This is a genomic window from Xanthomonas sp. WCS2018Noco2-27, from assembly GCF_031843525.1.
Classification (GTDB): Bacteria; Pseudomonadota; Gammaproteobacteria; order Xanthomonadales; family Xanthomonadaceae; genus Xanthomonas.
Window position 1 is genome coordinate 1 of the sequence record NZ_JAVTIK010000012.1, and the last position, 57,671, is coordinate 57,671.

At 64.9% G+C, this 57,671-nt stretch carries 46 protein-coding genes, 1 other RNA gene and 2 pseudogenes; 38 read left to right on the top strand and 11 right to left on the bottom strand.

What is annotated here, in order from left to right:
- Positions 1 to 170: 170 nt before the first annotated feature.
- Entirely contained in the window at positions 171 to 2,114 is a 1,944-nt protein-coding gene (gene acs / locus RQH86_RS17245; RefSeq protein ID WP_055846763.1) for an acetate--CoA ligase, read from the bottom strand.
- Positions 2,115 to 2,409: 295 nt separating this feature from the next.
- Here acs and RQH86_RS17250 point away from each other — a divergent pair, with 295 nt between their 5' ends.
- The 7 genes from RQH86_RS17250 to RQH86_RS17280 all read left to right on the top strand — a co-directional run bounded on the left by RQH86_RS17250 (position 2,410) and on the right by RQH86_RS17280 (position 9,429).
- Positions 2,410 to 3,792, top strand: a complete 1,383-nt coding sequence (locus RQH86_RS17250) for a DcaP family trimeric outer membrane transporter (protein WP_055846766.1) — start codon at positions 2,410 to 2,412, stop codon at positions 3,790 to 3,792.
- 69 nt (positions 3,793 to 3,861) lie between these two features.
- On the top strand, positions 3,862 to 4,179 hold the full coding sequence (locus RQH86_RS17255) for a DUF485 domain-containing protein (RefSeq protein ID WP_055846769.1): 318 nt from the start codon (positions 3,862 to 3,864) through the stop codon (positions 4,177 to 4,179).
- Positions 4,176 to 5,903 carry a cation acetate symporter gene (locus RQH86_RS17260; RefSeq protein WP_055846771.1) on the top strand — a complete coding sequence of 576 codons (1,728 nt, stop codon included), beginning with the start codon at positions 4,176 to 4,178 and terminating at the stop codon, positions 5,901 to 5,903. The genes RQH86_RS17255 and RQH86_RS17260 overlap by 4 nt, the downstream gene beginning before the upstream one ends.
- 645 nt (positions 5,904 to 6,548) lie before the next feature.
- Complete coding sequence (locus RQH86_RS17265) at positions 6,549 to 7,523, top strand: glycerophosphodiester phosphodiesterase family protein (RefSeq protein ID WP_193552646.1); 975 nt, start codon at positions 6,549 to 6,551, stop codon at positions 7,521 to 7,523.
- Between the two features lie 51 nt (positions 7,524 to 7,574).
- Positions 7,575 to 7,664, top strand: a non-coding RNA gene (locus tag RQH86_RS17270) — sX9 sRNA.
- 68 nt (positions 7,665 to 7,732) lie between these two features.
- Entirely contained in the window at positions 7,733 to 8,623 is an 891-nt protein-coding gene (locus tag RQH86_RS17275) for a peptidylprolyl isomerase (protein WP_311260650.1), read from the top strand.
- 107 nt (positions 8,624 to 8,730) lie between these two features.
- Positions 8,731 to 9,429 carry a hypothetical protein gene (locus RQH86_RS17280; protein ID WP_311240559.1) on the top strand — a complete coding sequence of 233 codons (699 nt, stop codon included), beginning with the start codon at positions 8,731 to 8,733 and terminating at the stop codon, positions 9,427 to 9,429.
- Between the two features lie 93 nt (positions 9,430 to 9,522).
- Here the strand turns inward: RQH86_RS17280 and RQH86_RS17285 are convergent, their stop codons facing one another.
- Positions 9,523 to 10,668, bottom strand: coding sequence for an ROK family transcriptional regulator (locus tag RQH86_RS17285; RefSeq protein ID WP_311240548.1), 1,146 nt, complete (start codon positions 10,666 to 10,668; stop codon positions 9,523 to 9,525).
- 106 nt (positions 10,669 to 10,774) lie between these two features.
- Here RQH86_RS17285 and RQH86_RS17290 point away from each other — a divergent pair, with 106 nt between their 5' ends.
- The 4 genes from RQH86_RS17290 to RQH86_RS17305 are packed head-to-tail and all read left to right on the top strand — an operon-like array spanning position 10,775 to position 15,962.
- Positions 10,775 to 13,450, top strand: coding sequence for a TonB-dependent receptor (locus RQH86_RS17290; RefSeq protein WP_311240549.1), 2,676 nt, complete (start codon positions 10,775 to 10,777; stop codon positions 13,448 to 13,450).
- Positions 13,440 to 14,696, top strand: a complete 1,257-nt coding sequence (locus RQH86_RS17295; RefSeq protein WP_311240550.1) for a phosphodiester glycosidase family protein — start codon at positions 13,440 to 13,442, stop codon at positions 14,694 to 14,696. Before RQH86_RS17290 ends, RQH86_RS17295 begins: the two co-directional genes overlap by 11 nt.
- 52 nt (positions 14,697 to 14,748) lie before the next feature.
- Positions 14,749 to 15,528 carry an exodeoxyribonuclease III gene (xth, locus tag RQH86_RS17300; protein ID WP_055846797.1) on the top strand — a complete coding sequence of 260 codons (780 nt, stop codon included), beginning with the start codon at positions 14,749 to 14,751 and terminating at the stop codon, positions 15,526 to 15,528.
- Positions 15,525 to 15,962 (top strand): GFA family protein, encoded by a 438-nt coding sequence (locus RQH86_RS17305; RefSeq protein WP_311240551.1) that lies wholly within the window; start codon positions 15,525 to 15,527, stop codon positions 15,960 to 15,962. The genes xth and RQH86_RS17305 overlap by 4 nt, the downstream gene beginning before the upstream one ends.
- 314 nt (positions 15,963 to 16,276) lie before the next feature.
- Here RQH86_RS17305 and RQH86_RS17310 read toward each other — a convergent pair whose 3' ends face one another.
- Positions 16,277 to 16,528 carry a GlsB/YeaQ/YmgE family stress response membrane protein gene (locus RQH86_RS17310; RefSeq protein ID WP_039425819.1) on the bottom strand — a complete coding sequence of 84 codons (252 nt, stop codon included), beginning with the start codon at positions 16,526 to 16,528 and terminating at the stop codon, positions 16,277 to 16,279.
- A 126-nt stretch (positions 16,529 to 16,654) separates the two neighbouring features.
- Between RQH86_RS17310 and RQH86_RS17315 the strand changes: the two genes are divergently transcribed.
- Positions 16,655 to 17,251 (top strand): 4'-phosphopantetheinyl transferase superfamily protein, encoded by a 597-nt coding sequence (locus RQH86_RS17315; protein WP_311240552.1) that lies wholly within the window; start codon positions 16,655 to 16,657, stop codon positions 17,249 to 17,251.
- Here RQH86_RS17315 and RQH86_RS17320 read toward each other — a convergent pair.
- A complete protein-coding gene (locus tag RQH86_RS17320; protein ID WP_311240553.1) occupies positions 17,236 to 18,822 on the bottom strand; it encodes an alkaline phosphatase D family protein in 1,587 nt (528 codons plus the stop codon). The genes RQH86_RS17315 and RQH86_RS17320 overlap by 16 nt on opposite strands.
- Before the next feature lie 335 nt (positions 18,823 to 19,157).
- Between RQH86_RS17320 and rsmG the strand changes: the two genes are divergently transcribed.
- The 5 genes and pseudogenes from rsmG (at position 19,158) to RQH86_RS17345 (ending at position 25,803) form a co-directional block, all read left to right on the top strand.
- A complete protein-coding gene (rsmG, locus tag RQH86_RS17325; RefSeq protein WP_311240554.1) occupies positions 19,158 to 19,796 on the top strand; it encodes a 16S rRNA (guanine(527)-N(7))-methyltransferase RsmG in 639 nt (212 codons plus the stop codon).
- Positions 19,797 to 20,139: 343 nt separating this feature from the next.
- Positions 20,140 to 21,950 (top strand): annotated as a pseudogene (locus RQH86_RS17330) (DUF885 family protein).
- A 591-nt stretch (positions 21,951 to 22,541) separates the two neighbouring features.
- Entirely contained in the window at positions 22,542 to 22,925 is a 384-nt protein-coding gene (locus tag RQH86_RS17335; RefSeq protein WP_311240555.1) for a hypothetical protein, read from the top strand.
- Positions 22,926 to 22,981: 56 nt separating this feature from the next.
- Complete coding sequence (locus tag RQH86_RS17340) at positions 22,982 to 24,247, top strand: TolC family protein (RefSeq protein ID WP_311240556.1); 1,266 nt, start codon at positions 22,982 to 22,984, stop codon at positions 24,245 to 24,247.
- A 284-nt stretch (positions 24,248 to 24,531) separates the two neighbouring features.
- Entirely contained in the window at positions 24,532 to 25,803 is a 1,272-nt protein-coding gene (locus tag RQH86_RS17345; protein WP_311240557.1) for an efflux RND transporter periplasmic adaptor subunit, read from the top strand.
- 316 nt (positions 25,804 to 26,119) lie between these two features.
- On the opposite strand, the gene RQH86_RS17350 is transcribed toward RQH86_RS17345, so the two are convergent.
- Positions 26,120 to 26,374: a hypothetical protein gene (locus tag RQH86_RS17350; RefSeq protein ID WP_311260732.1), complete on the bottom strand. Its 255-nt coding sequence runs from the start codon at positions 26,372 to 26,374 to the stop codon at positions 26,120 to 26,122.
- Between the two features lie 143 nt (positions 26,375 to 26,517).
- Here RQH86_RS17350 and RQH86_RS17355 point away from each other — a divergent pair, with 143 nt between their 5' ends.
- The 4 genes from RQH86_RS17355 to rpmG all read left to right on the top strand — a co-directional run bounded on the left by RQH86_RS17355 (position 26,518) and on the right by rpmG (position 31,052).
- Positions 26,518 to 29,733 carry a CusA/CzcA family heavy metal efflux RND transporter gene (locus tag RQH86_RS17355; RefSeq protein ID WP_311260642.1) on the top strand — a complete coding sequence of 1,072 codons (3,216 nt, stop codon included), beginning with the start codon at positions 26,518 to 26,520 and terminating at the stop codon, positions 29,731 to 29,733.
- On the top strand, positions 29,730 to 30,377 hold the full coding sequence (locus RQH86_RS17360; RefSeq protein ID WP_311260643.1) for a cation transporter: 648 nt from the start codon (positions 29,730 to 29,732) through the stop codon (positions 30,375 to 30,377). Before RQH86_RS17355 ends, RQH86_RS17360 begins: the two co-directional genes overlap by 4 nt.
- Before the next feature lie 257 nt (positions 30,378 to 30,634).
- Positions 30,635 to 30,871, top strand: coding sequence for a 50S ribosomal protein L28 (rpmB, locus tag RQH86_RS17365; protein WP_002809459.1), 237 nt, complete (start codon positions 30,635 to 30,637; stop codon positions 30,869 to 30,871).
- 13 nt (positions 30,872 to 30,884) lie between these two features.
- A complete protein-coding gene (rpmG, locus tag RQH86_RS17370; RefSeq protein ID WP_002809462.1) occupies positions 30,885 to 31,052 on the top strand; it encodes a 50S ribosomal protein L33 in 168 nt (55 codons plus the stop codon).
- 340 nt (positions 31,053 to 31,392) lie between these two features.
- Here the strand turns inward: rpmG and RQH86_RS17375 are convergent, their stop codons facing one another.
- From RQH86_RS17375 to RQH86_RS17385, 3 genes are all read right to left on the bottom strand, one after another.
- Positions 31,393 to 32,415, bottom strand: coding sequence for an amidohydrolase family protein (locus RQH86_RS17375; protein ID WP_311240588.1), 1,023 nt, complete (start codon positions 32,413 to 32,415; stop codon positions 31,393 to 31,395).
- 570 nt (positions 32,416 to 32,985) lie between these two features.
- Positions 32,986 to 34,041, bottom strand: a complete 1,056-nt coding sequence (locus tag RQH86_RS17380) for a 4-oxalomesaconate tautomerase (RefSeq protein WP_311240587.1) — start codon at positions 34,039 to 34,041, stop codon at positions 32,986 to 32,988.
- Complete coding sequence (locus tag RQH86_RS17385; RefSeq protein WP_311240586.1) at positions 34,034 to 34,705, bottom strand: 4-carboxy-4-hydroxy-2-oxoadipate aldolase/oxaloacetate decarboxylase; 672 nt, start codon at positions 34,703 to 34,705, stop codon at positions 34,034 to 34,036. The genes RQH86_RS17380 and RQH86_RS17385 overlap by 8 nt, the downstream gene beginning before the upstream one ends.
- Positions 34,706 to 34,806: 101 nt before the next feature.
- Here RQH86_RS17385 and RQH86_RS17390 point away from each other — a divergent pair, with 101 nt between their 5' ends.
- Positions 34,807 to 36,117, top strand: coding sequence for a LysR family transcriptional regulator (locus RQH86_RS17390; RefSeq protein WP_311240585.1), 1,311 nt, complete (start codon positions 34,807 to 34,809; stop codon positions 36,115 to 36,117).
- A gap of 13 nt (positions 36,118 to 36,130) precedes the next feature.
- Entirely contained in the window at positions 36,131 to 37,549 is a 1,419-nt protein-coding gene (gene cls, locus RQH86_RS17395; RefSeq protein WP_055846837.1) for a cardiolipin synthase, read from the top strand.
- Between the two features lie 24 nt (positions 37,550 to 37,573).
- Here the strand turns inward: cls and RQH86_RS17400 are convergent, their stop codons facing one another.
- Positions 37,574 to 37,966 (bottom strand): VOC family protein, encoded by a 393-nt coding sequence (locus RQH86_RS17400; RefSeq protein ID WP_311240584.1) that lies wholly within the window; start codon positions 37,964 to 37,966, stop codon positions 37,574 to 37,576.
- Between the two features lie 169 nt (positions 37,967 to 38,135).
- On the opposite strand from RQH86_RS17400, the gene RQH86_RS17405 reads away from it, so the two are divergent.
- Positions 38,136 to 39,533: an FAD/NAD(P)-binding protein gene (locus RQH86_RS17405; protein WP_311240583.1), complete on the top strand. Its 1,398-nt coding sequence runs from the start codon at positions 38,136 to 38,138 to the stop codon at positions 39,531 to 39,533.
- 685 nt (positions 39,534 to 40,218) lie between these two features.
- Positions 40,219 to 42,405: a DNA helicase II gene (uvrD, locus tag RQH86_RS17410; protein WP_055846846.1), complete on the top strand. Its 2,187-nt coding sequence runs from the start codon at positions 40,219 to 40,221 to the stop codon at positions 42,403 to 42,405.
- A 188-nt stretch (positions 42,406 to 42,593) separates the two neighbouring features.
- Here uvrD and RQH86_RS17415 read toward each other — a convergent pair whose 3' ends face one another.
- Complete coding sequence (locus tag RQH86_RS17415; RefSeq protein WP_115555164.1) at positions 42,594 to 42,818, bottom strand: hypothetical protein; 225 nt, start codon at positions 42,816 to 42,818, stop codon at positions 42,594 to 42,596.
- Between the two features lie 455 nt (positions 42,819 to 43,273).
- Here RQH86_RS17415 and RQH86_RS17420 point away from each other — a divergent pair, with 455 nt between their 5' ends.
- Positions 43,274 to 43,855, top strand: coding sequence for a sugar O-acetyltransferase (locus tag RQH86_RS17420; protein WP_311240582.1), 582 nt, complete (start codon positions 43,274 to 43,276; stop codon positions 43,853 to 43,855).
- Positions 43,856 to 44,045: 190 nt separating this feature from the next.
- Positions 44,046 to 44,492 (top strand): universal stress protein, encoded by a 447-nt coding sequence (locus RQH86_RS17425; protein WP_055850174.1) that lies wholly within the window; start codon positions 44,046 to 44,048, stop codon positions 44,490 to 44,492.
- A gap of 279 nt (positions 44,493 to 44,771) precedes the next feature.
- On the opposite strand, the pseudogene tagK reads toward RQH86_RS17425, so the two are convergent.
- Positions 44,772 to 45,430 (bottom strand): annotated as a pseudogene (gene tagK / locus RQH86_RS17430) (transcriptional regulator TagK).
- A 289-nt stretch (positions 45,431 to 45,719) separates the two neighbouring features.
- Here tagK and tssB point away from each other — a divergent pair.
- The 11 genes from tssB (at position 45,720) to RQH86_RS17485 (ending at position 57,461) form a co-directional block, all read left to right on the top strand.
- Positions 45,720 to 46,229, top strand: a complete 510-nt coding sequence (gene tssB, locus RQH86_RS17435; RefSeq protein WP_008572540.1) for a type VI secretion system contractile sheath small subunit — start codon at positions 45,720 to 45,722, stop codon at positions 46,227 to 46,229.
- A gap of 4 nt (positions 46,230 to 46,233) precedes the next feature.
- On the top strand, positions 46,234 to 47,727 hold the full coding sequence (gene tssC, locus RQH86_RS17440; RefSeq protein WP_115514270.1) for a type VI secretion system contractile sheath large subunit: 1,494 nt from the start codon (positions 46,234 to 46,236) through the stop codon (positions 47,725 to 47,727).
- Positions 47,728 to 47,810: 83 nt separating this feature from the next.
- Positions 47,811 to 48,314, top strand: coding sequence for a type VI secretion system tube protein Hcp (locus RQH86_RS17445; protein ID WP_055846859.1), 504 nt, complete (start codon positions 47,811 to 47,813; stop codon positions 48,312 to 48,314).
- A gap of 62 nt (positions 48,315 to 48,376) precedes the next feature.
- Positions 48,377 to 49,171 (top strand): type VI secretion system accessory protein TagJ, encoded by a 795-nt coding sequence (locus tag RQH86_RS17450; protein WP_311240656.1) that lies wholly within the window; start codon positions 48,377 to 48,379, stop codon positions 49,169 to 49,171.
- A 5-nt stretch (positions 49,172 to 49,176) separates the two neighbouring features.
- A complete protein-coding gene (gene tssE / locus RQH86_RS17455) occupies positions 49,177 to 49,680 on the top strand; it encodes a type VI secretion system baseplate subunit TssE (protein ID WP_115554925.1) in 504 nt (167 codons plus the stop codon).
- A gap of 4 nt (positions 49,681 to 49,684) precedes the next feature.
- The gene (tssF, locus tag RQH86_RS17460) at positions 49,685 to 51,568 is read left to right on the top strand and encodes a type VI secretion system baseplate subunit TssF (RefSeq protein WP_311240657.1); all 1,884 of its coding nucleotides are present in this window, start codon (positions 49,685 to 49,687) and stop codon (positions 51,566 to 51,568) included.
- A complete protein-coding gene (tssG, locus tag RQH86_RS17465; RefSeq protein ID WP_055846869.1) occupies positions 51,532 to 52,572 on the top strand; it encodes a type VI secretion system baseplate subunit TssG in 1,041 nt (346 codons plus the stop codon). Before tssF ends, tssG begins: the two co-directional genes overlap by 37 nt.
- A gap of 67 nt (positions 52,573 to 52,639) precedes the next feature.
- Positions 52,640 to 55,378 (top strand): type VI secretion system ATPase TssH, encoded by a 2,739-nt coding sequence (gene tssH / locus RQH86_RS17470; protein ID WP_311260644.1) that lies wholly within the window; start codon positions 52,640 to 52,642, stop codon positions 55,376 to 55,378.
- A 52-nt stretch (positions 55,379 to 55,430) separates the two neighbouring features.
- Entirely contained in the window at positions 55,431 to 56,063 is a 633-nt protein-coding gene (locus tag RQH86_RS17475; protein WP_311239923.1) for a hypothetical protein, read from the top strand.
- A 285-nt stretch (positions 56,064 to 56,348) separates the two neighbouring features.
- Entirely contained in the window at positions 56,349 to 56,843 is a 495-nt protein-coding gene (locus RQH86_RS17480; RefSeq protein WP_311239922.1) for a hypothetical protein, read from the top strand.
- 120 nt (positions 56,844 to 56,963) lie between these two features.
- Positions 56,964 to 57,461, top strand: coding sequence for a hypothetical protein (locus RQH86_RS17485; RefSeq protein WP_311239921.1), 498 nt, complete (start codon positions 56,964 to 56,966; stop codon positions 57,459 to 57,461).
- Positions 57,462 to 57,671: the final 210 nt, after the last annotated feature.

The window sequence follows — 57,671 nt, forward strand, 5'->3', positions numbered from 1 at the left end:
ACAGCAACAGCGTCGATGCGGTGACGTTGAATATGAGAATTGGCAGCGATGAATAAATGTAGGGGTCGGGAACCCGCTTTTACGAATTCCCAATCCGACGATTTATTTCCCACTCCTCAGGGAACCGCTCTAACGATTCCCCAATCCCGATTCCCCATTCCCAACGCGCGTCAGCGCGTCAGCCGCTCATTGACCAGCGAATCCACCACCGACGGGTCGGCCAGGGTGGAGGTGTCGCCGAGTTGATCGGGTGCGTTTTCGGCGATCTTGCGCAGGATGCGGCGCATGATCTTGCCCGAGCGCGTCTTCGGCAGGCCGGGGGCCCACTGCAGGTGGTCGGGCGAGGCGATCGGGCCGATTTCCTTGCGCACCCAACTCACCAGCTCCTTGTGCAGCTCTTCGCTGGGGTTCTCGCCGGCGATCAAGGTGACGTAGGCATAGATGCCCTGGCCCTTGACGTCATGCGGGAAGCCGACCACCGCCGCTTCGGCGACCTTGGGGTGCGAGACCAGCGCGCTTTCCACCTCGGCAGTGCCGATACGGTGGCCGGACACGTTGATCACGTCGTCCACGCGGCCGGTGATCCAGTAGTAGCCATCGGCATCGCGGCGGCAGCCGTCACCGGTGAAGTAGCTGCCCGGATAGGTGCGGAAATAGGTGTCGATGAACCGCTGGTGGTCGCCATAGACGCTGCGCATCTGGCCCGGCCACGAATCCAGCAGCACCAGGTTGCCCTCGGTGGCGCCGTCCAGGATCTTGCCTTCGGCATCGACCAGCGCCGGCTGCACGCCGAAGAACGGCAGCGTGGCCGACCCCGGCTTGAGGTCGACCGCGCCGGCCAGCGGCGAAATCAAAATGCCGCCGGTTTCGGTCTGCCACCAGGTGTCCACGATCGGGCAGCGGCTGTCGCCGACCACTTCGTAATACCAGCGCCAGGCTTCCGGATTGATCGGCTCGCCGACGCTGCCGAGCAGGCGCAGGCTCTTGCGCGAGGTCCGCTTGACCGGCGCTTCGCCATCGCGCATCAGCGCGCGGATCGCGGTGGGCGCGGTGTAGAACAAGGTGACCTGGTGCTTGTCGATCACGTCCCAGAAGCGCGAGACGTTGGGGTAGTTGGGCACGCCTTCGAACATCACCGCAGTGGCGCCATTGGCGAGCGGGCCGTAAACGATGTAGCTGTGTCCGGTGACCCAGCCCACGTCAGCGGTGCACCAGTAGATGTCGTCTTCGCGCAGGTCAAACACCACTTCGTGCGTGTAGCTGGCAAACAGCAGATAGCCGCCGGTGGTGTGCAGCACGCCCTTGGGCTTGCCGGTGGAACCGGAGGTATAGAGGATGAACAACGGATCTTCCGCGTTCATGCGCTCGGGTTCGCACTCGGCCGGCTGGCCATCGACCACGTCATGGAACCAGCGATCGCGCGGCGCCTGCATGTCCACCGCGCCACCGGTGTGGCGCACCACCAGCACGGTTTCGACCGTGTTGGTGCCGGGAATCTTCAGCGCCGCATCCACGTTGGCCTTGAGCGGAATCTTCTTGCCGCCGCGCAAGCCTTCGTCGGCAGTGATGATCAGCTTGCTCTGGCAGTCGATCACCCGGTCGGCGATCGAGTTGGCGGCAAAACCGCCGAACACCACCGAGTGCACCGCGCCGATGCGCGCGCAGGCGAGCATGGCCACGGCCGCATCGACGATCATCGGCAGGTAGATGGTGACCCGGTCGCCCTTCTTGACGCCGAGGTTGCGCAGCGCGTTGCCGAGCTTGCAGACGCGCTCGTACAACTCGCGGTAGGTGACCGGGTAGGACGCCGCATCCGGGCTGTCGGGCTCGAACAGCAGCGCGGTCTTGTCGCCGCGCGTGGCGAGCTGGCGGTCCAGGCAGTTGACGCTGGCGTTGAGCTCGCCGTCGCCAAACCAGCGGATATGGAAGTCGTCCAGCGCAAAGCTGACGTCCTTGACCTGGGTGGGTTGCTTGAACCAGTCCAGCCGCTGCGCGGCCTTGCCCCAGAACTGCTCGGGATGCTCGATCGATTCGCGGTACAGCGTTGCGTACTGCTCGCCATTGACGCGTGCGCCCTTGGCGAACGCGGGATCGACGGGATAAACATCAGCCATGGCACCCTCACTTGCGATGAACTTGTTGGGAGAGGGCACGGCAGCTGCCCTCGGTAGGCGATCAGTGTGCCGCATCCATTCTGTCCCGGCGGTCAACGGCGCGTTAGACCATGGTCGTAACCTAAGGCGTGCGCTGGCGCACATCCATTGCGGGTCCTGGTGCGACCATCGGTCACCTTGTGGAATGCTGCGTTGCAGCTACGACCAAAGGCGAATAGGCTGCAAACCGCGGACTGCCTCACGCTCCGCACAGCATCGCCATCAAGCGCGAGGCCTTCATTGGGGAGAGGGTTCCATGAAACACCGTACTGCACCGTTGGTGCGCCATCCGTTGGCGGCCGCATTGTTCGTGGCCAGCATTCTGCCGGGCGTTGCGTTCGCGCAGACGGCAAAGGAAAAGGCGCTGGAAACACGTATTGCCGAGCTCGAGCGTCAGGTCCAACTACTGGTGACCGCGCAGCAACAACAACAGGGCCAGATTGCCCAGACGCAGACGCAGGTCACCGAGGTGCGCACCTTGCAGGCGCAGACTCCGCCCGCGCCAGCGCTCCCGGCCGGCAAAAAGCCGATCCAGCTGACCAGCATCACGCCGAACGCGTTGCCGGGGACAACGTTTCGTTACGGTGGTTTCATCAAGGCCGACTTCATGACCACCCGCACCAGCGACGGTGCCTTGCCTGAAGGTGCGGTGGGACGTTACCTGTACATCCCGACGCAGACGCCTGTCGGGGGACAGGCGTCGAGCACCGACACCGACTTCCATGCCAAGTTCTCGCGCTTCAACCTGGGCGTGGACACGGTGACCGAAAACGGCGACAAGCTGACTGGGTTCATCGAACTGGACTTCTTCGGCAACGCGCTGGCCAACCAGGTCAACAATCTGTACGGCGGCACCTTGCGGCACGCCTACATGAGCTGGAACAACTGGCTGGCCGGCCAGACCTGGTCCAACTTCGTCGACGCCACGATCCTGCCGGAAGCGGCCGACATCGTCGGGCCGACCGACGGTGCGCTGTTCAGCCGTCAGACCCAGATCCGCTACACCCGCGGCGCTTTCAGCGTGTCGGCAGAAAACACCGAAACGCTGACCACGCCATACCGGGGCGGCAACACCATCCTGGCCTCGGACCATGGCGCGATGCCGGATCTGACCGCGCGGTACAACTGGAAGGGCACCTGGGGCACGTTCGGCCTGTCGGCGATCGCACGCCAGTACCGCACCCGCAGCGCGCTGACCAACGACACCGACTTCGGCGGCGCCATCGCCGGCGGCGGCCGCTGGATCATCAACTCCAGCAACGACCTGCGCTACCAGCTGGCCTACGGCGAAGGCCTTGGCCGCTATCTGGGCCTGGGCAACGGCTCGGACGTGGAAATCGACATCGACGGCAACATCCAGACCGTCAGCACGGTGGCCGGCTGGGTGGCTTGGCGCCACGACTACAACGCCAAGTTGCGCAGCACCATCATGTATTCGCGCGTGGATTACGACCATTCGCTGGCCAACACCGGCGGGCTGGCGAGCAAGTCGCAGCAGAGCATCCGCGCCAACGTCTTCTATTCGCCGCTACCCAAGGTGGATGTGGGCGCAGAGCTGATGTACGGCCGCCGCGAAGCCGAAAACGGCGATTCCGGCGACATCTCGCGCCTGCAGTTCACCACCAAGTACAGCTTCTAAAGGTTCACCCATCGGCCGCCCGCCACGCATGTGGGCGGGCCGTGCTGCCCGCACTCCAGGAGACAGACCATGACCGTCTCGAATGACGCATTGATCGCCAAGATCGATGCCAATCCGAAGTACCACGCGCTCAAGCGCCAGCGCAACACGCTCGGCTGGACGCTCACCGTGCTGATGTTGCTGGCCTATTTCGGCTATATCGGCCTGATCGCTTTCGACAAGGCATTTTTGGCCAAACCCATCGGCGATGGGGTGACTTCGATCGGCATTCCGATCGCGATCGGGGTGATGGTGTTCACCATCGTCATCACCGCCATCTATGTGCGTCGTGCCAACAGCACCTACGACCAGCTGACCGCGCAGATCCTGGAGGAAGCCCGCAAATGAGCAAGACTTCGCGCCTTCTTCTGATTTTGGCCGGTCTGCTGCCGGCAGGCCTCGCGCTGGCCGCCGGTGGCGATATGGGCCAGGTCGACAAGCAGCCCACCAACTGGGTGGCGATCGGCATGTTCGGCTTCTTCGTGCTGGGCACCTTGTGGATCACCAAATGGGCGGCGGCCAAGACCAAGTCGGCCGCCGACTTCTACACCGCCGGCGGCGGCATCACCGGCTTCCAGAACGGCCTGGCGATCGCCGGCGACTTCATGTCGGCGGCGTCGTTCCTGGGCATTACCGCGGCGGTGATGGCCAACGGCTACGACGGTTTGATCTATGCCATCGGCTTTCTGGTCGGTTGGCCGATCCTGACCTTCCTGATGGCCGAACGGCTGCGCAACCTCGGCAAGTACACCTTCGCCGACGTGGCAGGTTACCGCTTCGCGCCCACCGCCATCCGCAGCTTTGCCGCTTCCGGCACGCTGGTGGTGGTGCTGTTCTATCTGATCGCGCAGATGGTCGGTGCCGGTGCATTGATCAAGCTGCTGTTCGGGCTGGATTACTGGGTGGCAGTGACCCTGGTCGGCGTGCTGATGATGGTCTACGTGCTGTTCGGCGGCATGACCGCCACCACCTGGGTGCAGATCATCAAGGCAGTGTTGCTGCTGACCGGCGTGACCTTCATGGCAGTGGCGATCATGTGGCACTTCAACTTCAGCTTCGAGGCGTTGTTTGCCGAGGGCGTGCGGGTGAAGACCGCGATTGCGGCCAATGGCGGTGCATCGCCAGACGACGCAGCCAAGGCCGGCCTGGCGATCATGGGGCCGGGCGGTTTCGTGAAGGACCCGATCTCGGCGATCTCCTTCGGCATGGCGCTGATGTTCGGTACCGCCGGCCTGCCGCACATCCTGATGCGTTTCTTCACCGTTCCCGATGCCAAGCAGGCGCGTAAGTCGGTGCTGTGGGCCACCACCTGGATCGGCTACTTCTACATCCTGATCTTCATCATCGGCTTCGGTGCGATCGCCCTGGTGCTGACCAATCCGCAGTTCGCGGACGTCGCCACCGGCACCATCCACGGCGGCAAGGGTGCGGCCAACATGGCGGCGGTGCTGGTCGGCAATGCAGTCGGCGGCAACGTGTTCATGGGCTTCATCTCGGCGGTGGCCTTCGCCACCATCCTGGCGGTGGTCGCAGGGTTGACCCTGTCCGGTGCCTCGGCGGTGTCGCACGACCTGTACGCCACGGTGATCAAGAAGGGCAACCCGGCGCCGGGTTCGGAGCTGAAGGTCTCGCGTGCCACCACCCTGGTGCTGGGCGTGATCGCAGTGCTGCTGGGCATCGTGTTCGAGAAGCAGAATGTGGCCTTCATGGTGTCGCTGGCCTTCGCCATCGCCGCGTCGGCCAACTTCCCGGTGCTGATCCTGTCCTTGCTGTGGAAGAACTGCACCACGCGCGGCGCGGTGACCGGCGGCTTCCTGGGCCTGATCTCCTCGCTGGTGCTCACGGTGCTGTCGCCGTCGGTGTGGGTGGACACGCTGGGTAACGCGGCCGGGTCGGCGCCGTTCCCCTACACCTCGCCGGCACTGTTCTCGATGACCATTGGCTTTGTCGGCATCTGGCTGTTCTCGGTGCTGGATCGCAGCCCGCAGGCGGCCAACGAACGCGCGGCGTTCAAGGCGCAGCAGATCCGTGCCGAAACCGGCCTGGGTGCCAGCGGTGCGTCGGGTCACTGACCGATCGCGTAACCCATCGCTGTCAACGCAGAACGCCGGCCTTGTGCCGGCGTTCTGCGTTTTGGCAGAGGGTGAGACCGCGCAGCGACGCGCGCCCGCCAGCGCCAAGGCCGGTCCGCAGCGATCGACGCTTGGCAGAGCGCAGAGGCAGGCAGCGATCCAACGCGGTGCTGACCAAGATGCGAGCGGCTTCAGATGTCGATCCGCAGGACCCACCGTGCTGCGCGCGCATGCCGCCATCGCGGCGTCGTTGCGTGCCACGGCGCGATTGCGGTCGCCTACTTCGTTTTTCACGCAACGCCTGCGCGATCGCGAACAACCGCAACACCAGCGAAGAAATTAAGTCATGGAGAGTGACTAAATTGGCCCGCAAGCCGAACGCTGATCACGCACGGCTTGGCCTCTCCCCCGGTATCGACCGGCTGGCGAGTGCGCTGCAAGCGAGTTCGCCGGTTGCGTCGACCCATCGGCTCTCGTCCATCCCTTGCCCTTCCTGCACCTACGAACCGGGACACAGAGACCATGCTTACCCTCCTCGCTCCACATCCGCTGGCCCGCGCCTGCCGCCTGCTCGGCGCACTGGCCCTGCTGGCGGCACTGCCGCAGCTGGCACTCGCTGCCTGCAGCGACAGCTCCGACGTCAAGATGCAACGCATCTTGTTCAACTCCTCCAATACCGTCGTGCTGGCGCACCGTGGCTTATGGGGCAACTACGCCGGCATCGCCGACATGCCGGAAAACTCGCGTGGTTCGCTGCAGACTGCCAACGACCAATGCATGGATGGCGTGGAGCTGGACGTCAAGCTCACCAGCGATGGCGTGCCGGTGTTGCTGCACGACTACAACCTGGGGCGCACCACCACGGTGTGGCAGCACCATCCGGGGGTGAAGTACGACCCGATCACCAATCAGGGTGTCAACCCATCCGTGTTGGTCACCCCGTGGTCGGAAGTCAGCCAGTTGTTCCTGCTGGCGCCGAATCGTCGTACCACCACCGGCTATCACGTGCCGCGTGTGGATGAGCTGTTCGCCTATTACAAACAGCGCCAGCTGCGCACACCGATGGTGTTCGATATCAAGGACGCCAAAACCGTGCGTGCGGTCAGCAGTGCAGCCAATAAGGTGTTTGGCATCGCTTCCGGCAGCTACGTCGCCGCCAAGGTCAATGCAACGCTGTACACCAGCCGAGATGCTTACCGTGCCGATGGCAGCGGCATGGTCGGCATTCCGGTGTTCACCACCAACATGCTGGGCAAGATCAATGTGCGCCAGACGATCTCGGCATGGATGAACTCGGGTAACCAGACGATGGAGATCAACGTCAAACAACTCGGCGGCTTGCTGCAGAGCGATGCCGATTTCATTCGCGAGCGTGGTTATCGCGTGGGCGTGTTCCAGGCAATTCCGGATGGCCCGTCTGCCGGCAAGTTCTATCAGAACAGCGGCGCTTGTTGCTACGCGCTGTCGGATCTGTATTTCTCTTACGGCGGTGGCCGCGACACGGCCGACAATCGCGGCAATCTGGATTTCATCGTGCGCGACGAGGCCTTCGGCCTGATCACCAGCGACAACCCGAAAGCGGCCATCGCCTACCTGCGTGCGCGCGGCAAGCACGACTAAGAGCGACTCACAACACCACTGCGCGGCCGCCAGGCGGGCGCGGACGGCCTCATGTACCACTCGTACGCTCCGGTTCTGAGCGCGCCGTCCACGCCCACTTGACGACCGCTCGCTAGCCGCTCTAAGCAGCTGTTGCCGGCCCGCGCGGGCCGGCTGTCCTGGCGGCGGCACCTGCCGCCGCCGGGTTCATGCCATCACGGAGATTGCCCATGTTTTCCACATCGCATTTTTTCAAAGTGCTTTCGCTGAGCCTTGCCTGCTGCACGCCGCTGGCGCAGGCCGCCACGGCCGATGCACACCTGCAGACTCGCCCGGCTTCCGGAAAGGTGCTGCAGATCGGGCAGCAGGCGTTCAGTGCGCCGGAATATCGCGCGCTGGCCCTGGCCGATTTGCCGCAGAACGCCAATCCGGCCGTTGCGGCCGACCCGAGTTTCGTTCGCGAATTTGCCGACCGGCTGCTGCTGGTGGACCAGGCGCGTCAGGCGCATCTGCAAGACGACCCGGTGGTGGCCGCGCACATCCGTCAGGCCACCGATGCGATTCTTGCCGAGGCAATGCAGCGGCGCGCGCGCGATGCCGCAGCGATCGACGCGACCCAAGTGCAAGCGCAGTTCGACGCGCATCCGCACGATTACGACGAGGTGCGCCTGAGCCATCTGTTCGTCGCGTTGCAGCCACAAGGCGATGCGCGGCGTGGCACACCGTTGACCGATGCGCAGGCGCTTGCCCGCGCACAGCAGCTCAAGCAGCAGCTGGAGGCCGGGACGCCCTTCGAAGAACTGGCGATGCGCGAATCCGACGATGGCAGCACCGCGGCCGAGGGCGGCCAGTTGTCATCGATTTTCCTGCGTAACGTGGCCGATGCCTTTGTTGCGCCGGTGGAGGGAATGGGCGTGGGGGAGGTGTCGGCCCCGGTGCGCGGGCCGGAGGGGTATCACCTGATCCGTATGGATGCGCGTAGTCCCGCCACGCTGGAGACAGCGCGCGGGCAGATCGAAGTGCAATTGCGCGACCAGGCCGCCACCGCTGCACTGGAGCGTCTGCGCCAGGCCAATCCGTTGCAGTTCGATCGCGCCGTGCTGGAAGCGGCGCTGCGTTGATGCCGGCGCCTGCGCTGAACGCCGGCACGCAGCCATGCCATCGGCCCCGGCTGCTCTGGCCGGTGGCGGGGGCGGTGTGTGTGATTGCAGCGGTGTTGGCAGCAGGGATGTGGAGCGTGCGCACGCCGGCTGCATCGCCTCTGCAGCGCAGCGTCGCTGCGCCCCAGTTGCTGCCTGCCGGCGTTGCGTCCGCGCAGCCGCCTGCACGCGCCGCGCAGGACCTGTTCGACAGCGCCATGCAACAGCTGGCCTGTCGCGAGCAGGGTGAGCAACGTGCGGCGCAGATCGCGCACGGCGGCGCGCACAGGCCGCCGTTGAACGCGCGTCGTTGCGTCGCCGGTACACCGTTACAGATCGAGGCACTGCTGCGCACGGCCGCAGCGCACGGCGATGCCAACGCGCAACGCTATCTGCTTGCCCAGCGCGTGAGCGAGTTGCTGCAACGTGCGGTGGCCGCCGCACCCGCCGGCATGCCCGCGCAACTGTCGGCGAGCGACGAACAGGAGGTGGCCGCGACGGTGGCCGAGCTGGAAACGCTGGCGCTGGCAGGCCATCGCGATGCCATCGAAACCCTGGCGCAGGTGGTGGAATCACCGCTGTTGCACGCACCCGACCCGGTGTATGCGGCGGCCTGGCGGCTGGCCGCGCGGCAACCGCCGGGCCGCGCGCTGGATGCAGCTGCACCTTTGCAGGCAGAAGACGAGTTGCTGGAGTCGATGCCGCAACAACAGCAGCAACAGGCACGTGCGCTGGCGGTGGAATTGTTTGGCTATTGCTGCCGAATGCCGGTTGCGGCAGCACGGTGATGCGCCCTCTCCAGCGCGACCGTCGAGCGGGTGCGTGGTCGACAGCCAGGCGCGTGCCTGCCAGCGCCAGCGCCGCTGTATCGCTGCCACCACTCAACGGAAGTAACGCGCCTTCAACGGCAGCGTTGCCGCGCCGATCGCACACGCATCGGCTGGTGCTTCGGCCGGCAGCAGCAGCGGCATCGGGCGGCCCTGGCCACGGCGCGGTTGGTTGTCGATCTGCACGGCGGCGATCAGCCGTTGCGCCAGATCCGCCGGCAGGCGACCGCCGAAGACGATGGCTTCCGGGTCGCACACCGCGGTGATCGCCGAGACGATCAGCGACACGCCCGGCGCGCTGCGTGCGATCCAGCGTTCGATTGCCGGCCATGCCGGGTCGTAGGCGGCCAGCAACGCACGCACATCCGGCAGCGCGATGCCGTCTTCGGCCACAAGTTCGCGTAGCAACTCCAGCGTGGCGCGTTCGAGCTGTTGCGCGGGCAGCATGCCGGCGAACTCACCGGCGTTGCCGCGGGCGCCGCGCAGCACCTGGCCATCGACCACCAGCCCGCCGCCGAAGCCGTAACTGAGGTAGAGATAGGCGAAATCGCGATGCCGCCGGCCCACGCCCAGCATCGCTTCGCCTGCCGCTGCCACGCTGCCGTCGTTGTCCATCCACACCGGCTGGGTAAAGGCGTCGGCCAGCCACGGACACAGCGCGATCTGGCCCAGGGCGCGCAGCGGCTCGGGCGGATTGATGAAAGTGTCCACACCGGTAAAAAAGCCGCTCATCGCCACCCCGATGCCCAGGCGCGGGCCGGCATCGTCGACGCTCGCCAGCAGCGCGGCATCGGCCGCCTGCAGCTGGGTCAGCACGCCATACAAGGTGGTATCGGTCAGGGCGACCTCGTTGCCAGCCAGCACCGCACCGGAAAAGTCCATCAGCGCCAGGCTCAGCGCATCGGTGGCGATGGAGATGCCCAAGGTGTGGCCGTGCCCCGGGTTCAACGACACCGCCACGCCCGGCTTGCCACGCCCGGCGCGCGCGATGCTGCTGCCCATGTGCACCATGCCGCGCGCCTGCAGGCCTTCGATCAGGCGCACTGCGGTCTGCACGGTCAGCCCGGTACCGCGGCTCAGGTCGGCGCGGGTCAGCACCCCGGCCAGCCGCAAGCGGTCGAGCATGTCGCGCTCGTTGAGGCTCAAGCCGGGCAAGGGGGGCGTGTGTGGAGGCAGCGCAAAGGCGGCAGTGGAGGACATGGCGCGCGGTGTCACGGGGGAACCGCAAGCTTACCCGCACCGGACTGAAATAATTAATTCACAGGAAGTTATTAAATTAACGGTCTCATCCTCGACTGGCCGCCCCATGTCCCGCTTCACTACCCGCCCGTGCCCGCACCTGTGTCTGCTGGCCCTGTGCGTCAGTGCCAGCCTGAGCGCCCATGCCGCCGAGCCGGCGCCGTCCGGGGCGGCTCCCGCCAGCGACGTACCAGTGCAGCTGGATGCGGTGCAGGTCTCCGGCCAGCATCTGTCGATCCGCCAGGCCATCGGCGCCAAGCGCGAGGCCGCGGTGGTGTCCGATGGCGTGGCCGCCGACGATATCGGCTCGATCCCCGACTTCGGCTTGGGCGAGGCGTTGCAGCGCGTGCCGGGCGTGTCGATGGTGGTCAACAACGGCCGCGGCGAGGCGCAGTTCATGAGCCTGCGCGGCTTCAATCCCGACTACAACACGGTGCTGATCGACGGGGTGGCGCTGCCGTCCACCGAAACCAGCCGGCGCGTGCAGTCGCTGGATGTGATTCCTGCATCGCTGGCGCAGCAGGTGGATATCTACAAGACCTTCAACGCCGACATGGACAGCAATGCCATCGGCGGCATCGCGTCGCTGCGCACGCGCAGCGCGTTCGATCACGACGGCCCGTTCGCCACCGTGCGCGCGAATCTGGCCGATTGGGAAAACCGCCGGCAGCTGCAAGGTAGCGGCCCGTCCGGGCAGGTGCAGGGCAGTTTCAGCAACACGTTCGGGCCGGACCATCGCTTCGGTGTGGTGCTGTCGGCCGATTATTTCCGTCGCGATTCGTCGTCGTTGAACACCGCCATCGACAGCTACAGTTACTACGCCAACGGCGCGCGGCAGACCCTCGTCCCCACGCTGGACACCAACGGCATGGCGATCGCCCCGGACCGCTTCCGCCCGCTCAGCTACGACAACGTGCGTCAGCGCCGCAGCGTGTTCGGCAAGCTGGAATACGACGATGGCGATGCGCTGAAACTGGCGTTGAGCGCCGGCTCCTTCGAACACGGCAACGACGAACAACGCCGCTCGCAGTGGATCAACCGCGTCGGCAATGCGCTGGTGGCCGATGCCGACGACGGCCGCTACGCGCAGGGTAGCGCACAGACCGATGCCAACCGCTTCGACCAGACCCGCACGCTGCGCTATGCGCAAGTCAACGGCAGCTTTCGCCTCAATCCGCAGGGCCACATCGATGTGTTGTTCAACCGTGCCACTGGCAAGTATCGACAAGACACGCGCGAAGACGTGTTCACTGCGGCCGCCTCCGCACGGCTGGGATTCGGCTACGCGCTGGGCAACGACACGCGCCCGACCATCGCCCTGGTCGACCCCGGCTACTACAGCAACCCGGCCAACTACCTACAGTCGTACTTTCTGACACGGGTGGAAAAGAGCAGCACCGACACCACCACCTTCAAGGTCGATTACAGCCAGAACGCCGATGCCGATGCGCAGGGATGGGGGCTACGGACCGGCCTGCAGTACCGCGATCTGCAGCAGCGCTATAACCTGGACGAAGTGCGTCGCAATCCGGTCGGACGGATCAGCCTGGCGACGGTAGGGACCGACGATGCGCGCATCTGTCCGTATGCCGATTTCAGCTGCCTGCTGCTGGTCGACCCGGCGCGGGTGGCCGCGTTTGCGGGCGCCTCGCCAGGCGCCTACGTACTGGCCAACACCAATGCGCGCAATAGCGCGATCAGCGATTTCCGTATCGACGAACGCAATGGCGCGGCCTACCTGATGGGTACCTGGCATGGCGAACGCACGCAGGCCACCTTCGGCCTGCGCAACGAGTATCTGCAGCGCGACGTGCTCAGTGCGGTGCCGCAGCCCCTGAGCAGCACCACCAATTATCTGCAGCAATCCGACGCCAGCGACCGGCGCTTTCTGCTGCCATCGGCCAACCTTGCCTGGGACATCACCCCGGCGCTGAAACTGCGCATGGCCGGCAGCCGCACCATCGGCCTGCCCACCTATGGCGATATCGGCCAGAACAGCAGCCCGGTGGTCGATACCACCGGCTTGACCATCAACCGCAGCATCGCCAACCCGCAGTTGCGTCCACGCCGCGCCGACAATCTGGATCTGTCGCTGGAGTGGTACCCGGATCAGGATTCGCAGTTGTCGATGGCCGTGTTCCACAAGCGCATCGACGACGAGATCGTGCGCGTCACCAACACCGATCTGCAGCGCGATCCGGGTGGGCTGGTCGGCACCTATCAGGTCACCACCACCCAGGCGATCAATACCGGCGCGGCCAGCGTGCGCGGCGTCGAGTTCACCGCTATCGATACGCGGTTCGATTTTCTGCCCGGTGCCTGGTCGCATCTGGGCGCGATGGCCAATCTGACCGTGCTCGACCCACGCACTGCCGACGTGCAGATGAGCGATGGCAGCCTGCGCGCGCTGCCCGGCCTGATGGAATCGCCCAAGCGCAGCGCCAATGCCTCGCTGCTGTACGACCTCGGCCGCTTCAGTGCACGCGTCAGCGCCAACTACACCGGTCTGCAATTGCTGTCCGCAGCCACCGACAACCGCGTCAACGACCGTTACTACGATGCCATCACCAGCTACGACGCACAGCTGGCATGGCGCTTCACCAGCAAGCTGCGCATGACCGTGCAGGGCCGCAACCTCAGCAACGCGCGGCTGACCCGCGTCATCGGCGCCGATCAGCAATTGATGCGCGAGCAACTGGATAACGGCCGCGCGTATTACCTGGGAGTGGACTATGCGTTCTGATCGACGCAGCGCAGCGGCGCTGGGCATTTGTCTGATGGCCGCATGCATCGGCAATGCGTGTGCCGACCAAGCGGCCACGCCCGCAGCAACGCCGCCGTTCGTGGCGATGGAGACCATCGTCAGCGACGATTGCTGGGGCCAATGGCCCGACGACGTGCTGGCGGCGGTAACCCGCTGCAAACCGGCCGAGCACAATCGCATTGCGTTGCAGGTGCTCGACGATGCCGACGGCCCGGCACGCGTGGGCAGCGACACTGCATCCTGCAGCGCTGCGCGCTGCGTTGGCCTGGCACAGCTGCTGCAGTCGGCACCGGCGCAAGCGCTGCTATTGCGCACACCGCCGGCACGCATCGATGCGGTGCTGGCCGCGTTGGATCACGCGCAGGCGCGTGCGCGCGTGACCATCGAGCCGCTGGTGCAACCGGTGCCCGCACCTGCCGCGCCGGTCACGCTGGCGCCGGGCGTGCGCTATTGGCGCCAGCGCCTGGATGGGCCGCAGCCGGTGATGCTGCACATCGCCCAGATCGACCTGACCACGCCAGGCCTGCAACTGGTCGGCACGCACGGCGACCGCAGCGGCGGTGGCGAATTTCTCGCCAATCCCACCACTGCCTTCGTACGCGATAACGGGCTGGCGTTGGCGATCAATGCCGACTATTTCCTGCCGTTCGATGGCGGGCATCTGTTCGACAAGGCGTTCGTCCCGGCAGCCGGGCAGGGCGTCACCGCCGAAGGCCTGGCCATCGACGATGGCCATCTCGATTCGGCCGCCGCAACCAGTGATGCGCGCGTCGATGCCGCTTTTTGCGTGAGCGCGCGCAACGCCGTGCGCCTCGTGCGCGGCAGTTGCCCGTCCGGCACACGCGTCGGTGTGGGCGCCGGCCCGCTGCTGTTGCTCGATGGCAAGCGCCAACCGCGCGAAGCCAGCCGCGCCGACTACTACGACGGCCCCGAACCGCGCAGCGCGCTGGGCCTGGACCGTGCCGGCAAGACGCTGTGGATGGTGGTGGCCGACGGCCGCCAGCCCGGCTACAGCGCCGGCATGTCGCTGGACGCGCTGACCGCCGTGCTGCAGCAGCTCGGTGCCAACGCCGCCATCAACCTGGACGGCGGCGGCTCCAGCACCCTGGCCGCCCGCGTGGACGGCCGCGTGCGCACGCTCAACCGGCCCATCCATACCGGCATTCCGGGGCGCGAACGCCCGGTCGCCAACCAGTTGGGGGTGCGGATCGTGGGGCAGCCCTGAGGCGTCGTGAGATGGCGCGGTACCATTGGTGGTTTGGACCACGGCCCCCGCCATGAAGATCGCCTCCTGGAACGTCAACTCGCTCAACGTGCGCCTGCCGCACCTGCAACAGTGGCTCACCGACGTCGCGCCGGACGTGGTGGGTATCCAGGAAACCAAGCTGGAAGACCACAAGTTCCCGGACGCGGCGCTGGCCGCGCTTGGGTATCGCAGCGTGTTCTGCGGGCAGAAGACCTACAACGGCGTGGCGATCCTGTCGCGCGCGCCGGCGTTGGACGTGCAGATGGGCATCCCCGGGTTCGATGACGTGCAACAGCGCGTCATCGCCGCCACCGTCGATGGCGTGCGCATCATCAATCTGTACGTGGTCAACGGGCAGGACGTGGGCACCGACAAATACGCCTACAAACTGCGCTGGCTCGATGCGGTGCACGCCTGGATCGCGCAGGAGCTGCAGCGCCACCCGCAGTTGGTGGTATTGGGCGACTTCAATATCGCCCCGGACGCGCGCGACGTGCACGACCCGGTGGTGTGGAACGAGACCCACATCCTCACCTCCACCGCCGAGCGCGCCGCGCTGGAAAAACTGTTGGCGCTGGGCCTGCACGATGCGTTCCGTTTGCATCATGACCAAGCCGAGCAGTTCAGTTGGTGGGATTACCGCCAGGCCGCGTACCGCCGCAACCTGGGGCTGCGCATCGACCTGACCCTGGTGTCGGATGCGCTGCGCGCACGCGCGGTGGCGTCGGGCATCGACCGCGAACCGCGCACCTGGGAACGCCCCAGCGACCACGCCCCGGCATGGGTGCAACTGGCGGAGGCCGGCGCATGAGCGAGCGTCATCTGCGTCGCAGCACCCACAAGATCGGCGACGTGACGCTGGGGCCGGTCCACCGTTTGAGTTGCCATTGCGGCGCCGTGCAGATCGACCTGGAATTGCCGCACGGCCTGCTCGATCCACGCCGTTGCGATTGTTCGATGTGCCGCCGTCGTGGCGCCATCGTCGCCTCGGTCGCGCTCGATGGCCTGCACGTGCGGCAGGGCGAAGACGTGCTACGCCTGTATCAGTTCAACACGCACGCCGCCGCGCATTATTTCTGCGGGGTATGCGGCATCTACACCCATCACCGGCGCCGCTCCAATCCCAACGAATACGGCTACAACGTCGGCTGCCTGGACGGCGTCAACCCATATGCGCTGAACATCGCGGTGCAGGTGGAAGACGGCGTCAACCATCCGGCAGATCGCGCCGCTGCCGGCAGTTGAAACGACACTGCCCGGGCAGTGTCGTCACCGATGTGGCGCGATTTAGATCGGCTAACCAATCGACCGCGCAGGCGTCAAAGGCGCGGCCGGTGCCCGGAATCGGTACATACCGCTCGTACGCTGCGGTTCTCCCGTGCCGTCCATCTCCACCGGCGGCTGCTCTTTAGCCGTTTTTAAAGCGACCAGCAAAACAGCCAAGCGACTAACGGGTGCATGCGGCCGATGCCCGGAGACGGATGCCGCGCGTACGCTACGATGACGCCGTGTTGTCCGTATGCACCTGACGACCGCACCCACCGGTTTATAGGACGCTGTTAACGCACGCGGCCACGGGTAAACAGATTGACGATGGCCAGCAGAATCACCGCACCCACCAGCGACCAGACAAAGGTCATCACGGTGATCGCCTGATTGATGCCGCCGCCTAAAAACCAGCCAGCGATCATTGCACCGACGATGCCGACCACCACATTGAGAATGATGCCCTGCTGTGCATCGCGACGCATGATGATGCTGGCCAGCCAACCCACGATGCCGCCGATGATCAACCAGATAATGATGCCCATGGTGCCAATCTCCTCGTTCGCTTGCACCGGGAGCGGTGCATGGGCGCCATTGGACGCAGCGCGCCGTGAAGCAGCTGTCGAGCGCGATGCGCGTAATTTCCCTGCGTTGGGGTTGGTGTGCACGGCGTGACAGCGCACGCTGGGTGGCAGCATGGCCCGGTGCAGCTATGGCTGCGTCCGCATCGGCCCGGTGAGCGCGGCGAGCCGCAGGCGCGGCAGCTGCTTGGCCCGGCCCTGGCGATCGACCCGGCCGCGGTGCCGCTGCTGCGCGATGCGCGCGGCCGACCCTCCCTGCAACCGGCGCTGCCCGACTGGGATACCGGCTGGAGCCACAGTGGCGACTATCTGCTGGTCGGGTTGGGCCGCGGCGTACGGCTGGGGGTGGATCTGGAACGCATCCGCGCCCGCCCGCGCCTGCTCGACATTGCGCAGCGTTTCTTTCATCCGGACGAACTGGCGTTGCTGGCGGCGCTGGAGACTGACGCACAGCAGGCGCTGTTTTTCCGTCTGTGGTGCGCCAAGGAAGCCTTGCTCAAGGCCTATGGGCATGGCCTGTCGTTTGGGCTGCATCGGCTGGCGTACGCCGTTGACTCGGATGGCGCATTGCACCTGCAGTGGTGCGACCCCGAACTAGGTGATGCCGCACAGTGGCAGCTGCACGAATGGTGGGCCGCGCCGGACTGCCGCGCCGCGTTGGCGTTTTATCCTCAGCCCGTCGCATGAGGCGCCGCGCCATACGGCAGGATCGGCTGACGGAACTGCGCCACGCCATCGAGATCGCGCAAGGTCACCGTCAACACGCCGCTGGCGCCGTCGATCTCCACCTCGCCGAAGAATTGATACCCGGCCAACGGTGAGGTGTTCGGCGCGGGCGGCGCCTTCTGAAACACCACCGTCGGGCCGAAGGTGGCATCCAATGCATTCGGCCCGAAGCTGCCGGCATTGAGCGGGCCGCCGACGAATTCCCAGAACGGCTCGAACTGCTGAAACGCGGCGCGGTCCGGGTGGTAATAATGCGCGGCGCAGTAATGCACATCGGCCGTCAGCCACACCGTGTTGCGGATGCGCGCGCGGCTGATGAAGCGTAGCAGCGCGGCGATCTCCTGCTCGCGTCCGCGCGGCGCGCCGTCATCGCCATTGGCGATCGCTTCCCAGCGCGTGCGCCCGTTGCCATCTTCGCCATCGGGGACCTGCAAACCGATCGGCATGTCGGCGGCAATCACCTTCCACTGCGCGCGTGAGCCGGCCAGCTCGCGCTGCAACCAGGCCAGCTGCTCGGCGCCGAGAAATGCGGTCTCCGCGCTCGGCGTGGGTTGCAGATTGTCGCTGTTGGCACCGCGATAACTGCGCATGTCCAGCACGAATACATCCAGCAGCGGGCCATAGCCGATCTTGCGATAGATGCGCCCATTGCCATCGGCACGCACGCCGCGCATCGGTGCATATTCCAGAAACGCCTTGCGCGCACGCCTGGCCAGCACGCCGATGTCGCGCACCTGGTAGCGCGCATCCAATTGCTTACCGGGCGACCAGTTGTTGGTGGTTTCGTGGTCGTCCCATTGCCACAGTTGCGGCACCTCGGCATTGAAGCGGCGCACATGCTCGTCGAGCAGGTTGTAGCGGTAGTTGCCGCGAAATTCGTCCAGCGTTTCGGCCACCTTGCTCTTGGCCGCGGTGGTGAGATTGCGCCAGCGTTTGCCATCTTCCACGGTGAGTTCGGCCGGGATCGGGCTGTCGGCGTAGATGGTGTCGCCGCTATGCAGAAAGAAATCCGGGTTGCGTGCGCGCATCGCGCTGTAGATGCGCATGCCGCCGATGTCGGGATTGATGCCGAAGCCCTGGCCCACGGTGTCGCCGCTCCAGACAAAACGCACATCGCGGCGCGTTTGCGGTGCGCTGCGCAGATGGCCATGCACCGGCGCACTCAGCACACCGCTGTCGGCATCTTCGAAGCGTACCCGATAGAAAATGTCCTGGTCGCACGGCAGCCCGCCCAGATCCAAGCGCGCGGTGAAATCGTGGGCGGGTACCGCCATGCCTCCCTCCACGCGACGCGCCTGGCGCAGGCTTGGTCGCGTATCCCATTCCACCCGCATCCGCGCCGGACGGTCCGCACGGCTCCACAGCAGTGCGCGACCATCGCGCACATCGCCGCTCTGCACGCCATCGGTGATGATCGGCCGCCCGGAGGGCGCGGCCAGACTGCGTGCAGACCAAGCGCCGGCCGCCGGCAGCAACAGCCCGGCGCCCAAGCCTTGCAACACGCGGCGGCGCGCGGGATCGGAAGCGGTCATGGGGTGTCCTTCGCGCAACGGGGGAGCCTGCAGATGTAGCGCCACTGTCTTACCGCTGCGTGTCCGGCACCGGCACGGCTCCAGGCCGCGTGACCGGGATCACGCCGATGCCGGCCAGAGGGATGCGCCCGCATCGCCGGACACGCCGTACCGCACGCCCGCGATGCGTTGCCGTATCGCGGCTGCCAACCAATGCCGTGAACTGTCGGCCGACTGCGTCGATGCACGCTCCGTTTGAATCCTGCTTCAGATCATTCCTGCGAGCATCGACGATCCCCAATCCCCAATCCCCAATCCCGCCACGCCACGCCACGCCCACCTGCGATAATCGCGCCATGAACGATGCCGCACTTCCCCCCGATGTCTCCGCCGCACTGGCGCATGGCCTGCAGGCCCAATCCCTGGATGCGGATTTTGCCGCGCCGTTGCTGCGCTATCTCACGCTACTGGTGCGCTGGAACAAGACCTACAACCTCACCGCCGTGCGCGACCCGCGTGAGATGGTCACCCGCCATCTGCTCGATTCGCTGGCCATGCAGCCCTACATCGCCAGCGGCACCCTGGCCGATCTGGGCACCGGCCCCGGCCTGCCCGGTATCCCGCTGGCGATCACCCGCCCGCAGCTGCAGGTGACGCTGGTGGAAAGCAACGGCAAGAAGGCGCGCTTCATGCGCGAGGCCTTGCGTCACCTGGCGCTGGGCAATGCGCGCGTGGCCGAGTCGCGCGCCGAAGCGCTGGACGAGCCGGCTGCCTACGACCACCTCACCGCCCGCGCGCTGGATACGCTGGCCGGCATCATCGACGTCGGTGGTCACCTGCTGCGTCCGGGCGGCAGCCTACTTGCGATGAAGGGGGTCTACCCGCACGAAGAGATCGCCGCGCTCCCGGCCGGCTGGACGCTGACCGAGGTACACCCGCTGCAGGTGCCTGGCCTGGATGGCGAACGGCATCTGGTGGTAGTGCGTAAGGCCTGAGCCGAAGCCACGGTTATCGGCCTCGAGCGGCCCTCACCCCGACCCTCTCCCGCAAGCGGGAGAGCGGGCGAGACTGCCCTCGCCAAGCACGTCACGTCCTTTACCTCCGGCGAAGAGGTGACGACCGGCTTCTGACAAGCCCACCACGTCCCTTCCCCCGCCTGCGGGGGAAGGTGCCCGCAGGGCGGATGGGGGCAGTCCCTGACTCGCCCCGCCATATCAATCCAGCCGCCGACACTCCAGCCACACCCGTGCGCCGGCCTGCGTTGGGACTTCCGGCCCATGGCAGCGCTCCCGGGGGCTGCCATGATCGGGCGTTCGCTCCAGATCAGGCTCTCCGCACGTGACCTCTCCTCTCGCCGCCGCACTCTCGCTCGCCCTGCTGGGCCTGTCCTTCGGCGCTGTCGCCGCCCCGCCCGCCGCCGCGCCGGCCACGCTGACTGCCGAAGCACCTGCCGACGCGCGCTTCCGCGCGATCTACGAAAAAGAGTGGGCATGGCGTCAGGCCGAAACCGGCCAGGCCGATGAAGACACCGACACCACCGGCGACAACACCAAGCTGCCGGACGTCGGCGCTACCGCGCAGCAGGCGCGCCTGACGGTCTGGGAGGCTGTGCTCAAGCAGCTCGACGGCATCGACCCCAAGCAGCTCTCGCCCGCCAACCAGATCAACCTTGCGATCTATCGCCCGCAGGTGGAAAACCTCGCGGCCGAAGTGCGCCTGCGCCTGTACGAGATGCCGTTCAATTCCGACAGCTCGTTCTGGTCCAACCTGGGCTTCATGGCGCAGCGGCCGATGAAGACCGCCGCCGAGTACCGCGCCTACATCGCGCGTTTGAACGATGTGCCGCGCTATTTCGACCAGCAGATCGTCAACATGCGCACCGGCCTGGCGCGTGGCTTCAGCGTGCCGCGCGCGGTGCTGGATGGGCGCGATGTCTCCATCGCCACCATCGCCGAGGTCAAGGACCCCACCGAGTCCACCTTCTACGCGCCGTTCAAGCAACTGCCGGCGCAGATCCCGGCCGCCGAGCAGGCGCAGTTGCGTGCGCAGGCCAAGGCCGCGGTCAGCGGCGCGGTGCTTCCGGCCTACGCCAAGTTGCTGACCTTTTTCCGCACCGACTACATGCCCAAGGCGCGCACCACCCTGGCCGCCGAAGCGCTGCCCGATGGCAAGGCGTTCTACCGGCAGCAGATCCGCGAATACACCACGCTGGAATTGACACCCGAGCAGATCCACCAGATCGGCCTGGACGAGGTGGCGCGCATCCAGACCCAGATGAACGCCATCATTCAGCAGGTGGGATTCAAGGGCAGCTTCGCGCAGTTCCTCACCTTCCTGCGCACCGACCCGCAGTTCTACGCCAAGACCCCGCAGGAGCTGCTCGATCGCGCCGCATGGATCTCCAAGCGCGTGGACGGGCAGGTGGGCAAGTTCATCGGCACGTTGCCGCGCGGGCGCTTCACCATCAAGCCGGTGCCGGCCGATATCGCCCCGTTCTGGACCGCCGGGCGCGGTGGCGCCACGACCTATTGGGTCAACACCTACAACCTGCCGTCGCGGCCGCTGTACAACCTGCCGGCGCTGACCTTGCACGAGTCTTCGCCCGGGCATTCGTTGCAGGGCTCATTGGCGCTGGAGCAGGGCGAGCAGCCGGCATTCCGGCGCGAAAACTACATTTCCGCCTACGGCGAAGGCTGGGCGCTGTACACCGAAAACTCGGCCAGGAGATGGGCATCTACGAGACCCCGTACGAGGAATTCGGCCGGCTCACCTACGAAATGTGGCGCGCCTGCCGGCTGGTGATCGACACCGGCGTGCACCACGACGGCTGGACCCGCGAGCAGGCGCTGGCCTATCTGCGCGACCGCACCGCGCTCAGCGAGCATGAAGTCACCACCGAAGTGGACCGCTACATCTCCTGGCCCGGCCAGGCGCTGAGCTACAAGCTGGGCGAGATCACCATCGTCAAGCTGCGCGTCGAAGCCGAAAAGGAGCTGGGCGAGCGCTTCGACATCAAGGCCTTCCACGACGTGGTGCTGAAGCAGGGCTCGGTCACCCTGCCGGTGCTGGAGCAGCAGGTGCGTGCGTTTATCGCCGAGAGCAAGGCGCGCCCGGCCAAGCCCAAGTCAACCGCTGTCGCCGCGCCCTGAGCGATGCCGGCGATGCGGCCAAGGCCGCGCCTACGTCGACCGGGTCGACCGGGTCGACCGGGTCGGGACCGCATCGCGGCCAGGTCCGCTCCTACAAGTCAGCAGGACCAGCCGATTTTGCCGAAGCCAAGCTGTCGTAGAAGCGGCCCCGGCCGCGATGCAGTCCCGACACCCTCAACGCCGCAACGCGTGATCGGCCATTTGGCACACCAGACACACCGCCTCGACGGTCCATCCGCCTCCTTCCGGTGGCTGTGAATTGGTCGGGACCGCGTCGGGGGCCAGGTCCGCTCCTACAAGTCAGCAGGACCAGCCGATTGTGCCGAAGCCAAGCTGTCGTAGGAGCGGCCCCGGCCGCGATGCCGTCCCGACTTCCTCAACGCCGCAACGCGTGATCGGCCATTTGGCACACCAGACACACCGCCTCGACGGTCCATCCGCCTCCTTCCGGTTACCGTGAATCGTTCGGGACTACGTCGCGGCCAGGTCCGCTCCTAAGACTGTTGCCGGTGAGCGCCTTGCGATCCGGGCCGGCCACTGCGCTCCCGGATGCGATTGTGTAACTGCCCTGGCCCCGATACGCTGCGTGCCATGCTGTTTCGACGCGCCCGCTTATTGCACCCTCTGTTGCGCCTGATGGCGCTGGCAGTGTTGGTGTTGGGCGTGCTGGTCGCGCCGGTGGCCTGTGCGTTGGGCGATGTGCATGCGCTGGCGCACGACCAGGCGCATCTGGACGACAGCGCGCCGCACGGTCACGACGGCGCCGATGAAGACGATGCTGGCGAGCGCGATGGTGCTGGCCTGCTGCATGCCTTGATGCACAGCGGTTATTGCCATGGGCATAGCCCGGCGATGCTGCCTGCCATCTCCTGGGGTCCACTGCCGATGCGCGCACACGCGCAGCCGGCCGCGCTGACCTCCGACTACCGTTCGCATCTGATCGATACCTTGCTGCGGCCCCCGATCGCGGCCTGATGCCTTGCCGGCGGCTGCCGGCCTGTCCATCGATCCCGATTCGCGGAGATACCCTCATGTGGTTGCGACTGGCGGCTGTTGCCGCCCTCGCGGTCGTGCCGTGCGCCATGGCGCAGGACGTACCGCCCCAGACTGTGCTGACCCTGGACGACGCCATCGCGCGCGTCGCCGCCCAGCACCCCGATCTACGGCTGGCCGACGGCCAGCAGGCCGTGCTCACCGCCGAGGCGCAGCGCGATGCGTTACGCCCACCGCTGCGCGTTGGCGCGGAGATCGAAAACGTATTCGGCAGCGGGCCGACCCGCGCGCTGGACCAGGCCGAACTCACCGTCACCCTGGCCAGCGTGCTGGAGCGCGGCGGCAAGCTGGATGCGCGCCGCACGCTGGCGCAGGCGCGCATCGATGCGCTGGCTCCGCAACGTGCCATCGCGCGGTTGGACGTGCTGGCCGACGTGGCGCGGCGCTATCTGGCCATCACTGCCGCCCGCCAGCGCCACACCATCGCGCTGGAAACCCTGGCGCAGCGCCAACGCACCGTGTCCGCCGCCCGCCAACGGTTGCAAGCCGGCGCATCGCCCGAATCGGTCCTGCTCACCGCGCAGGCCCTGCAGGCGCGTGCGGAACTGGACCGAGATCGCGCGCAGCTGGAACTGGCCGCGGCACGTCGGCAACTGGCGCTGCTATGGGGCGCGCGCAGCATCGAGGCCGACCAGATCAGCGGCGATGCCTTGCAACTGCCGGCCATTCCCGAGTTCGAGGTGCTGGCGCAGTTACTCGACAGCACGCCGGAGCTGGCACGCCTGAACAACGAGCAGCGCCTGCGCGATGCGCGGCTGCAGTTGGCCCGCAGCCAGGCCAGCCCGGACCTGGACTGGCAAGTGGGCGTGCGCCGGCTCGAAGGCAACAACGCCACCGCGCTGGTCGGCAGTGTGTCGCTCGCACTGGGCAGCGCCGGTCGCGCGCAGCCGGACATTCGCGCCGCGCAGGCCGAGCTGTCGCTGCTGGACATCGAACGCCAATCGCAGGCCTTGCAGCTGTACGCCACCTTGGCCGATGCGCATGGGCGTTACCGCGCCGGCCAGCTGGAAGTGGCGCGCATGCGCGAGGAGGTGCTGCCCGCGCTGGCACGCGCCGATACCGCTGCAGAGCGCGCTTACCGCGCCGGTGCCACCAGTTATCTGGATTGGGCGCAGCTGCAGGCGCAGCGCAGCGATGCACGGCAGCAGCAACTCGCTGCCGCAGTGGAAGCGCAGAGCGCATTGATCGAAATCCAGCGGCTGACCGGACAACCGTTTGTGGTCACGGCGGAGACGACCCCATGACGACGACCAACCAGATGTACGCGCGGTTGCATACACCGTTGCACATCATCTCGCCCACACCGCTAGCCGCAACCTGCACCTCAGACGCCGCAGACGCCACTCACGTGGGCACTGTTAAGTACATGGAGCCGCAGCGCACGCCGCGCCGCACCTCACTCGCTGCATCGCTCGGCGCACTTCACGCGGGCAGTGCTACGTGCACGCAGCCGCAGCGCACGCCGCGCCGCATCTCACTCGCTGCATCGCTCGGCGCAGTGCGCCGGCATTCCAAAGGATCTCGTTCGATGACGCCATACATTTTTACGCCGCTGCTGCTGGCGCTGCTGCTCGGCGGTTGCGGCCGCGCCGATGAAGACGCACACGGCCATGCAGGCAGCGAGGCTGGCCATGCCGAAGAGGGCGGCGGTGGCGAGCACGCCGACGAGGCCAAAGGCAAACACGGCGGCCGGCTGCTGAGCCAGGACGGCGACAGCGTGGAGCTTGCGATTGCCGAAGACGGCCGCCCGCCGACGTTCCAGGCCTGGCTGTATCGCGATGGCAAACCAGTGCCGGCCAGCGCCGGCAGCGTGGAGGTCAAGACCACGCGGCTGGGGGGCAAGGTCGACACCTATCCGCTGCGTGCGCAGGCCGACGCAAGCCTGCTGGCCGCCAGCGAAGTAGGCGAGCCGCATTCGTTCGATGTGGAAGTGCGCGCCAGCGTGCAGGGCAAGACCCATCGCTGGACCTATTCCAGCTACGAAGGCCGCACCACGATCGCCGCCAGGATTGCGCAGGACGCCGGTATCCGCATGGCGCCGGTGGGTGCCGGTAGCATCGCCGATCAGCACGAAGTGCAAGGCCTGCTGACGCCGGCAGAAGGTGCGCAGGCGCAGGCGACTGCACGCTTTCCCGGGCCGGTACGTAGCCTGCGCGTCAATGTCGGCGATCAGGTGCGTGCGGGCCAGGTGCTGGCCACAGTGGAGAGCAATCTCAGCCTGACTACCTACTCGGTCACCTCTCCGATCAGCGGCACCGTGCTGGCGCGCAACGCCAGCCTGGGCAGCAACGCGGGCGAGGGCCAATCGCTGTTCGAGATCGCGGATCTGTCGAGCCTGTGGGTGGATCTGCACATCTTCGGTGCCGACGCCGGGCATATTGCCGCCGGCGCGCCGGTGACGGTGACGCGCATCAGCGATGGCGTGGTGGCACAGACCACCCTGGAGCGCGTGTTGCCGGGCACGGCCACGGCCAGCCAGAGCACGGTGGCGCGCGCGGTGTTGCGCAATACCGATGGCTCATGGCGACCAGGCTCGGCAGTGAAGGCGCGGGTGACGGTCGCGCAGCAGCCGGCCGCGATGGTGGTGCCGGTGGGAGCGTTGCAGCAGTTTCGCGACTGGAATGTGGTGTTCGTGCGCGTGGGCGATGTGTACGAGGCGCGGCCGGTGACGTTGGGCGCGCGCGACGCGCAGCAGGTGGAGCTGGTTTCGGGCGTGTCGCCGGGCGACACGGTGGTGGTGGAGCAGAGTTATCTGGTGAAGGCCGACATCGAGAAGTCGGGGGCATCGCATGATCATTGATCGCGTTGCGGTGGGCGGCATTGCGTCGTCGAGTGAGGGCGTTTGTTGGGTGCAGGGGGATGCGCCACGTCCAAGGCGTTCGCGCCCTTCCAGGCTAAAGCAAAGGCCTTTGCGCCCTATTGGGCTAGGGCAAAGGCTTTCGCGCCCTGTCGGGCGCGAGTTACTTTTCTTTGCTTGTGCAAGAAGCGCTTTACGGCAGCCGCAGGCTGACCAAAGTAACCAAAAGAAAGCACACCCCGTCCTCGCGCCCTCCGCGCCTGCGGCGCTGCGGGTCCGCAAGTCCGGCAGAAATTTTTGTAAGGGACATCCATGTCCCTTACAAAAACGTCGCGCATCCATGCGCGCCGCCCTGCGGGTTGTATCTGCCGGCCTTGCCGCTGCGGTATGGGGGCCCAAACGCAAACAGCAACAGCACCAGCAACAGCACCAGCAACAGCACCAGCAACAGCACCAGCACCAGCACCAGCAACAGCACCAGCACCACCACCAGCACCAGCACCAGCACCAGCAACAGCACCAGCAACAGCACCAGCAACAGCAACAGCAACAGCAACAGCAACAGCAACAGCAACAGCCTTGGTGCTGGTGTGCGGATGGGCGTTTGTTTGGCGTGCTGCGTCGCACCGCGATAGGGAGGCCGCGCTGTCGGTCGGTGGCACCACGAGGGTGGCGCGCGGCGCAGTGCGGTGCCAGGAATGCACGGAGGGGCCTGTCATGCTGACCAATATCATCCGTTTTGCGATCGCGCAGCGCTGGTTGATGCTGGCGTTGACCGGGGTATTGATCGCGATCGGGGCGTGGAGTTTTTCGCGGTTGCCGATCGATGCCACGCCGGACATCACCAATGTGCAGGTGCAGGTCAATACCGCAGCGCCGGGGTATTCGCCGCTGGAGTCGGAGCAGCGGGTGACGTTTCCGTTGGAGACGGTGCTGGCGGGATTGCCGGGCCTGGAGTCGACCCGCTCGCTGTCGCGCTATGGCTTGTCGCAGGTGACCGCCGTGTTTGCCGATGGCACCGATCTGTACTTTGCGCGGCAGCAGGTGGCCGAGCGTTTGCAGCAGGTCAAATCGCAGTTGCCGGCCGAGCTTGAGCCGCAACTGGGGCCGATAGCCACCGGCCTGGGCGAGATCTTCATGTACACCGTGGAGGCCAAGCCTAACGCACGCAAACCCGATGGTACGGCGTGGACGGCGACCGATCTGCGCACCCTGCAGGATTGGGTGGTGCGGCCGCAGTTGCGCAATGTGCCCGGCGTCACCGAGGTCAACACCATCGGCGGCTACGCGCGGCAGATCCATATCACCCCGGATCCGGCGCGTCTGGTCGCCTTGGGCTTTACGCTGGATGACGTGGCGCAGGCGGTAGAGGCGAATAATCGCAATATCGGTGCCGGCTATATCGAACGTAACGGGCAGCAGTTTCTGGTGCGCGTGCCGGGGCAGGTGGATGACATCGCGCAGATCGGCGCAATCGTGCTGGATCGCCGCGAAGGTGTGCCGATCCGGGTGCGCGATGTGGCGCAGGTGGGCGAAGGCCGCGAGTTACGCACCGGGGCCGCCACGCAGGACGGCACCGAAGTGGTGCTCGGCACGGTGTTCATGCTGGTCGGTGCCAATAGCCGCACCGTGTCGCAAGCCGCTGCCGAGCGCCTGAAAGTGGCCAACGCCAGCTTGCCGGCCGGTGTGCAGGCGGTGCCTGTGTACGACCGCACCGCGTTGGTCGACCGCACCATCGTCACCGTCGCCAAGAACTTGATCGAAGGCGCCTTGCTGGTGGTCGTGGTGTTGTTCCTGCTGATGGGTAATGTGCGCGCGGCGTTGATCACCGCGGCGGTGATTCCGTTGGCGATGTTGTTCACGCTCACCGGCATGGTGCGCGGTGGCGTGTCCGGCAATCTGATGAGCCTGGGTGCGCTGGATTTCGGCTTGATCGTCGATGGTGCGGTGATCATCGTGGAGAACTGCCTGCGTCGCTTCGGCGAAGCGCAACTGCGACTTGGACGTGTGCTCGATCGCGACGAACGCTTTGCGCTCACTGCCGAGGCCACCGCCGAGGTGATCCGTCCCAGCCTGTTCGGCCTGGGCATCATCACCGCGGTGTATCTGCCGGTGTTCGCGCTCACCGGCATCGAAGGCAAGATGTTCCACCCGATGGCCATCACCGTGGTGCTGGCGCTGAGCGGAGCGATGCTGTTGTCGCTGACCTTCGTGCCGGCGGCGATCGCCTTGCTGCTCGGCGGCAAGGTGGCCGAGCATGAAAATCGCGCAATGCGCTGGGCGCGCGGGGTGTATGCGCCCTTGCTGGATCGCGCGCTGCGGCACGGGCGCTGGGTCGGCATTGCGGCGCTGGCCACGGTGGCGCTGTGTGCGGTGCTATCCACACGGTTGGGCAGCGAATTCATTCCCAATCTGGATGAAGGCGATGTCGCCTTGCATGCCTTGCGCATTCCCGGCACCAGTCTGGAACAAGCCATCACCATGCAATCCACCCTGGAAAAACGCATCAAGCAATTTCCGGAAGTGGCGCATGTGTTCGGCAAGCTCGGCACCGCCGAAGTGGCCACCGACCCGATGCCGCCATCGGTGGCCGACACGTTCTTGATCATGCATCCGCGTGCGCAATGGCCGGACCCGCGTAAGCCCAAGGCGCAGTTGGTGGCCGAGATCGAAGCTGCGGTGAAACAACTGCCGGGCAACAACTACGAGTTCACCCAGCCGATCCAGATGCGCATGAACGAGCTGATTTCCGGCGTGCGTGCGGATGTGGCGATCAAGGTCTACGGCGACGATCTGGCGACGCTGGTGAAAGTGGGGCAGCGCGTGCAGGAGATCGCCAGCAGCGTGCCCGGCGCAGCCGATGTCAGCCTGGAACAGGCCACCGGCCTGCCGATGCTGGCGGTGGTGCCCGATCGCGCTGCACTGGCCGGCTACGGGCTCAATCCCGGTGTGGTGCAGGACACCGTAGCTGCCGCAGTGGGCGGGCAGGAGGCCGGGCAATTGTTCGAAGGCGACCGCCGTTTCGACATCGTGGTAAGGCTGCCGGAGAGCCTGCGTCAGGACCCGGCCGCCTTGGCGGATCTGCCGATCCCGCTGCGCGGCGATGGCGAGCGTGGCGATGCCGACGAATCCAGCCGCGCGGCCGGCTGGCGCAGCGGCGAGCCGACCACCGTGCCGCTACGTGAGGTCGCCAAGATCGAGACCGTGCTCGGCCCGAACCAGATCAATCGCGAAGACGGCAAACGCCGCATCGTCATCACCGCCAACGTGCGCGACCGCGATCTGGGCGGTTTCGTGACGGAGGTGCAGCAACGCGTGCAGGCGGAGGTCGCCTTGCCCACCGGTTACTGGATCGGCTACGGCGGCACTTTCGAGCAACTGATCTCTGCCGGCCAGCGCCTGGCCTGGGTGGTGCCGGGCACCTTGTTGCTGATCTTCGCGCTGTTGTACTGGTCGTTCGGTTCGTTGCGCGATGCGGTGGTGGTGTTCAGCGGCGTACCGTTGGCGCTGACCGGTGGCGTGGTGGCCTTGGCCATGCGTGGGTTGGCGTTGTCGATCTCGGCCGGTGTCGGCTTCATCGCGTTGTCGGGCGTGGCGGTGCTCAACGGCCTGGTGATGATCGCCTTCATCCGTGGCTTGCGCGCCGACGGCATGCCGTTGGAGCAGGCCCTGCGCGAAGGCGCATTGTCGCGCCTGCGGCCGGTGTTGATGACCGCATTGGTCGCCGCACTGGGCTTCGTGCCGATGGCCTTCAACGTCGGCGCCGGTGCAGAGGTGCAGCGTCCGCTGGCGACGGTGGTGATCGGCGGCATCGTCTCGTCCACCTTGCTCACTTTGCTGGTGTTGCCGGTCTTGTATCGGTGGCTGCATCGGCAGCGATCGGGGCACTCCAGAGCTGTTGTCGCGGCAACGCCACGCGGAGACGGCGCATGAGCAAGTCCTGTTGCGGGTGTGGCAAGACACTGGATGTGGCAGCGATGCAGGCCCGTCAGCGGCGCGTGCTTTGGTGGGTGTTGGCGATCAATGTCGGCGCCTTTGCGCTGATGCTGGCAGGTGCGCTGCACAGTGGCGCCGCCTCGCTGCTGTCCGGCAGCCTGGATAATCTGGGCGATGCGCTCACGTACGCACTGAGCCTGGCGGTGGTGGGCGCCAGCCTGGCGGCCAAGGCGCGGGTGGCCTTGCTCAAGGCCGGGTTGATCCTGCTGGCAGCGCTGGCGGTGGCGGCGGAGATCGGCTGGAAACTGGCGCACCCGCAACTGCCATTGTTCCAGAGCATGGGCGTGGTGGCGGCACTGAACTTTGCCGCCAATCTGGCATGCCTGCGCCTGCTGTGGCCGTACCGCGACGGCGACATCAATCTGGCGTCGGCCTGGGCCTGTTCGCGCAACGATGTCTACGAGGGCATTGCAGTGCTGGTTGCCAGTGCGGCGGTATGGGCGTTCGGCAGCGGTTGGCCCGACCTGGTGATCGCGGTGGCGTTGCTGCTGCTGTTCCTGCGCTCGGCCTGGCAGGTGGCGCATGCAGCCCTGGCGGAGTTGCGCCAGGTCACTGCGATGGCGCAGGCCGGGGGCGGCTGATCGTCGCCTGCGCACGCGCCGGGTAAATGCGCGTGCGCAGGCGGGCTCGCCGTAAGTGCTTGCGACACAAGGAATTGCCGTGCATAATGCGCGGCTCGCTGTGCCCGGATCGCTCCGGATGGCGGCACCCAGCGCGATGGGGTTGCCGGCTCGTTCCCAGCGTAAGTTCTTGATTCCCAACGTTGCGTGGCAGCTTGATGCTGTCGGGGCCGCCGCTCCCCAGGCTATGGGTGGCAATTCATTTATCGAGGTGCGTAATGTCCCGCGTATGCCAAGTGTCCGGCAAGCGTGTGCAGACGGGTAACAACGTCTCCCACGCAAACAACAGAACCCGTCGTCGCTTCCTGCCTAACCTGCACGAGCGCCGTTTCTGGGTCGCCAGCGAAAACCGCTGGGTGAAGCTCCGTGTCTCCGCGCATGCATTGCGCACCATCGACAAGAACGGGATTGATGCCGTTCTGAAAGAGCTGCGTGCGCGCGGCGAAAAGGTCTGAGGAGTAAGCAGTCATGGCAAAAGGCAAGCGTGACAAGATTCGTATGATTTCCTCGGCCGCTACCGGCCACTTCTACACCACGGATAAGAACAAGAAAAACACTCCGGGGAAGATGGAAATGATGAAATACGACCCCGTCGTGCGTAAGCACGTGATGTACAAGGAAGGCAAGATCAAGTAATCCACCGATTACACGATCTGCATCCAAGCAAACACCCGCCGAAAGGCGGGTGTTTGCGTTTGGGGAATCGATCGCGACGTCGGGACTGCCGCAGCGCGTTAGTGCGTTTGATCGGCACACGTTGATGCACGGGATTGTGTAGCGCCGTGCAAAACTTGCGATGCAGCTTGGCTGGCTGCATTCGTTTCTCCCTGCGGCAGAGGGTGAAGGGCGAAGCAGTTGGCGTTTCATTGCTGAAGGCGCGTGGCGACGCGTTTGATATCGCAGGCGGTGACCACTCTCTGAGGCGCCCCCTCATTCGGCCCTTCGGGGCACCTTCTTCCGGAGCGAGAAGGAAGAGCTATAGCCCACGTGCGCGCAATTGCGCGTCCAGGCGTGGATACACGCGCCGTGCATTGCCTTCGAAGACCTTGCGCTTGTCTGCATCGGAGATCGCCAGTGCATCGATATAGCGTTTGGTGTCGTCGAAATAATGCCCTGTCTGCGGGTCGATGCCACGCACCGCGCCGACCATTTCCGAGCCGAACAGGATGTTGTCGATGTCGATTACCTCGAACAGCAGGTCGATCCCGGGTTGGTGATACACGCAGGTGTCGAAGAACACGTTGCGCATCACGTGCGTGGATAACGGCGGTTTGCCCAACATGTCGGCCAGGCCGCGGAAGCGACCCCAGTGATACGGAACGGCGCCACCGCCGTGCGGGATGATGAAGCGCAGCTGCGGAAAATCGGCGAACAAGTCGCCTTCCAGAAACTGCATGAAGGCAGTGGTGTCGGCGTTGAGGTAATGCGCGCCGGTGGCGTGGAAATTGGCGTTGCAACTGCCCGACACGTGCACCATCGCTGGGACATCCAACTCGACCATTTTTTCGAAGAACGGGTACCAGGCGCGATCGGTCAACGGCAGGCCGGTCCAGTGGCCACCGGATGGGTCTGGATTGAGATTGCAGCCGACAAACCCGAGCTCGGTGACACAGCGTTCCAGCTCCTTGATCGAGTGCGCGATCGACACGCCCGGCGATTGCGGCAGCTGGCACACGCCGATAAAGGTGTGCGGATACAGCTGCACCACGCGGCCGATGAGGTCATTGCAATGCCGCGTCCATATCTGGCTCACGGCTTCATCGCCGATGTGGTGCGCCATGGTGCTGGCACGTGGCGAGAAGATCGTCATGTCCGCACCGCGCTCGCGCAGCAGGCGCAATTGATGCTGCTCGATGCTGTCGCGTAGTTGGTCATCGGAAATGTGCGGATACACCGGTGCCGGCACGCTTGCGTCGGTGTAATGCGCAATCTGCGCCTTGCGAAACGCATCGTGTGCAGCGGGTGCGGTGGTGTAATGGCCGTGGCAGTCGATGATCATGGCGATGCTCGTTGAAGTGCGGGTCGGATCCGTCGGACGCGTTCGGGTGAAGGCGTGCAGCGTGTGACAGCAGCCACTGCTGCGTCTGCGTCTGCCCAGCCGCCAGTCGCACGCAGTCGCTGAGTGGGTGTGCCATCGCTATCGCCATCCATCACGGCATCTCCGGAATGCGTTTCTCGCGGTGCGCGGCGCACCGACGGCACGGCATTAGTATGTGCATGCCACTGCAGGTGCATCGTTTCCCGCTTCAAGCTGCACCACAGGCCGCCCGACGCGCCCACCACGTAGGAGCGCACCGGGGCGCGACTGGCATTCGATCCGCTGCGGGAGATGCTGCTCCCCGTCTGCCACGCACCTGCCTGGCATATTCCCGGCCGGCAAGGCGTTGCCGAGATGCAACGGGACGTTGCGCCGATGTGCGATCCGCAGCGGCGCAAGCACACGCTCTCGCATGACGACACAGACGACACCGTGCAGCGCATCCACGATCGGACAAGTGCAGTGCGCACGCCGCAATCTCCCTGCTCGAACCAGCCTGACGCTGGCAACACAGCCCGATAGTGGCAGTGCTTACCCAAACAACACCCCATCGAACAATTTGCGTGCCGTCCTGACCACCGCAGCGCGCACCACTGCGCCATGTGCATCGCGTTCGATGACGCAGCCGGTCATGCCGCTGGGGTGCTCCACGTCCACCTGCTGGATGCTGCCGCCGGGCAGCTGTGCCAGCGCGTGCGCGGGTGACTCCGGCAGCAGGCAGGCGGTGGCGACGGTGACAGCGCCGAGCACACCGATCGACGCATGGCAGCGGTGCGGGATAAACGAACGCACGCTGATTGCGCCACCGTTGCGCGGTGCGGCCACCAGCATCATCTTCGGCACTGTCGCTGCACTGACATCGCCCAACTGCATCAAGGGGCCGGCCTGCAGGCGAATGGATTCCAGCCGCGCTTTGAGTGCGTCATCCGCATCCAGCGTGGCACGGTCTTCATAGCCGCTGATCCCGACATCGGCGGCGCGCAGCACCACGCACGGCATGCCGTTGTCGATCAGCGTCACCGCCACGCCATCGAGCGTGTCCACGGCGCGCCCGGTCGGCAACAGCGCGCCGCAGGAAGAACCCGCGATCTCTGCGAATGCCAACGCAATGGGTGCGGCAGTGCCCGGCACGCCGTCGATGCGCGCGTCGCCCGCATACGTGACTCGGCCGCCGGGCGTGTGCACGGTGGCCGTTGCCAGGGTGCCGGTGTTGCGCATGAAGATGCGTACGTCGGTCTGTCCATCGTGCGTGGGCAGCAGGCCGCGCTCCAGCGCGAAGGGCGCCACGCCGGCCAGCATGTTGCCGCAGTTCTGCGCATCGCTGACCTGCGCCTGTTCGACTGCCACCTGCAAAAACAAATAGTCCACATCGGTATCGGCGCGTGTGGAGCGCGACACCACCGCGACCTTGGAGGTGAGCGGGTCGGCGCCGCCCATGCCATCGATCTGGCGTAGGTCCGGCGAGCCGTAGGCGCGCAGCAGCAAGGCATCGCGTGCGGCAGTGTCGGCGGGCAAGTCGTCGGCCAGAAAAAAGCCGCCCTTGGAGGTGCCGCCGCGCATCCACATCGCGCGCACCTGCTCAGACATAGCGCAGACCCTTGGCCGCCAGGCGCTCGCGCATGGCGTAGATATCCAGGCCCAGTTCGCCGCGCGCCAGACGTTCGCGCTTGATCAGTTCGCGCGCTTCGCGGGCCTGCGCTTCGGCCAGCACGTCGGCCGCGTTGGCGCGCGGCACCACGCACACGCCATCGTCGTCGGCCACCACCACATCGCCGGGCTGGATCAGTTGCCCGGCGCAGACCAGCGGTACGTTGACCGAGCCCAGCGTCTCCTTGATGGTGCCCTGCGCGCAGATGGCGCGGCTCCATGCGGGGAACTGCATGGCGGTGAGGTCGCGCACGTCGCGCACGCCGGCATCGATGATCAGCCCGCGGCAACCGCGCGCCTGCGCCGAGGTTGCCAGCAAATCGCCGAAGTAGCCGTCGCAGCAGTCGCTGGTGGGCGCCACCACCAGCACGTCGCCGGGCTGCAACTGTTCGATGGCCACATGCATCATCCAGTTGTCGCCGGGCGGCAACGACACCGTGACCGCGGTGCCGGCGATGCGGCAGCCGGCGTAGATCGGACGCAGCCGGTGATGCAACAGACCGCTGCGTCCCTGCGCCTCGTGCACGGTGGCCACGCCGGCCTGTGCCAGCCCGTCAACGAGGGCGATCGGGGTGCGCGCAACCTGGGTGACGACCTGGCTCATCCATCCATCCTCGTTAGTACTGCGCCGAGTCTGAGTGGCGAGAGTCAATCAGCTCAAGATTCATTTGAGGTATGCGTATTGATTTTGCTTATAGTTAGAGCATGCCGCCGATGCCCGAGCCGAACCTGCGTCATCTGTATGCCCTGGTTGTGGTGCACCGGCTGGGCAGCATCAGCGCGGCTGCGCCGCAGGTGAATCTGTCGCAGCCGGCCTTGACCCAGGCGGTGGCGCGCCTGGAACAACAACTGGGCGTGCGGTTGTTCGAGCGTCAGCCCGGCGGCATGGCCGCCACCGAGGCCACCCAGTTGGTGGTGCCGCGAATCGAGCGCGCCTTGGCGCATCTGGGCCGGGGCATCCTGGTGGCGCGGCGTGCGCTGCGGCTGCCGGCGCGCCCCGGTCTGGAGCGACGGGTGTCGTTGGGCCAGTTGCAGGCGCTGGTGGCGGTGGATGTGGCGGGCAGCTATTCGCTGGCGGGGGTGCAGCTGGGCGTGTCGCAGCCGGCGGTCTACCGCGCAGTGCAGGCGCTGGCCGATGTGATCGAGGTGCCACTGACCATGCGCCGCGGCAAGGCGATGCAGCCCACGCCGGTGGCGGAGCGGTTGCTGCGGCAGGTGCGGCTGGCGCTGGCGGAGGTACGTGCGGCGCTCGATGAAGTGGCCGCCCTGCGCTCGCAGCATGCCGGGCGGGTGGTGGTGGGGGTGATGCCGTTGGCGCGGGCGATCCTGTTGCCGCAGGCGTTGGCGCGGTTTGCGCGTGCGCACCCGGCTGCCAGCATCAGCGTAGTGGAAGGGCCGTATGCGGAGTTGCTGGCGCATCTGCGCGAGGGCGGGCTGGATTTGCTGATCGGTGCGTTACGCGACCCGCTGCCGGTGCGCGACGTGCTGCAGGAGCCGCTGTTCGACGACGAGCCGGTGATCGTGGCGCGTAGCGGGCACCCGTTGGCCGGCAAGGCGTACGCGTTTGCGCAGCTGCTCGACTACCCGTGGGTGATGGCCGCTGCGGGCACGCCGGTGCGCGAGCGCTGGGAACGTATGTTCCGCGATCGGCAGCTGGAGCCGCCGCCGCTGCGTATCGAATGCGGCGCCGAGCTGACCGTGCGCGGCCTGTTGCTGGAAGACGATTGGCTGACCCTGATGTCGCGCGACCAGTTCCTGTTCGAGCGCCGCGCCGGCCTGCTGCGCGAGATCGGCAGCGCCGGGCCGCGTTTGCGTCGGCAGATCGGCATGACCACGCGCAGCGACTGGCACCCGACGCGCGCGCAGACCGCCTTCGTGCAGACGCTGCGGCAGGTGTGCGCCGAGCGCGTGCATCCGGCAGCGGCAGATGCCGGCCCGTTTCGCCATTGCATCCAACCGGTGGGGACCGCGTCGTTGCGTTTACACGCGGCCGGGTCAGAATCGGCTTCCTCATGAGAACGGAGCGCTGATGCTGCCCGACTGGTTGCAAGGGACCTGGCTGTTGGCGCTGGACTGGGTGATCCGCCTGGCAGCGCTGCTATGGATTCCCACCCGCACCACGCCTGGCGCGGCGCGCAGCTGGTTGCTGCTGATCGGCTTTGTGCCGGTGGTCGGCCTGCCGCTGTATCTGTTGCTCGGCCACCCGTGGTTGTCGCGGCTGCGCGTGGAGCGGCAGGCCACCGCCTCGCAGGTGATTCGCGAACAGCAGCTGCCGTTGCATGCGCTGCGCTGGACGCCGCCGCCCGATACCAGCAGCGCCGAGGTGGTGCCACTGATCGAACGGCAGGGCGACTTCATGCCCACCTTGGGCAATGCGGTGGAATTGCTCGACGACTACGCGCAGTCGCTGCAGGCGTTGATCGTCGCGATCGATGCGGCCGAAAAGCGCGTGCATCTGCTGTACTACCTGATGTTCGACGATGCGGTGGGCGATGCGGTGGTGGCAGCGCTGCAACGGGCAAGCGCGCGCGGCGTGCGCTGCCGCGTGCTGCTCGATGCAGTGGGCGCCAAGCGCGGCCTGCGGCGCTATCGCAAGCGGCTGCAGGCCGACGGCATCGAGGTGCTGGCGGTGCTACCCGGCGGGTTGCGCTGGCGCCGCAGCGGGCGCATGGATCTGCGCAATCACCGCAAGATTGCGGTGATCGACAACCAGGTGGGCTTTGTCGGCTCGCAGAATCTGGCCGACGCCGGCTTCATCGACGGCGTGCCCAATCGCGAGCTGGTGGCGCGCGTGCGCGGGCCGGTGGTCAATCATCTGGAAGCGGTGTTCGCCAGTGACTGGTTCACCGAAACCGGGCAACGCCTGGATGTCTGGCCGGATGCGCCGGTCTGCGAGGCCAATATCGCCACCCAGTTGCTGCCCAGCGGACCGGCGTATCCCTTCGAGAACGCGCGCGATGCGATCAATGCGGTGATCCATCTGGCGCGACGAAAAGTGGTACTGGTGACGCCGTACTTCGTGCCGGACGAGGCCTTGCTGAGCGCCTTGCGCATCGCCGCGGTCTCGGGCGTGGATGTGCAGCTGATCCTGTCCGAGCGCAACAACCAGCGTCTGGCGGCGTGGGCACAGGAAGCGTATTTCGACGAGCTGCTGCGCTGTGGGGTGAAGATTGCGCTGTACCGCCCGCACTTCCTGCATGCCAAGCACCTGAGCATGGATGAAAACATCGCGCTGGTGGGCTCGATCAATCTGGATATCCGCTCGTTCGCGCTCAACGCCGAGATCGGCATGGTCTGCTACGACACCGGCGTGGTGCAGCGGTTGCGCGCGATCGAGCAGGATTATCTGGCCAACGCGCGTCAGCTGGATCTGCAGCAGTGGCGGCGGCGCCCGGCCTGGCGACGCAGTCGCGAGGGCATCGCGCGGCTGGCGGATGCGTTGATGTAGTGGCCTGGATGTAGTGGCCTGCGGTCAGTCCGGACGCATCACCTGGAACACGTTTCCCTCCGGGTCGCGGCCGTCGTACATCTGGTAAGCGAAGCCCGCATAGCGTTTGAGTTCATCCACACGTACGCCTGCGCTGCGCAGTTGCTCGCGATGGGCGGCCAGATCGGAAGTGATGGCGAACACCAACTTGGTGGTCGAGCCGACTGCCGGTGCCGCGTCGGATGCGGGCGATGACGGCTGCTGTCGGTACCTGTCGCCCATCAGGTGCAGCGCCAGTTCGATCTGGCCCGCCGCCAGGACGACCCACTGATCGACGATCTCCTCGATGACGGGAAGCGCGAAGTGGGTCTGGTAGAACACCTTGGCCGCAGCGACGTCGCGGACATAGATGATGAGCCTGACCAATGCGATGGACATCCTGTGGGCCTCCCGCGGCGTTTACCGAGCGTGCGCGGCCGATCGTACGTGCTTCTGATGCCGGGACGCATGCTAACCGCTCCCACCCTTGCGGCCGCGGCGACGCGCCTTCGCAGCGAGTGGTGCGGTGACTGAGGGGTCTGGTGCAGCCATCGCCTACAATGCCGCAATGAACACATCGCGTGATCCCGGCGTTGCAGCGATCGCCATCGTCGGAGGCGGCGCTTCCGGCGTGCTGGTGGCATTGCAGCTGCTGCATCAGGCGACCACGCCGCTGCAGATCGTGTTGATCGAGCCGCACCCGGTGCTGGGCGAGGGCGTGGCCTATTCCACCGCGCGGCCCGAGCATCTATTGAACGTGCCTGCCGCGCGCATGAGCGCGCTGGCCGATACGCCGCAGGATTTTTTCGACTATCTGCGCATGCACGCATGCTGCCCGGAGCTGGACGACGCGCAGCTGCCGCAACAGTATGTTGGGCGCAGGCATTACGCCCCGTACCTGCGCGAGCGCCTGCAGGCCGCGCGTGCAAACAGTCCTGCGATCTTGCGCGTGCACACCGCACGCGTGCAGACCCTGCAGCCCAATGCAGCCGGCGCGCTGTTGCAGCTGGATGACGGACACACCGTGCAGGCCACCGCCGTGGTGCTGGCGGTCGGTAATGCGCTGCGCCCGTTGCCGTTGCGTGGTGCCACCGGCCTGTCGGCGGCGCAACGGGTGGAAGCCTGGGATACCGAGGCGGTGGCCGCACTACCGCAAGACGCCGCCGTGTGCATCGTCGGCTCGGGGCTGAGCATGGCCGACACCGTGGTGACGCTGGCTGCGCAGGCCCATCGCGGCGCGGTGCATGTGGTGTCGCGGCATGGTCTGCTGCCCTTGCCGCATGCGCATGGCGCTGCCGCCGACTTCGATCCACAACCATTGCTTGCCTTGTCGTTGCGCGCACGCATGCGTGCGTTGCGCCAGCACGCCCGCGCGGCGCTGGCACAGGGGCTGCCGTGGCAGAGCGTGATGGAACGCATCCGGCCATTGAGTCAGGCCTTGTGGCAAACCTTGTCGGTGGCCGATCAACGCCGTTTCCTGCGGCATGTGGTGCGCTACTGGGATGTGCATCGGCATCGCATTGCCGCGCCGGTGCATGCGCAGTTGCAGGCGATGCAGGCGCGTAGGCAACTGCAGTTGCATCGTGCGCGGCTGGATGTGGCCTTCGAGGTAGGTGCATGTGTGCGTGTGAGTGCCGGCGCCGCCAGTGCCGGGCATGCGTTGCAGCTGGATGTGCAGACCCTGGTCAATGCCACGGGCGTTGAAATGCGCGTACAGGCGATGCGTAACCCGTTGTTGCAGCAGTTGCTGGGGCAGGGCATTGCGATGGCCGGCCCGCATGGAATCGGCGTGGACACCGCTGCCGACGGCAGCCTGCTCGATGCCGACGGGCGCGCCAACCCGCGGCTGCGGGTGATCGGCAGCCTGCGGATCGGTTCGTTGTGGGAAAGCCTGGCAGTGCCGGAGTTGCGCGAACAGGCAGCGGCGATTGCGCGGGATGTGTTGGTGCAGCTGGAGCGCCGATAGGCGTGTCGGGAACAGAGAAGGAGCTTGGCTGCCTTCTCCGGCCGCGACATTGGCCTCTTCGAGGGGCGAAGGCGACGCATCGCGCCGGATGTGGTGGCGAGCGAAGCCTCGGGTGACCCGCAAAGTGTCGTGGCTGCGCCACGTGCCCTCACCCCAACCCCGGCTCCGCGCCCCGGCCCGCGCTTGCGCCGCGGGCGCTCCAAGGCACGCGTGCCCGCGGCGCGTAAGCGGTGCCTTCTCGCCCCGCAGGCGGGAGAGGGGCCCTGCCATGGCGAGCACTGCCTGATCTCTTGCAGGCGGGAAAACAATCAACCTGCTGCCTTTATCTTGCCGGTGTCAGAGGAATCAACGTCCTGCCTTCTCAGGCAGGCGTCAGAGCAATCGACGTCCTAAGCTTCTCAGGCCGGCGGCAGAGAAGCCAACATCCTGCCTTCTCAGGCAGGCCGCAGAGCAATCAACGTCCTGGCTTCTCAGGCAGGCGTCAGAGAAGCCAATATCCTGCCTTCTCAAGCAGGCCGCAGAGCAATCGACGTCCCAAGCTCCTCTGGCAGGCGTCAGAGAAGCCAACATCCTGCCTTCTCCCGCCTGCGGGGGAAGGTGCCCGAAGGGCGGATGGGGGCAGCAATCCCAAACCGCTTCATCGCAATCTCAGCCGCAGCGACGCCACAACCGGTAAAATGCGCCGGTGGATGTCTCTCATTTGCTCGATCATTTAAACCCCGCCCAGCGCGAGGCCGTTTCCGCGCCGCCGGGGCATTACCTCGTGCTGGCCGGCGCCGGCTCCGGCAAGACGCGCGTGCTGATCCATCGCATTGCCTGGCTCAACGAAGTCCAGGGCGTGCCCAACCACGGCATCTTTGCGGTGACCTTCACCAACAAGGCCGCCGGCGAGATGCGTCACCGCACCGACCTGCAGCTGCGTAACGGTAGTCGCGGGATGTGGATCGGCACCTTCCATGGGCTGGCGCATCGGCTGTTGCGCCTGCATTGGCAGGACGCGCGGCTGCCCGAAGGCTTCCAGGTCATGGACAGCGACGACCAGCTGCGGCTGGTCAAGCGCGTGGTGCAGTCGCTGGAGCTGGACGAGAGCAAGTATCCGCCCAAGCAGATGAGCTGGTGGATCAACGAGCAGAAGGACGAAGGCCGTCGTCCGCAGCATATCCAGCCCGAGCCCAACGACGATTGGACCGAGGTGCGCCGGCAGGTGTATGCGGCCTATCAGGAACGTTGCGACCGCTCCGGGCTGCTGGATTTCGCCGAGTTGCTGCTGCGCGCGCACGAACTGCTGCGCGACACCCCGGCATTGCTTGCGCATTACCGCGCACGCTTTCGCGAAATTCTGGTGGACGAGTTCCAGGACACCAACGCCATCCAGTACGCCTTCGTGCGCGTGCTGGCCGGCGAGACCGGGCATGTGTTCGTGGTTGGCGACGACGACCAGGCCATCTATGGCTGGCGCGGTGCCAAGGTCGAGAACGTGCAGCGGTTCTTGAAGGATTTCCCCGGCGCGCAGACGGTGCGGCTGGAGCAGAACTACCGTTCCAGCGCCAATATCCTGGGCGCGGCCAATGCGGTGATCGCGCATAACCCGGACCGCATCGGCAAGCAGCTGTGGACCGATTCCGGCGATGGCGACCCGATCGATCTGTACGCGGCCTATAACGAAGTGGACGAGGCGCGCTATGCGGTGGAGCGCGCGCGCCAGTGGGTGCGCGATGGCGGCAGCTACGGCGAAGTGGCGGTGCTGTATCGCAGTAACGCGCAATCGCGCGCGCTGGAAGAAGCGCTGATTTCCGAGCAATTGCCGTACCGCGTGTATGGCGGCATGCGCTTTTTCGAGCGCGCCGAAATCAAGGATGCGCTGGCTTACCTGCGCCTGCTCACCAACCGCAGCGACGATGCCGCCTTCGAACGCGCGGTCAATACGCCCACGCGTGGGATCGGCGACCGCACGCTCGACGAAGTGCGCCGGCTGGCACGCGCCAATGCGTTGTCGTTGTGGGAAGCGGCAATGCTGGCCACGCAGGAAAACAGCCTGGCCGCGCGTGCGCGCAATGCCTTGGCGACCTTCCTGAGCCTGGTCGGCCAGTTGCATGCCGAAACCGGCGAGATGGAACTGGCCGAACGCATCGACCACGTGCTGATGCGCTCGGGCCTGCGCGAGCATTGGGCCAAGGAAAGCCGCAGCGGGCTGGATTCGGAATCGCGCACCGAGAACCTGGACGAACTGGTGTCGGTGGCCTCGCGCTTCACCCGGCCGGACGACGAAGACAGCCAGGGCATGACCGAGCTGGTTGCGTTTCTGGCGTACGCCTCGCTGGAAGCCGGCGAAGGCCAGGCGCAGGCCGGCGAAGAAGGCGTGCAGTTGATGACGCTGCATTCGGCCAAGGGCCTGGAGTTTCCGATCGTGTTTCTGGTCGGCCTGGAAGATGGCTTGTTTCCGAGCGCGCGGTCGCTGGAAGAAAGCGGCCGGCTGGAAGAAGAACGGCGTCTGGCGTATGTGGGCATCACTCGCGCACGGCAGAAGCTGGTGCTGTGCTACGCCGAGTCGCGACGCATCCACGGCCAGGACAACTACAACGTCCCGTCGCGATTTTTGCGCGAGATCCCGCGCGAGTTGTTGAACGAAGTGCGCCCCAAAGTACAGGTCTCGCGCACCGCCTCGTTGGGCGCAGCGCGTGGCGGCCCGGTGCACGGAATCGTGGAGACCGCGCCGATCAAACTCGGCGCCAACGTCGAGCACCCCACCTTCGGCGGCGGCGTGGTTGTCGATTACGAAGGCAGCGGTGCGCATGCGCGCGTGCAGGTGCAGTTCGACGAGGTCGGCGCCAAATGGCTGGTGATGGCGTACGCGAATCTGACGGTGATGTAGTTGGGTTTCATTGGCCTGCGATTGCGTTGACCTCAGTCGGCGAAGACGGCACGCGATTGCAACGCGCGTGCCTCGAGAAGAGCCGACCACTGGTGCACGTCACGCGTCGAGCGGGATTCCGGGATTGGATGACTGCCTGCGTAAACGTCAGGCGGACGACGTGTCGCCCTATTTTTGCCGTCGCGCGCTTACATTTCCCAACTGAAGGTTGAGTTGATCTGCTTGCCGTTCACGGTAAGTGTCGACTTGTTTGCAAGCACGACCAGGGTAAAGGGCGGAACACGCTTGTCGCCCCCTGCGTAGATTAGGCGGAGTATTCTGCGCTTTGTATCGAACATCTTGACCTGGAAGCCGCTGCGCAACCACACGCCCTCGCTGTCGCCAGGTGCATTGAAACGAAGACTGGCGATCACTGGTCGGGTGTCGCGCCCGATTTCGAACATGATGGAGTAGCCACCTTCTTCAAAAGAAAGTGAGGTGGTTGCGTGTGCAGAGGTGCTCAGGCAGGCCAACATCAGTAATGCAATGCAAGCGAATACAAATCGTGTCATGACGTCATCCTTGAACGCGGTCGTGCCCGAATGGCATGGGAAGAAGTATCGATGCTGGCACAGCGGTATTGCAACGTGGGCGGCAAGCAACCCAATGGCGACACAGCCGCTCTGCGGGTGAGGCAGGTGCTTGAAATCCGCATTGGCCGTTTCCACTTCGTTGGTGAGCGCGCCAGTCGCTTCAACCAGTCGGTCGATCGCGACGTTCTGTAAGCCGCGTGAGCCGGTAGTCGGGGTCATTGGTGCATCGCTCGATGCGTGCCCCCCACATCCATGCCACCCTGGTGCCACTTCATTGCACGGGTGCGCGAGACGGCATGCAAACCGAAAAACAGAAGATGCTGGCAGGCGAGCTGTACAACGCTGCCGATGAAGCGCTGCAAGCCGATCAGGCGGCCGCTGCCGAGTGGATGGTGCGTTACAACGCCGCTGCCCTGCAGACGGCGGCGCAGCGGCACGCGCTCTTGCGCGAGCGTTTGGCGGACGTGGGCGCGGGCGCGGTGATCCGTGCGCCGTTTCATTGCGACTACGGGTACAACATCCGTCTGGGCGCCGGGGTCTTTCTCAATTTTAATTGTGTGATTCTGGATATCTGCGAAGTCAGCATTGGCGATGGCACGCAGATTGGCCCTGGCGTCCAGCTTTACGCTGCCGATCATCCGCGCGATGCGGCCGGCCGTGCCAGCGGTCTGGAATTTGGACGCCCGATCCGCATCGGGCGCAACGTGTGGATTGGCGGCGGGGCGATCATCCTGCCGGGCGTGAGCATTGGCGACGATGCGTTGATCGGCGCAGGCGCGGTGGTCACCCGCGATGTCCCCGCGGGTGCGATGGCAGTGGGCAACCCGGCGCGCGTGCGCGAGATGCGGCCTGATCCGGATACCGTAGCGACGGATTGAGCGCAGTGAAAGACGCGTTGCGTGCGATGTGAGCGATCTTGTATGCGTTGCACGTAGTAGCAAAAACATCATGAGTCGCCACACCAGCAATTGCAGCATTGATCCACATCAAGGCATCCACCACCAGCGCCTGTCACCGTGAGTCCGGCACTACCCTTTGGCAGCATTGCCACCCTTGCAGGAGGTCACCATGTACAAACGTATTCTCATCGCCATCGATGCATCCGAGCTGTCGCATCGCGGCTTGTTTCAGGGACTGGAATTGGCCAAGGCGACCGGTGCCAAGGTTGACATCGTCACCGTGTCCGAGCCGTGGGCGATGGGCATGTACGACGCGATGGGCTGGAGCGTGGGCTACGAGGCTAGCCCGGAATATCGTAATGAGCGCGAAGCCGCTGCCGAAAAGATTCTGCGTCCTGCACTGGAGCTGGCGATAGCTGCAAACATTAAGGCGACCTCGCGGCATGTGCTGGACCGTTTCGCCGCCGAGGGCATCGTGCAGATCGCAGAAGAATGCAGAAGCGATCTCATCATCATGACCTCGCACGGGCGACGTGGCGTGCGCCGCATGCTGCTCGGCAGCCAGACCGTGGAAGTGCTCACGCACAGCACGATCCCGGTGCTGGTGATTCGTTGAGGCCGATGCCGATATCAAGTTGTTGATGAGCAGGCATGCAGACGGCCCATCGGGTTGTTACACGTAGGAGCGCACCTGGGCGCGACTGGCGTTCCCGATAATGCCAGTCGCGCCCAGGTGCGCTCCTACGTAGTGCTTATAGTTTCCTGTGTGCACGAGGCAGACAAGAACACGATGAATGGACGTGCAGTCTGATGCATGCACCTCGTCGTAGGAGCGCCCCCGGGCGCGATGGGGCGTTCCCGGTAATGCCATCGCGCCCAGGCGCGCTCCTACGCATTAGCCCTTCATCGGCTCCAGTTGCGCCACAAAGCGTGGCGACGGTCGGGCGAGCCGGCGCAGTGCTTCGGCGTGCATCAGCGGTGCGTTATGGGTGGGCGGCGCAGCACTGCGTGGCGTGGCGTGCGTGTGCTGCTGCGCGTCCTGGCCTAGTTCGCGCATGAAGCGCCACATCGGCATGTAGTGGCCACGGCGTGGTGCCGGTGCGTGTGGCGTGGCGCGGCATTGGCGGCGCCACTGCATCGGTGGCATGCCGAAGCGCTGCTGGAAGGCGCGCTGGAACTGCCGCTCCGAGGCAAACCCCATTTCGTACAGCAACCAGGTGAGGCTGCACTCCGGATACGCCTGCAGATAGCGGTGCGCGGTGCATAGACGCTGCTCGCGGATATAACTGGCGACGCCGCCACGCGACTGGAACAGCCGATACAACGACGCCCGCGACAGTGCGAATGCCTGTTGCAACGACTCGGTGCCGAGCTCGGCCTCACTGATGTGCTGCTCGATATAGGCCAGCAGATCGATCATCAGCGGCGCATGCGCCTCCATGGTCGAGGACGCTTGCGGCGCGATGGCGCTGTAGTAGCTGATGCTCATGCGGTACTGCCTGCGGCCCACTCCCCGGGGCCTGTCCTTTGATCAACCGAAAAAAGCATCGCCAACCCATCACGCCTCTTTCACGAAGTCGGCCGCGCATCACGCATCGGCACGATTGAGACGATTTGTCGGGTGAGCGCGCAGGGCCATTCCTAGACTCGCCGCAACGCTGAAGAGCGTCATCGCACGGCCTGTCGCTTTGGTCCGCGTGGTGCGGCAGTTGCGGGGAAGCTCGCAGCACCGGCGTCGCACGCAGGCTCCAGGCGATCGGCCGGGCCGGCGATATCCAGGCCACAAGGCAGCGCACGTGCCCCGCACGTTGGCGCAACGGGCAAGCTCAATCGGAGATCAGGCATGGCCAGCAGTCAGAAGTTCATCGCCCGCAATCGGGCGCCACGCGTGCAGATCGAATACGACGTAGAGGTCTACGGCGCGCAGAAGAAAGTGCAGATTCCGTTCGTGATGGGCGTGATGTCGGACCTGTCCGGTGCCAACGCCGGCGAACTGCCTTCGCTAGACGAGCGCAAGGCATTGGAGATCGACGTCGACAACTTCGACAGCCGCCTGCAGTCGATGCGCCCGCGTGCGCAGTTCAAGGTGCCCAACACGCTCACCGGCGAAGGCGAGCTGGCGGTGGATATCACCTTCGAAAGCATGGACGACTTTTCCCCGGCCGCCATCGCGCGCAAGGTCGCACCGCTGGCCAAGTTGCTCGAAGCACGCACGCAGTTGGCCAACCTGGACACCTATATGGACGGCAAGGCCGGCGCCGAGCAGCTGATTGCCAATGCCATCCGCGACCCGGCGTTGCTGCAGTCGCTGGTGTCGGCGGCCAAGCCTGCCTCCGAGCCGGAAGGAGCCTGACGCCATGTCCGCCACCGAAGCCGCACTGGCCAGCAGCAGTACCGAAACCAGCGAGCAGGGCGATTTTGCCGCGCTGCTCAATCGTGAGTTCCGCCCCAAGAGCGAACGCGCCAAGGAAGAAGTGGAAGCGGCGGTACGCACGCTCGCCGAGCAGGTGCTCAACCGCAGCGATGTGGTCAGCGAAGACGTTTCGCAAACCATCAAGGCCTATATCGCCGAGATCGACCGCACGCTCACCGAACAGCTCAACAAGATCCTGCATCACGCCGATCTGCAGCAGCTCGAAGGTGCCTGGCGCGGCCTGCATTACCTGGTCAACAACACCGAGACCGATCAGCAGCTCAAGATCCGCGTGCTGAACATCAGCAAGAAGGAACTGGGTAAGGTGCTCAAGCGCTACAAGGGCACCGCGTGGGATCAGAGCCCCATCTTCAAGAAGGTCTACGAGCAGGAATACGGCCAGCTCGGCGGCGAGCCGTATGGCTGCCTGGTCGGCGATTACTACTTCGACCAGAGCCCGCCGGATGTGGAGCTGCTCAACGGTATTGCACAGGTTGCTGCGGCTGCGCACGCGCCATTCATTGCCGCGGCCGCGCCCAAGTTGATGGGCATGGACAACTGGAACGAGCTGTCCAACCCGCGCGATCTGGCCAAGATCTTTTCCACGCCCGATTACGCCGCATGGCGCTCGCTGCGCGAGTCGGAAGACTCCAAGTACATCGGTCTGGCGATGCCGCGCACGCTGTCGCGCCTGCCGTATGGTGCGGCCACCAGCCCGGTGGATGAATTCGATTTCGAAGAAGAGACCGCCGGTGCCGATTCCAATAAATACACCTGGCAAAACGCGGCCTATGCGATGGCGGTGAACATCAACCGCTCGTTCAAGCAGTATGGCTGGTGCTCGCGGATTCGCGGCATCGAATCCGGCGGGGCGGTGGAAGGGCTGCCGACGCACACCTTCCCCACCGACGACGGCGGCGTGGACATGAAGTGCCCCACCGAAGTGGCGATCACCGACCGCCGTTCGGCCGAGCTGGACAAGATGGGCCTGATGCCGCTGGTGCACCGCAAGAACTCGGACATGGCCGCCTTCATCAGCGCGCAGTCCTTGAACAAGCCCGACGAATACGACGACCCGGATGCCACCGCCAACGCCGCATTGGGCGCGCGTCTGCCGTACATGTTTGCCTGCTGCCGCTTTGCGCATTACCTCAAGTGCATCGTGCGCGACAAGATCGGTTCGTTCTCCGATCGCGAGCAGATGCAGAGCTGGCTGACGCGCTGGGTGACCCAGTACATCGATGGCGACCCGTCCAATTCCAGCGAAGAAACCAAGGCGCGCAAGCCCTTGGCTGCCGCCGAAGTAGTGGTGGAAGAAGTGGAGGGCGCACCGGGCTATTACAGCTCCAAGTTCTTCCTCAAGCCGCATTACCAGCTGGAAGGCCTGACCGTCTCGTTGCGCCTGGTCTCGCGCTTGCCCTCGGCCGCCAAGGCCTGATCCAGCGTCTTTGCGTCACGGCGACGACGTGCGCTCTGCACGTCGCGCCACCTGTGTTTCCCACTTAGCGAAGGAGCAGTTCCATGGCGTTCGACATGCATATCAAGTTCGGCAGCGGCAAGGTCAAGATCGAAGGCGCGTCCAATCACAAGAAGCACAAGGGCGAGATTCCGATCCTGGCGTGGTCGTGGGGCGCGAGCAATTCCGGCGACCTGCACACCGGTGGCGGTTCGGCCAGCGGCGGCAAGGCGCATATCCAGGACATTTCCATCACCAAGTACGTCGACGGTTGTTCCAACGCATTGCTCGATGCGGTGTGCACCGGCGCACGCGTGGAAAACGCCTGGTTGTACGTGACCAACGCCACCGGCGAGCAGAGCGACTTTCTCACCATCGAGTTGAGCGAAGGCGTACTGATCACCTCGCTGTCCACCGGCGGTTCCGGCGGCGAAGACCGTCTGACTGAAAACGTGACGCTGCACTTCGGCAAGTTCAAGTACGGCTTCCAGCCGCAGGACGACAAGGGCACGGCGCAGGGCGGCGCGAAGGAATTCACCTACGACATCCAGGCTGTCGCCAAGGCGTAATGCCGGCAACACCAACGGCGGTGCCATAGGCACCGCCACTTTCTTCGATAAGGACACGCGCGATGGATGCCACCGCACAGACCCTGCTCGCCCGTGGCGAGCCGGCGCAGGCGTTGCAGCAATTGGTGCAGCAGGTGCGTCGGCAACCGGCCGATGCAGCGCAGCGCGTGTTTTTGTTTCAGCTGCTGGCCGTCCTGGGCCAGTGGTCGCGTGCGGCCGACCAGCTACGCGCCTGCCTGGAGCTGGATGGCGGCAGTGCGCCGATGGTGTACACCTACCAGCGCGTGTTGCAGGCAGAACAGACGCGCGCTGCGGTATTTGCCGGCGACTGCCTGCCGACCGTGATCGGTGCACCGGATGCCTGGATGGCGCTGCACCTGCAGGCCTTGCAGTTATCGCTACGTGGCAATGCAGCGCAGGCGGCCGCATTGCGCGAGCAGGCGTTTGCGCAGGCACCGGCCATCGGCGGCACGCTGGATGGCGTGCGGTTCGAGTGGCTGGCCGATGCGGATGCACGCTTCGGCCCATGCATCGAACTGATCCTGGACACCGGCTATGCGTGGGCACCGCTGCATCAAGTGCAGCAGCTACGCTTCGAAGCGCCCAGCGATCTACGCGACACCGTATGGGCGCCGGTGAGCGTGCTGTGGCGCAATGGTGGACAGGCGTTTGCGTACATGCCGGTGCGCTATCCCGGCAGCGAACACCTGGATGCGGGCGAGCTGCAACTGGCGCGTCGCACCGAATGGACCGAAGGTGCACAGGGCGAAATCGGCCTGGGCCAACGCATGCTCAGCACCGAGTCGCGCGAGGTTGCGCTGCTCGAGGTGCGCGAGCTGCAGTTCGACGCGTCCTGATCGTCATGGCCGAGCTCACCACCACCGAACGCTTGCAGCCCTCGCTGCTGGACCGGCTCACCGATGCCGCGCCCAGCCAACGCGAAGAGAGCCGCGACCAACGCGTGATTTCGGCAACGCGCCTGCGCGAATGCGTAATCCGCGATCTGTCGTGGCTGTTGAATGCAGTGAATCTGGAAACCAGCTGGCCGCTGGACGCGCATCCGCAGATCCGTCGCTCGGTGCTCAACTTCGGCATCCCCGATCTGGCCGGCGCAGCCGTGGCCGGCATCGATGCGGCCGCGCTGCAGCAGCGTATTCGCGACGCCATCCTGGCCTTCGAACCACGCCTGATTGCCGATACCTTGCGCGTGAGTGTGCACGCCGACGCTGCACGCATGGACAAGCGCTCGCTGCTGTTCACCATCCAATCGGAGATGTGGGCGCAGCCGCTGCCGTTGAACCTGTATCTGAAGACCGCGCTGGACCTGGAAACCGGCCGACTTGAAGTGATGGAGGGCCACGGCTAATCCCATGGACCCGCGCCTGCTCCCGTACTACACCCGCGAATTGCAGCACGTGCGCGACATGGGCGCCGAGTTTGCGCGCGAGTACCCCAAGATCGCCGGGCGGCTGGGGCTGGATGCGTTCGAATGCGCCGACCCGTATGTGGAGCGCCTGCTCGAAGGGTTCGCGTTTCTGGCCGCGCGTGTGCAGCTCAAGCTGGATGCGCAGTACCCGGTTTTCACCCAGCACTTGCTGGAAATGGTCTACCCGCATTATCTGGCGCCGCTGCCCTCGATGGCGGTGGTGCAGTTGCAGCCGGATCTGAAAGACAGCGGTTTGAGCGCCGGTGTCGACGTACCGCGGCATAGCGCGCTGCGCAGCCTGATCGGCGCCGGTGAGCGCACCGCCTGCGAATTTCGCACCGCGCATGCGGTGACGCTGTGGCCGCTGCAGTTGGCCGAGGCAAAGTATCTGGAATCGCCGGCTGCGCTGGCGGCGGCCGGGATCGCATTGCCCGCCGGGCGCAGCGTACGCGCCGGCATCCGCTTGCGCTTCGAGCTGGTGGGCGGTGCGCAGACCCAAGGCCTGGCCTTGGATCGGCTGCCGCTGTTCCTGGCCGGCGCCGATGGCCTGCCCAAGCGGCTGTACGAACAACTGCATGCCGACACCAGCGCCGTGCTGGTGCGTGGCAGCGATGCGCAGGGCGCGACCGTGCAAACGCTGCAAGGTGCCGATGCGTTGCAGATGCGCGGCTACGCCGACGACGACAGCTTGATCCCGTACGACGGTCGCTCGTTCAGTGGCTACCGGTTGCTGCAGGAATACTTCGCCTGCCCGGAGCGCTTTCTGTTCGCAGAACTCACCGGTTTGCGCACCGCATTGCGTCGCCTGCACGGCACCAGCTTCGAGGTGGTGATCTTGCTGGAACGCAGCGTGCCCAGCCTGGCGGCCGCAGTGAGTGCCGAACACTTCAAGCTGTTCTGTACGCCGGCGATCAATCTGTTCGAACGCCGCGCCGACCGCATCCATCTGCAGACCGGCCAGCACGAGTATCACGTGCTAGCCGATCGCACCCGGCCAATGGATTTCGAGATCCATCATCTGGGCGAGGTGGAAGGCTTCGGCGACCGCCAGGAACCGGAACAACGCTTCACCGCGTTCTATGGTGGCGACGCACACACCTGGCATGCGCGGCATGGCGCGTTCTACACCATGCGCCGCGAGCCACGCCTGCTGTCGGCGCGGCAACGCCGCGATGGCGCGCGCTCCAGTTATGTGGGCAGCGAGGTGTTCGTCAGCCTGGTCGATGCCAACGATCAGGCGCATGCTAGCAAATTGCGTCAGCTCGGGCTGCAGCTATGGTGCAGCAACCGCGACCTGCCGTTGCACATGCCGGTGGGCAAGGGCACCACCGACTTCAGTATGGACAGCGGTGTGCCGGTACAGAGCGTGCGCTGCGTGGCCGGGCCGACCAAGCCGCGCCCCGCTGTGTCCGACGGGCAAACCGCGTGGCGCTTGCTTAGTCAATTGCAGCTCAATTATCTGTCGCTGTTCGAAGATGGCCCCAACGGTGCGGCGGCGCTGCGCGAGATCCTCACCCTGTATTGCGACCCGTTCGATGCCTCGGCACAGCGGCAGATCGAAGGGGTCAAGCAGGTTACCGGCACGCCGATCGTGCGACGCATTCCGGTGCCGGGCCCGATCACGTTCGGCCGTGGTTTGGAGATCACGCTCACTTGCGAAGACGCCGCCTTCGAAGGCACCGGCGCGTTTCTGCTGACCTCGGTGCTGCGGCACTTCTTTGCGCGCTATGTCTCGGTGAATTCCTTTACCGAAACCGTACTGCGCACCACCGAACGCAACGAGGTGGCCCGATGGCCCGCCCAGCCCGGCTCCCGACCGCGCCTGTAAGCGCCGGTGCTGCCGCGCTGGAACAGGCGCTGCAGACCCGGCCCCAGGACTTCACCCCGTTTGCGGCGCTGCGCGCGATCGAGCGCTGCCATCCGTTGCAGCCGCGCCTGGGCGAATCCGCCCGTGCGGTGGACGACGTGGTGCGCCTGCGGCACACCCCGTCGCTGGCATTCGCGCCGCACGCCTTGGACCGCTACACACCGGCGCACGACGCGCAACCCGCGGCGCTGTACGGGCTGTTTCTCGGCCTGTTCGGCCCCAACGCGCCGCTGCCGCTACACCTGACCGAATACGCCATCGAGCGTGCGCTGCAAGCCAAGGATGGCACCTTCGCCGCGTTTGCCGATGTGTTCCATCACCGCATGCTCAGCCTGTTCTATCGCGCCTGGGCGCAGGCGCAGCCCACCGTGCAGGCCGAGCGACCGGCCAGCGATCAGTTCCGTGCGTGGCTGGATGCGCTGGTCGGTATCGCCAGCCCGCACCTGCGCGAGCGCGATGCATTGCCCGACGATGCGCGCCGCTATCACGCCGGCCGGTTTGGCGCGGCCACGCGCACACCGGAAGGCTTGCGCGCCGTGCTGCAGCAGCTGTTCGACTGGCCGGTACAGGTACAGGAATTCATTGCCGAATGGATGCGGCTCCCCGCCGATGCGCAGTTGCAACTGGGCCTTGGTCCGCGCAATGCACGGCTCGGTGTGGACAGCGTGGTCGGTGCGCAGGTACGCGGCGCACAGCAGCGTGTGCGAATTCGGCTGGGGCCGCTGCCACGCATCGCGTTTCAACGTTTCCTGCCCGGTGGCCACGCGCTACGCCAGCTCACCGCGGCGGTACGCAGCTATCTGGGCGACGAATTCGGCTGGGAGCTGCAGTTGCTGCTCAAGGCCGACGAAGTCCCCACCCCGCACCTGGCACGCAATAGCCGCTTGGGCCTGGACACCTGGCTCGGCCGGCGCGCCTGGAGCGTTGCCGACGCCGACGAGGTGGTGTTGCGCCCCTCCGGCTGATCGCACCGCTACCACTGCCGCTCACACACACGCTTACACGCAACGTAACGACTTTGAAGGACGCATCATGGCCGAGATCTCCCGCAGTGCCCTGTTCGGCAAGCTCAATCCACTCGCCTATCGCGGCATCGAAAGTGCCACGGTGTTCTGCAAGCTGCGCGGTAACCCGTATGTGGAGTTGGTGCACTGGTTGCATCAGCTGCTGCAGCTGCAGGACTCGGACCTGCACCGCATCATCAAGCACTTCCAACTCAATCCTTCCACGCTGGCGCGCGATGTCACCGCCGCGCTGGACGGCCTGCCGCGCGGCTCCACCGCCGTCACCGATCTATCGGCCAATGTCGAAGAAGCCGTGGAGCGTGGTTGGGTGTATGCCTCGCTGAGCTTCGGCGAGGCGCAGGTGCGCACCGGCTACCTGGTCGTCGGCATCCTGAGCGTGCGCGGTCTACGCAACGCGCTGCTGGCGATCTCCAAGGAATTCGAAAAGCTCAAGCCCGCTGTGCTCAATGAGCACTTCGCGCAGATCGTGGCCGGCTCGCCGGAAGATGGACTGCTGCCCAGCGATGGGTTTTCGCTCGGTCAAAGTGCGGCGCCGGGCGAAGCCAGCGGTGCCATCGCCCCGGCCGCGATGGGCAAGCAGGAAGCGCTGAAGAAATTCACCACCGATCTCACCGCGCAAGCGCGCGAGGGCAAGCTGGACCCGATCATCGGCCGCGACGACGAGATTCGCCAGGTGGTGGACATCCTGATGCGTCGCCGCCAAAACAACCCCATCCTGGTCGGCGAGGCTGGCGTGGGCAAGACCGCCGTTGTGGAAGGCTTCGCGCAGCGCATCGCCCGCGGCGACGTGCCGCCCGCATTGAAAGACGTGCAACTGCGCACGCTGGACGTCGGTCTGTTGCAGGCCGGCGCAAGCATGAAGGGCGAGTTCGAGCAGCGCCTGCGCGCGGTCATCGACGAAGTGCAGGCCAGCCCCAAGCCGATCATCCTGTTCGTGGATGAAACCCACACCTTGGTCGGCGCCGGTGGCGCGGCTGGCACCGGCGATGCCGCCAACCTGCTCAAGCCGGCACTGGCGCGCGGCACCTTGCGCACTGTGGGCGCAACCACATTCGCCGAGTACAAGAAGTACATCGAAAAAGATCCTGCACTGAGCCGGCGTTTCCAGGCCGTGCAGGTGGACGAGCCGGACGAAGCCAAGGCGGTGCGCATGATGCGCGGCGTCGCTTCGATGATGGAGCAGCACCACAGCGTGCAGATCCTCGACGAGGCGCTGGAAGCGGCGGTCAAGCTCAGCCACCGCTATATCCCGGCGCGGCAGCTGCCGGATAAATCGGTGAGCCTACTCGATACCGCTTGCGCCCGCGTTGCAGTGAGCCTGCACGCCACGCCGGCGGAAGTGGACGACAGCCGCCGCCGCATCGAATCGCTGGACACCGAACACGCCATCATCGAACGCGAGCGCGCCATCGGCATCGTGGTGGATGAGCGCGCGGCCGCATGTGCCGGCTTGCTCGATGGCGAGCGTCGCCGTTTGCATGACCTGGAACAGCGCTGGGTGTCCGAGAAAACACTGGTCAATGAACTGTTGTCGCTACGCGCACAACTACGCAGCGGCAACGCCCCGGTCGAAGGCACCGGCAGTGTGTTGGAAGCCGAGGCAGAGCAGGACGCCTCCGGCGATACCGCCGTGCTCGACGCACCGGTGCAAGTGGATCGCGACACGCTGCTAGCACGCCTGCAACTGGTGCAGGCCGAACTAGTCGCAATGCAAGGCGAATCGCCACTGATCCTGCCCACCGTCGATTATCAAGCCGTCGCCGCCGTGGTCGCCGACTGGACCGGGATCCCGGTCGGGCGCATGGCGCGCAACGAGATCGACACCGTACTGCGCCTGCCCGAACTGCTGGCCAAGCGCGTGATCGGCCAGGACCACGCCATGGAGATGATCGCCAAGCGTATCCAGACCAGCCGCGCCGGCCTGGACAACCCGGACAAACCGATCGGCGTGTTCCTGCTGGCCGGCACCTCCGGCGTCGGCAAGACCGAAACCGCACTCGCCCTGGCAGAGACGCTGTACGGCGGCGAGCAAAATCTGATCACCATCAACATGAGCGAGTACCAAGAAGCGCACACCGTCTCCTCGCTCAAGGGCGCACCGCCGGGCTATGTGGGCTATGGCGAAGGGGGCGTGCTCACCGAAGCAGTGCGCCGCAAACCCTACTCGGTGGTGTTGCTGGACGAAGTGGAAAAAGCGCACCCCGACGTACACGAACTGTTCTTCCAGGTCTTCGACAAGGGCTGGATGGAAGACGGCGAAGGCCGCCGTATCGACTTCCGCAACACCTTGATCATCCTCACCAGCAACGCCGGCACCGACCTCATCGCCAGCCTGTGCAAAGACCCGGAGTTGATGCCGGATCCGGAGGGCATGGCCAAGGCCATCCGCGAGCCGTTGCTGAAGGTGTTTCCGCCGGCATTGCTCGGGCGCTTGGTCGCGATTCCGTATTACCCGCTGAGCAACGACATGCTCGGCCAGATCGTGCGGCTGCAGTTGAACCGCATCAAGAAGCGGATCGAGGAGCGTTACAAGATTCCGTTCGACTACGACGACTCAGTGGTGGAGCTGGTGGTAAGCCGGTGCACCGAGAGCGAATCGGGTGGGCGGATGATTGATGCGATTTTGACTAATTCCATGTTGCCGAAGATTAGTCGTGAGCTCCTCAACCGAAGCCTTGAAGGCAAGCTTGCATCACTGGTCAAAGTAGATGTCAAGAAAAATGAATTTTCCTGCCATTTTGGTTGACGTCGGCTCCTCTCCTTAAATTCACCCCAATATTATTCTGAAGGAAGCGGACATGCCAGTAAAAGATCTGAAAAAGGCATCGGACCTAACGCTCAGAAGTGCTTATGAGCAGGATTACAAGACCGAGCGCGAGAAGAAGGACCACGTACATCGTCAGGTCATCAATATCGTCAATGAGACGAGACGCATCTCAGGTATTGACTACGATGTGATCGACCTAAGCGTGCTGCGGCAACAAAATTACAGCAATGTAGCCAACTTCCTGCAAAACGCTATTACAAGTGGTGGCGTACGCCCCGACACGCCTTTTCATCAGAACTTAGAGCTGCGCTACCCGGTTGACGCCGTCAACTCTTATCGCTATGTCGAATATAATGTGATCGGTGGTGGAATGCGCATCGTTTTCGATTCGGCGAATCGTGCAATTTTCCTGAGCGCGCACTACTCTAGTCCGGCCCTCATTACCGAATCGGGCGCCGACGAGTACATAGTAGCCGACATAGCTTGCACTCTAGCGGGTACTCAACAAAATCTCCGGCGCCATTCCGACGGGACCTTTTTCAGTGCTGAAGATCAGTCCGATTTATGGTTGTACCCGAAGCGCGATCCCGTATTCAAGGCTTGGCTTGAGAACAAGGGAAGTTGTCAGGCGCAGTCGACGCTCAAGGCCTATAACCTGCTTTGACGCTGCGATCTTGGCGCTCGTGTTGAAACAAAATGGATTCCAATCTGACTTTAAATATCTTATTGCAATAGGGCTAGTTGAAAGGCCGTTGCCGCAAACAGATATCAACTGCTTCTGTCGAAAGCCTGGCTCTTCTGTGCTGGTAGCTGGATGATGTGTTCACGAATAACGAGGCCAGTTTTACTTCGGGGGTAAATCTGGTTTTATTCGACCTAAGTATTGCTAGTCAAGCAAGTGGACTATTTCCTTGTTGCATGGAAGGTACTATTGCGAAGGAGTTGAAAGATGCCAAAATCATTGCGCAAGCAAGTTAACCGAAAAGATAAGGGTTACCATACGCTCAGACGATCGGAGATAAGTGATCTGGATAAGGCTGCAAGTTTTCTGCTGGCAATTAGCTACTCTGGACGAACTTCGCAGACAAAAGTCTCCCAAGGATTAATTCAAATGGATTGTGTTGCAGTGGCGGTCATTAATGACGAATGGCTGGTCGCGGCAAACAGTCGCCGACTCGATGACTGGCATATGGAGGCGCTGGCGCAGGAGCTTGGGTTTGATTTTACATATGCCATTGTCGAGCGTGGTCAAGGTGGTATGCATGCCGAGATGCAAATTTTGGAAGAGATAAAAGCTAGTAATTACTCGGCAAAGGGCGTGCACATGGGGGTCTCTAAGCCGTGCTGTTTCGACTGCAAGTCGACGCTGGATACCGTGGAAGGGCTGTACTCCCACTATCACACAGATAAAGTGGTGAACTGGGAGGCCCCAGATTTGAGCTAAACTACATTATTTGGAGTCGATTAATTTGCATGCCTTGCCCAGGTGTTTTGTGCGATGCATTCCTGAATTTAAATTTCATAAGATAGATGGGAACTCTGCTGAAGTTTTTCGAGGTGATGAATGCCAGCTTCTGATTATGAATACGAAGTGTCGCGGGCAATACGAAATTCGGCTAATCCTGCGGATAATGTAGTGGAGCGCTGTGCGGGAGGAGGGCTACGAAACGCGAATGAAACCGACCCGCATCGAATTCCTATTATTCGTGAATGGGAGTATGCTGCTTCAAGAATAATCGCTTTCTCGACAGTGGATTCTTGCCTCGGTGCGTTACAAATAGCTGACGGCGATAGATTGCGGGGTGCTCACTTTTCAATGTATGCGTCAGGTGCGCAGTTTGATGTTGTCCAGTTCAATGCAATGATGGCTTCGGCCGGATTTCAGCTGAATTTACCGATTCTATATTTTGGTGGGGGCGTGGACGATTGGCGACAGGGACTAGGTGTCAATGGCTACATGGGCGTAGGTCCTTTTGCACATCCTGTATTTGACGAAAACCAGAGAGCGTGGATTTTTGAAGTGAAAAATGGTGTCTTTACCTATCACTCATGGCGGATTTAATTGTCGGATTAATTAAGTTAATTATTGAAAGAATCAATGCGATTGCTGGGCAGGTTGGTGGGTGACGCCATGCTTTGGAAATGAGTGGATAACGATGTAGGTTCACTTATCGGTCGACTGCGGCGACTTGCGGCGTCGATGAGCTGTTCTAACGCCCGCAAAAATATGCGTCGACGGCCATTGTGCTTGCGCGTCGGCGGTAAATGCAGT

What these genes read in the sequence shown, in the direction of transcription:
- tssB (WP_008572540.1), top strand. Translation starts at nt 45,720, where the DNA reads ATGGCCAGCAGTCAGAAGTTCATCGCCCGCAATCGGGCGCCACGCGTG.
- RQH86_RS17260 (WP_055846771.1), top strand. Translation starts at nt 4,176, where the DNA reads ATGAGCAAGACTTCGCGCCTTCTTCTGATTTTGGCCGGTCTGCTGCCG.
- rpmB (WP_002809459.1), top strand. Translation starts at nt 30,635, where the DNA reads ATGTCCCGCGTATGCCAAGTGTCCGGCAAGCGTGTGCAGACGGGTAAC.
- RQH86_RS17275 (WP_311260650.1), top strand. Translation starts at nt 7,733, where the DNA reads ATGTTTTCCACATCGCATTTTTTCAAAGTGCTTTCGCTGAGCCTTGCC.
- RQH86_RS17375 (WP_311240588.1), bottom strand. Translation starts at nt 32,415, where the DNA reads ATGATCATCGACTGCCACGGCCATTACACCACCGCACCCGCTGCACAC.
- RQH86_RS17345 (WP_311240557.1), top strand. Translation starts at nt 24,532, where the DNA reads ATGACGCCATACATTTTTACGCCGCTGCTGCTGGCGCTGCTGCTCGGC.
- tssC (WP_115514270.1), top strand. Translation starts at nt 46,234, where the DNA reads ATGTCCGCCACCGAAGCCGCACTGGCCAGCAGCAGTACCGAAACCAGC.
- rsmG (WP_311240554.1), top strand. Translation starts at nt 19,158, where the DNA reads ATGAACGATGCCGCACTTCCCCCCGATGTCTCCGCCGCACTGGCGCAT.
- RQH86_RS17360 (WP_311260643.1), top strand. Translation starts at nt 29,730, where the DNA reads ATGAGCAAGTCCTGTTGCGGGTGTGGCAAGACACTGGATGTGGCAGCG.
- tssG (WP_055846869.1), top strand. Translation starts at nt 51,532, where the DNA reads ATGGCCCGCCCAGCCCGGCTCCCGACCGCGCCTGTAAGCGCCGGTGCT.
- RQH86_RS17485 (WP_311239921.1), top strand. Translation starts at nt 56,964, where the DNA reads ATGCCAGCTTCTGATTATGAATACGAAGTGTCGCGGGCAATACGAAAT.
- RQH86_RS17425 (WP_055850174.1), top strand. Translation starts at nt 44,046, where the DNA reads ATGTACAAACGTATTCTCATCGCCATCGATGCATCCGAGCTGTCGCAT.
- RQH86_RS17445 (WP_055846859.1), top strand. Translation starts at nt 47,811, where the DNA reads ATGGCGTTCGACATGCATATCAAGTTCGGCAGCGGCAAGGTCAAGATC.
- RQH86_RS17380 (WP_311240587.1), bottom strand. Translation starts at nt 34,041, where the DNA reads ATGTCTGAGCAGGTGCGCGCGATGTGGATGCGCGGCGGCACCTCCAAG.
- RQH86_RS17290 (WP_311240549.1), top strand. Translation starts at nt 10,775, where the DNA reads ATGTCCCGCTTCACTACCCGCCCGTGCCCGCACCTGTGTCTGCTGGCC.
- RQH86_RS17400 (WP_311240584.1), bottom strand. Translation starts at nt 37,966, where the DNA reads ATGTCCATCGCATTGGTCAGGCTCATCATCTATGTCCGCGACGTCGCT.
- RQH86_RS17340 (WP_311240556.1), top strand. Translation starts at nt 22,982, where the DNA reads ATGTGGTTGCGACTGGCGGCTGTTGCCGCCCTCGCGGTCGTGCCGTGC.
- RQH86_RS17320 (WP_311240553.1), bottom strand. Translation starts at nt 18,822, where the DNA reads ATGACCGCTTCCGATCCCGCGCGCCGCCGCGTGTTGCAAGGCTTGGGC.
- tssH (WP_311260644.1), top strand. Translation starts at nt 52,640, where the DNA reads ATGGCCGAGATCTCCCGCAGTGCCCTGTTCGGCAAGCTCAATCCACTC.
- RQH86_RS17335 (WP_311240555.1), top strand. Translation starts at nt 22,542, where the DNA reads ATGCTGTTTCGACGCGCCCGCTTATTGCACCCTCTGTTGCGCCTGATG.
- RQH86_RS17405 (WP_311240583.1), top strand. Translation starts at nt 38,136, where the DNA reads ATGAACACATCGCGTGATCCCGGCGTTGCAGCGATCGCCATCGTCGGA.
- RQH86_RS17305 (WP_311240551.1), top strand. Translation starts at nt 15,525, where the DNA reads ATGAGCGAGCGTCATCTGCGTCGCAGCACCCACAAGATCGGCGACGTG.
- RQH86_RS17265 (WP_193552646.1), top strand. Translation starts at nt 6,549, where the DNA reads ATGCAACGCATCTTGTTCAACTCCTCCAATACCGTCGTGCTGGCGCAC.
- RQH86_RS17475 (WP_311239923.1), top strand. Translation starts at nt 55,431, where the DNA reads ATGCCAGTAAAAGATCTGAAAAAGGCATCGGACCTAACGCTCAGAAGT.
- RQH86_RS17390 (WP_311240585.1), top strand. Translation starts at nt 34,807, where the DNA reads ATGCCGCCGATGCCCGAGCCGAACCTGCGTCATCTGTATGCCCTGGTT.
- RQH86_RS17255 (WP_055846769.1), top strand. Translation starts at nt 3,862, where the DNA reads ATGACCGTCTCGAATGACGCATTGATCGCCAAGATCGATGCCAATCCG.
- RQH86_RS17295 (WP_311240550.1), top strand. Translation starts at nt 13,440, where the DNA reads ATGCGTTCTGATCGACGCAGCGCAGCGGCGCTGGGCATTTGTCTGATG.
- RQH86_RS17285 (WP_311240548.1), bottom strand. Translation starts at nt 10,668, where the DNA reads ATGTCCTCCACTGCCGCCTTTGCGCTGCCTCCACACACGCCCCCCTTG.
- tssE (WP_115554925.1), top strand. Translation starts at nt 49,177, where the DNA reads ATGGCCGAGCTCACCACCACCGAACGCTTGCAGCCCTCGCTGCTGGAC.
- RQH86_RS17385 (WP_311240586.1), bottom strand. Translation starts at nt 34,705, where the DNA reads ATGAGCCAGGTCGTCACCCAGGTTGCGCGCACCCCGATCGCCCTCGTT.
- RQH86_RS17420 (WP_311240582.1), top strand. Translation starts at nt 43,274, where the DNA reads ATGCAAACCGAAAAACAGAAGATGCTGGCAGGCGAGCTGTACAACGCT.
- RQH86_RS17450 (WP_311240656.1), top strand. Translation starts at nt 48,377, where the DNA reads ATGGATGCCACCGCACAGACCCTGCTCGCCCGTGGCGAGCCGGCGCAG.
- RQH86_RS17280 (WP_311240559.1), top strand. Translation starts at nt 8,731, where the DNA reads ATGTGGAGCGTGCGCACGCCGGCTGCATCGCCTCTGCAGCGCAGCGTC.
- xth (WP_055846797.1), top strand. Translation starts at nt 14,749, where the DNA reads ATGAAGATCGCCTCCTGGAACGTCAACTCGCTCAACGTGCGCCTGCCG.
- acs (WP_055846763.1), bottom strand. Translation starts at nt 2,114, where the DNA reads ATGGCTGATGTTTATCCCGTCGATCCCGCGTTCGCCAAGGGCGCACGC.
- cls (WP_055846837.1), top strand. Translation starts at nt 36,131, where the DNA reads ATGCTGCCCGACTGGTTGCAAGGGACCTGGCTGTTGGCGCTGGACTGG.
- rpmG (WP_002809462.1), top strand. Translation starts at nt 30,885, where the DNA reads ATGGCAAAAGGCAAGCGTGACAAGATTCGTATGATTTCCTCGGCCGCT.
- RQH86_RS17480 (WP_311239922.1), top strand. Translation starts at nt 56,349, where the DNA reads ATGCCAAAATCATTGCGCAAGCAAGTTAACCGAAAAGATAAGGGTTAC.
- tssF (WP_311240657.1), top strand. Translation starts at nt 49,685, where the DNA reads ATGGACCCGCGCCTGCTCCCGTACTACACCCGCGAATTGCAGCACGTG.
- RQH86_RS17355 (WP_311260642.1), top strand. Translation starts at nt 26,518, where the DNA reads ATGCTGACCAATATCATCCGTTTTGCGATCGCGCAGCGCTGGTTGATG.
- RQH86_RS17250 (WP_055846766.1), top strand. Translation starts at nt 2,410, where the DNA reads ATGAAACACCGTACTGCACCGTTGGTGCGCCATCCGTTGGCGGCCGCA.
- RQH86_RS17310 (WP_039425819.1), bottom strand. Translation starts at nt 16,528, where the DNA reads ATGGGCATCATTATCTGGTTGATCATCGGCGGCATCGTGGGTTGGCTG.